We start from the raw sequence: 56867 nt of genomic DNA on the forward strand, positions 1-56867 counted from the left end.
CACCCCGGGCAGGTCCGTGCCCCACTGCACGGGCCGCTGCCCCGCGTACCGGGCGACCACCTCCTCCCGGCTCGGCAGCACGGGGCTCGCCGAAGCAAAAGGCGACGAGGCCGGCGCCGCCGCAGGTCCGGCAGACCCCGAGGAGGCAACAGGCCCCACCGCCCCCGGCCGCCCGCACCCCGCCGCCAGACCGAGCGCCGCCGTCAGCACCGCCCGCCGTCCGACCATCGCACCGCACCTCACAGCCCGTACCTCACAGCCCGCACCTCACTGCCCGTACCTCACTGCCCGTACCTGACAGTCCGTCACCGTCCATCGTGACTGCTGCCACGAGTGTCACTTCCGGACCGCGCGGGTGCCGTCTGCGAAGCTCGGCCGTATGGCTTCTCCCAAGCAGCGACCGCACTACCTGCAGTGGACGACCGTCGCCCCGGTGATGGCGTTCCTGCTGCTCCTGGCGACCTGGCACCGTGATCTTCCGTGGCCGGTGGTGACGCTGGTGGCCTGCTTCCTGGCGGTGTCGGTGGTGTCGGCGGTGCACCATGCGGAGCTGATCGCCCATCGGGTGGGCGAGCCGTACGGTTCGCTGGTGCTGGCGGTCGCGGTCACCATCATCGAGGTGGCGCTGATCGTGACGCTGATGGCGGGCGGCGGCGACAAGAACGCCGGTCTGGCACGGGACACGGTGTTCGCGGCCGTGATGATCACCTGCAACGGGATCCTCGGCCTGTCGATCCTGGTCGGCGCGCTGAAGTACCGGGTGGCGGTGTTCAACGCGGAGGGCACGGGCGCGGCGTTCGGCGCGATCGCGACGCTGGCGACGCTGAGCCTGGTGCTGCCGACGTTCACCACCTCGAAGCCGGGCCCGCAGTTCTCCCCGGCGCAGCTGGCGTTCGCGGCGGCGGCGTCGCTCGTCATCTACGGCCTGTTCGTGTCCACCTTGACGGTCCGGCACCGGGACTACTTCCTGCCGGTGACGCCGGCCGGCGAGGTGGTGGACCCGATGGACGAGCACTCCGAGCCGCCGACGGTGCGGGAGACGTTGATCAGTGTCGCGCTGCTGTCGGTCGCCCTGGTGGCGGTGGTCGGTCTGGCCAAGGGCGTCTCCCCGACGATCGAGCGCGGTGTCGAGGCGGCCGGTCTGCCGAACGCGGTGGTCGGGGTGTCGATCGCGTTGATGGTGCTGCTGCCGGAGTCGATCGCGGCCGTCCGGGCGGCGGTCCGCAACCGGGTGCAGATCAGCCTCAACCTGGCGCTCGGCTCGGCGCTGGCGTCGATCGGCCTGACCATTCCGGCGGTCGCCGTCGCCTCCACCTGGCTGAGCGGCCCGCTCGAACTCGGCCTCGGCGCCAATCACATGATCCTGCTGGCCCTGACCGTCGCGGTCGGCACCCTCACCGTCATCCCCAAGCGCGCCACCCCGCTCCAGGGCGGCGTCCACCTGGCCATCCTCGGCGCCTACCTGGTCCTCGCCGTCAGCCCCTGAACCGTCAGCGCCTGCCCCCGGCAGGGAACCGCCCCCGGAGCCCGAAGGCCCCGGGGGCGGTCGTTCGCCACGCGAGCGGCAGGCGTCACGCCACCAGCCGGTCCGTCTCGGTCCGCCGCCGCGCCCAGTGCAGCAGCACCCCGCCCAGCGTCAGCAGCCCGCCGCCGGCGAGGCCCGCCGCGGCGAGACCGGCGGGCGAACCCGTCTCCGGCAGCTGACCGCGACCGCCGTGGGGAGCCTTCCCACAGCCCGTGCACTTCGTCACCGTCACGCCCAGCGACACCGGCCGGCTCGCCACCGCCGTCCCCTGCGGGTCGCGCGCCGTGGCCGTCGCCGTGTTGACCACCCGGCCGGCCCGCGCGTCGGCCTCCGTCACCAGGTACCTACCACGGCAGGTCGTGCTCGCGCCGGGGCTGAGGGTGGTGGCGTCGCAGACGACCTGCGCGACCCGGTCGTCACCGACGGCGACGTCCGTCAGCGCCGTCGTCCCGGTGTTGGTCACCGTGTACGTGTACGTCACGGTGTCGCCGGCCTGTACGGAGCCCGACACGTCGGCCTGCTTCGTGATCGACAGCGACGACGCACTCGCCGTGGTCTCCACCGTCGCCTCGCCCGGCGCGCTCTCCACCTGATGGCCCTCGGGGTCCAGGCCGTCCGCCCGGGCGATGTTCGTCACGTGCCCGGCCCGGGCGTCCGCCTCCGTGATCGTGTAGCTGCCGTGGCACTGCACGCTCTGCCCCGGGTCGAGGGCCGTCGCGTCGCAGGTCACCGACGTCACGTGGTCGTCCGAGACGGTGAGGTCGTGTACAGCCACCGGACCGGTGTTGGTGACGGTGTAGGTGTACTGCACCGTGTCGCCCGCATGGAACGGGCCGGCGGTATCGGCCTTCTGCGCGATCGACAGCTGCGCCTCGCCGACCACCGGCACCGTCACCTCCACCGCCGCACTCACCACCTTCCCGCCCTGCGGGTCCGTCCCCTCCGCGTGCGCCGTGTTCGTCACCCGCCCCGCCGCCACATCGGCCGCCGTCACCACGTACGAACCGCGGCACACCGTGCTCCGCCCCGGCTCCAACACCGTCACCTGGCACACCACCGACGCCACCCGGTCGTCCACCACGCTCAGGCCGTGAATCCCGGCCGTCCCCGTGTTCGTCACCGTGTACGTGTAACCCACCGTGTCTCCCAGGTGGAACGGCCCGGCGCCGTCCGCCGCCTTCTCCAGCGACAGCCGGCCCTCCCCCACCACCGGCACCGTCACCTCGACGGCGGGGCTCGCCACGTTCACCCCCTCCGTGTCCGTCCCCTCCGCGTGCGCCGTGTTCGTCACCCGCCCCGCCTGCACGTCGGCCGCCGTCACCACGTACGAACCGCGGCACACCGTGCTCCGGCCCGGCTCCAGCACCGTCGCCTGGCACACCACCGACGCCACCCGGTCGTCCACCACGAGCAGGCTGTGCACCGGGGCCGTCCCCGTGTTCGTCACGGTGTACGTGTAGCCCACCGTGTCGCCCAGGCGGAACGGACCGGCGCCGGTCGCCGCCTTCGCCATCGACAGCCGCCCCTCCCCGACCACCGGCACTGTCGCCTCGACGAAAGCGCTCAGGACCGTCACGCCCTGCGGATCCGTCCCCTCCGCACGGGCCCGGTTCGTCACGTTCCCCGCGAGGACGTCGGTCGCCGTCACCCGGTACTCGCCGTGGCAGGTCGTGCTGGCGCCCGGGGCGAGCGTCGTCGCGGCGCAGGTCACCACGGCGACGCGGTTGTCCGCGACCGTCAGGTTGGTCACGGCCGCCGTGCCGGTGTCGGTCACCGTGTACGTGTAGGTCACGGTGTCGCCCGCGCGGAACGGGCCGGCGCTGTCCGCCGTCTTGCCGAGGGTCAGCTCCGCGGTGCCGAGCACCTGGACGGTCGCCGAGGCGGGAGGGCTCTGGACCGTCTGGCCCTGCGCATCGGTGGCGGTGGCGTGGGCGGTGTTGGTCACCGAGCCGGCCTGCACGTCCGCCGCGGTGATCACGTACGTGCCGTGGCAGAGCGTGCTCGCGCCGGGGGCGAGCGTCGTCGCGTCGCAGGTCACCGCGGCGATGTGGTCGTCGCTGACCACCAGGCTGTTCAGGGTCTCGGTGTCGGCGTTGGTCACCGTGTACGTGTAGGCAACCGTGTCGCCGAGGTGGAACGGCCCGGCGCTGTCGGCCACCTTTCCGACGGTGAGTTCGGCGTCGCCCGAGATGTCGACGGTGGCCTGGGCGTCGGGGCTCCGCACCGACTTCCCTCGCGGGTCGAGGCCGTTCGCGTGGGCCGTGTTGGTCACCGAGCCGGCCTGCACGTCCGCCGCGGTGATCACGTAACTGCCGTGGCAGAACGTGCTCGCGCCGGGCGCGAGCGTCGTCGCGTCGCAGGTCACCAGGGCGATCCGGTCGTCCGTCACGGCCAGCCCGGTCACCGCCGCCGTGCCGGTGTTCGTCACCGTGTACGTGTAGGGGACGGTGTCTCCCTCGTGGAACGGGCCCGCGCCGGCCGCCGCCTTCTGGAGGGTCAGCAGCGCCTCGCCCACCACGGCGACGGTGGCCTGGGCCGGCGCGCTCACCGCCGTCTCGCCCAGCGGGTCGGTGCCCTCGGCGCGGGCGGTGTTCGTCACGGAGCCCGCCGCCAGGTCGGCCGCCGTGACGACGTAGGTGCCGTGGCAGGTGGTGCTCCGGCCCGGGTCGAGCGTCGTCGCGTCGCAGGTCACCGTCGCGACGTGGTCGTCCGCGACCGTCAGGTTGCTCACCGCCGCCGTGCCGGTGTTCGTCACCGTGTACGTGTAGGGGACGCGGTCGCCCACCTGGAACGGGCCCGCGGTGTCGGCCGACTTCGCGAGGCTCAGCTCGGCGGTTCCCAGCACCGGGACGGTGACCTTGACCGGCGGGGCCACCACCGAACCACCGCGCGGGTCCCTGCTGCGCGCGTTGGCGGTGTTGGTCACCTTACCCGCCGTCACGTCGGCGGCCGTCACCACGTACGTCCCGTGGCACAGGGTGTTCCCGCCCCGGGGGACCTCTGTCGCGTCGCAGGTCACGGTCGCGATCCGGTCGTCCGTCACCGTGATGGCGGTCAGCGGCGTCGTTCCCGTGTCCAGCACCGTGTACGTGTAGGAGACGGTGTCACCGAGGCGGAACGGACCTGCGGAGTCGGCGGCTTTCTGCAACAGCATCGCAGGGGTGCTGATCACCGTGATGGCGGCCACGGCGCGGTTGCTGTCCACCTGCTGCCCCAACGGATCGGTGGCGTGCGCGTAGGCGATGTTCGTCACGTAGCCGGGCAACACATCCTCCTCCTTCACCACGTAGGTCCCGTGGCACAGGGTGCTCTGTCCCCGGTCCAGCACCGTCGTGTCGCAGGTCACCGTCGCGATCCGGTCGTCCGTCACGGTCAGGTTGCTCAGCGCCGCCTGACCGGTGTTCGTCACCGTGTACGTGTACGTCACCACGTCGCCCGCGTCGTAGGGGCCAATGGAGTACGGCGCCTTCTCCAGTTTCAGCGAAGCCGGGCCGATGACCTGGACGGTCACCTGGGCCGGCGGGCTCTGCACCACATCGCCGTCGACGTTCCGGGCGCTCGCCTGGGCCGTGTTGGTCACGGAGCCCGCGTCCACGTCCGCCGGGAAGACCCGGTAGTTGCCGTGGCACAGCGTGCTCGCGCCGGGGGCGAGCGTCGTCGCGTCGCAGGTCACTGTCGTGATCCGGTCGTCCGTCACGACCAGGCCGGTCAACTCCTCGGTGCCCGTGTTGGTCACCGTGTACGTGTAGTAGACCCACTCGCCCAACCGGTACGGACCGGGCTGGTCCGCCGCCTTCTCCAGGCCCAACGCGGCGGCGGCGACGGCGCGCGGCGCCGCAGCCACCGGGACGGCCGGAGCAGCCGGAGCGGCGGCGACCGGACCTACGACCGGAGCGGTGACCTGGCCGCCCACCGGGCTCGCCACCGGGCCGCCCGCCCGTTCGGCGCCCGCGGCCCGGGCCCGTTCGGCGAGGCTGCCGAGCAGCCGGCCCGCTCCGGCGGCGGACGGAGCCGCGTGCCCCGGGCCCGCCGCCGCGCCGGCGACGTCCTCCTGGGACAGCGTGGAGCCCGGGGCAGCGTGACCGTGCGACGCGGGCTGGGCGGCCAGGCCGGTGACGACCAGGCCGAGGGTGGCTGCGGCGGTGAGGAAGCGGGCCGCTCGGGAGCTGAGCCGCAACGGTCTGCGGGAGGGACTCGTCATGCCTTTGACTATGTGCAGCCACTACCGACCGTTATCAGTTTGTCCGATTAATGCACCCGAGGAATCGCCCTGATGCACGAGCCCGCGCCGCCGCCCGGCCGTCACTCCACCGTGACGCTCTTGGCCAGGTTGCGCGGCTTGTCCACGTCCCGGTCGAGGGCCACGGCGGCGTGGTAGGCCAGCAGCTGGAGCGGGATGTTGAGCAGCAGCGGGTCGAGCTCCGGCTCGCTCTTCGGGACGACGATGCAGTGGTCGGCCAGCCGCGCCTCGATCGGGCGGTGCGCGACGGCCAGCACCCGGCCGGAGCGGGCCTTGATCTCGCCGAGCGCGGTGAGGTTCTTGTCGAGCAGCTCGTCGTCCGGCACCAGGGCGACGGTCGGCAGTTCGGGGCTGATCAGCGCCAGCGGACCGTGCTTCAACTCGCTCGCGGGGTACGCCTCGGCGTGCACGTAGGAGATCTCCTTGAGCTTCTGCGCGCCCTCCCGGGCCACGGGGTAGCCGCGCACCCGGCCGATGAACATCATGCCCTGGCTCTCGGCGTACTCGACGGCCAGCTTCTCGATCTCGGCCTGCTGGTCGAGGACTTCGCGGATCTGCGCCGGAAGCGCCTTGAGCGCGCCCACGATGCGGCGGCCGTCGGCGGGCGACAGGTCGTGGATCCGGCCGAAGTGCAGCGCCAGCAGGGCGAAGGCGACCACGGTGGAGGTGAACGCCTTGGTGGAGGCGACGGAGATCTCCGGTCCGGCGTGCAGGTAGATGCCGCCGTCGCACTCGCGGGCGATCGCCGAGCCGACGGTGTTGACGACCCCGAGCACCCGCCCGCCCTTGCGCTTGATCTCCTGCACGGCGGCGAGCGTGTCGTAGGTCTCGCCGGACTGGCTGACCGCCACGTACAGGGTGTCGGCCTCGATCACCGGGTTGCGGTAGCGGAACTCGGAGGCCGGCTCGGAGTGGGCGGGGATCCGGGCCAGTTCCTCGATCAGCTGCGCGCCCATCTCGCCCGCGTAGTACGCCGATCCGCAGCCGAGGATCTTCACCCGGCGGATCTCCCGCAGCTCCCGGGCGTCCAGGTTGAGCCCGCCCAGGTGCGCGGTGCAGAACCGCTCGTCGAGCCGGCCGGACAGCGTCCGCTCGACGGCGCCGGGCTGCTCGTGGATCTCCTTGAGCAGGTAGTGCGCGTAGCCGCCGGTGTCGTACGAGCCGATCTCCCAGTCCACGGTGGACGGCTGCCGGGTGACGGTGCGGGCGTCCTCGGTGAAGGTGCGGAAGCCGTCGGCGCGCACCGTCGCCAGCTCGCCGTCCTCCAGGTGCACCACCTGCCGGGTGTAGCGGACCAGCGCGGAGACGTCGGAGGCCGCGAACATCTCCTTCTCGCCGATGCCGAGCACGATCGGGCTGCCGTTGCGGGCCACCACGATCCGGTCGGCCTGCTCGGCGTCCAGCACCGCGATGCCGTAGGTGCCGACGACCAGCTTGAGCGCGGCCCGCACCGCGTCCTCCAGCTCGCCGCCGTCGGCGCGGTGCGCGGCGATCAGGTGGGCCAGCACCTCGGTGTCGGTCTCCGAGCGGAACACCGCGCCGTCCGCCGTCAGCTTGGCGCGCAGCTCGTCGGCGTTCTCGATGATGCCGTTGTGCACCACCGCGATCCGGCCCGCGTTGTCGGTGTGCGGGTGGGCGTTCTCGTCGGACGGGACGCCGTGGGTCGCCCATCGGGTGTGGCCGATGCCGGTGCCGCCCTTGAACCGGGCGGGCAGCGCCGCCGCCAGGTCGGCGACCCGGCCCTTGACCTTGCAGACCTTCAACTTCGCCGGGACCGACTTGGTGGCGGGGGCGACGACCGCCACGCCCGCCGAGTCGTATCCCCGGTACTCCAGGCGCTGGAGGCCCTCCAGCAGGAAGGGCGACGCGTCCTTGGGGCCGATGTAGGCCACGATTCCGCACATGACGTGGACTCCTGGTGTTCGAGGGTCGGTCGGACGGGGGCTCGGTCAGCCGTAGACCATCCGCCGCAGCTGACGCACCGACAGCTGCGGCGCGGCCACCCGGCGGGCGGCCAGCTCCGCGCCGAGGCGGGCGAAGATCCGATCGTTGGTCAGGCCCCTGGCCTGGAGCTCACCGTGACGGCGGCGCACGTACTCCTCCGTGGACTCGGAGAAGTACGCGAGCACCTCCGCCAGGACCCGCGCCGCCTCCCCGGGGGCCAGCGCTGTGGTCCGGGCGAGATGGGCGAGCAGGTCCTCATGAGGGTGCGGTGAGGCAGGCACGTTCGGGGAGCCTAGGCGTGAAGTGTCCATTTGCCAAAGATCCTGCCCGATTTCGGGCAGGACCGCGAGCCAATGGCGGCCTCGGTACCGTTCTCCCATGCGCGCACTCCCGTTGGACGACGACCGGGCCCGGGCCCTGCGAACCCGCGGGCAGGGCCTCGGCGAGCCCTTCGCCTCCGCCGCCGAGGCCGTCGAACGGGTCGTCGGCATCCAGTCGCAGGACACCCGCGCCGGGGCCCTGGGCATCCGGGTCCGCACCCGCGGCCTCACCGCCGCCGACCTGCGGCGCGCCCTGGAGGTCGACCGCACCCTGGTCCGCGGCTGGTTCCTGCGCGGCACCCTGCACACCGTCGCCACCGCCGACCTGCGCTGGCTGCTCGCCCTGCTCGGGCCGCACATCCTGCGCCTGAGCGCCCGCCGGCACCGCGAACTCGGCCTCGACGAGAGCGTCTGCGACCACGCCGAGACCGTCATCACCGACACCCTCGCCGCCCAAGGCCCCACCACCCGCGCCGAGTTGACGCGCCGCCTGGCCGCCGCGGGCCTCCCCGCCGACGGCCAGGCGCCGTTCCACCTGATCCGCCGCAGCGCCCTGCGCGGCCGGATCTGCTTCGGCCCCGACCGGGACGGCGAGGCCACCCACGTGCTGCTCGCCGACTGGCTGCCCGACGCCCCCGACGGCCCCACCGGCGACGCCGCCGTCGCCGCCCTCGCCCGCCGCTACCTGCGCGCCCACGGCCCCGCCACCCCGGAGGACTTCACCGGCTGGTCCGGCCTCCCCGCCGCCGCCGTCCGCCGCGCCTGGCCCTCCCTCGCGCTGCTCCCCGTCCGCGTCCAGGACCAGGACTGCTTCCTGCCCGCCGACCGCGCCGCCGAACTCGACGCGGCACCGGACCCCGAACCCGCCGTCCGCCTCCTCCCGATGTACGACAACTACCTCGTCGCCCACCGCAGTTCGGCCCTCGCCGTCCCCGCCGCACACCAGAAGCAGATCCGCCCCGGCGGCGGCCAGATCCGCGCCGCCGTCCTCACCGACGGCCTCGCCCGCGGCACCTGGTCCTGGCACCGCGACCACGCCGAAGTCACCCTCTTCGCCCCACCCACCGAACCCGACCCGACCCCCGGCATCGCCACCGAATCCGCCGACATCGCCCGCTTCCTGCGGCAGTCCTGAGCACCGCCGCCCGCTCCTGCCCTATAGTCCGCGTTTGAACGCGTTCGATTTTCCGATTCGGCATCAGGGGAACCGGCCCATGCGCACGTTGAACGTCCCGTCGGCCGCCCGGTGGGCGATCGCGGTCCTCGCCCCGCTCGCCCTGATCGTCCTCGGGGTGCTCGCCGCCAACCCGGACTGCGCGGGCGTCGCCGACCCGGCCCGCGCGGCGGTGCTGGCGCTCTCGCTCCTCGCCCTGGCCGCGTTCCGGATCGGCCGCCTGCGGGTCGTCCTGGGCGCGGCGGCCGGCTTCGTGCTGTGCCTCGCCCCCTCCTGGATCTGCGCGAATGAGGTGCTCCGGCTGCGCGGCGAGCGGACCGACCTGGTCATCGCGGCCGCGCAGCCCGGTGCCAAGTACCCCTGCGTGTACCGCCGGACGGACGGCCGCCCGCTGCCGCACGACGTGTACGAGCACGCCGACTGCGTCCCGGACGCGAATCCCGCGCCCTTCCCGTACCTGGTGGACCCGGCCGGGTGGGTGCCGGCGCGGCCCTACGACGGGAGCGAGCGCGACGCCCCGGAGGTCCCGGTGGTCGCGCTGGCGGTCGCCGCCGCGCTCTGGTTCGCGGTGGTGCCCGTCCACGGCCGCCGCCCCGACCGGACGCGGGCGCAACCGATCGGTTCCGTGGCGCGTAGTGCATGAGGGGACGGCCGAACGGGTGAGCGGGGGCGCACCTAACATGTGAGGGCGTCGTTGAAGGACGGTGCGCGGCCGATTGCATCCGTCGGCGGTGTCCGGTCGGGGGTTTCCGGCGGTCACGCCGGAGGATGGGCCGCGTACTGTCCGTGTCGATCACTGGGGGAACGTCCGTCATGCAACCGCGTGTGTTCGCCGTCGTCACCGCCGTTCTGCTGGCCGCGCTCGGCCTCGGATCGGTCCTGGTCACCGACTGGACGCCCCGGCCGGCCACCGCCGCCATCACCCCCGCCGGCCCGGCGGGCCGCACCGATCCCGCGCCCGGCGGCGCGTCGCCCTCCCCCACCGGCGACCCGGCGGTGTGGACCCGCTCCACGCTGCGCAACAAGCTGATGGCCGAGATGGACGCCGCCGACCCCGGCGTCGCCCTCGCCGACCTCGACAAGATCTCCAAGGACAAGCCCTACACCGTCCGGTTCTGCCACCCCATCGCGCACGAACTCGGCCACGCCGCCGTCCAGCGCTACCACCAGGACTTCCAGAAGGTCATCTCGTTCCCGCACGAGACCTGCGCGGCCGGCTACCTGCACGGCGCCGTCGAGGAGATGCTCGCCAACTCCCAGGACCCGCAGCACGACATCCTCACCCTGTGCGCCCCCGCCAACAAGGGCCCCTGCATCCACGGCGTCGGCCACGGCATCATGTTCGTCACCAAGCAGGACATCCCGGCCGCCCGCGACCTGTGCAACAAGTTCCCCTCCGAGAGCCGCCGCATCACCTGCTCCGAGGGCGTCTTCATGCAGCTCTTCGCCCCCGACGAGGAGGACGAGAAGGCCAAGGCGAACCTCCCCGCGGACAAGCTCGCCGCCGAACCGCTGTACCCCTGCCCCGAGCAGCCGGCCCTCTACCAGTCCGCCTGCTTCTTCTACGCCCCCACCTACTTCCTCTCCTCGCACGACTACGCCAACCACCCCGAGGCCTTCTCCCAGGCCCTCCAGTGGTGCCTCAACGCGCAGGCCAGCGGCGGCGCGAACGACTGCTCCCGCGGCGTCGGCTCCCGCACCATGAAGTACAACCTCGACCGCGAGGACTGGGCCGCCCAGCAGTGCGCCACCGCGAAGGACGCCTGGCAGCGCAAGGCCTGCGCCCAGGGCCTGGTCTCGTACTACACCGTCAACTACACGGACGACGGCGCGGCCGGCCGCCTCTGCGCCAAGATCACCGACCGCGAGATCCAGGGCTACTGCCGCTCCGCGGGCGGGCTGTCCAGCACCCTCGACTGAGCGCGGGAGGGTGCGAAAACAGGGGCGCGGGGAACTGCGCGAAGGGGAACGCACCAGATCCAAGATCGCGACGCAGGACAATGACCTGCACTTGATCGCGACCTCACGGACGTGGTTGGCGCTTGTCGCGCAGTTCCCCGCGCCCCCGGTTTCGCGCCCGCCCGCGTTCGCGTCCCTGTCCTCTACCCTTCCGTCCCATGAACGACGACTTCCGCACTGCCGCGCAGGCCACCGCCCGGTTGGTGGCCGACTATCTCGACGAGCTGCCCTCCCGGCCGGTGTGGCGGCCGATGGATCCGGCGGAGCGGGACGCGCTGGTGGGGCTGGAGCTGCCGGAGGACGGCGTGGGCTTCGAGGAGCTGCTGAGGACCGTCGAGGAACGGATCATGCCGCACCCGATGGGCAACGGGAACCCGCGGTTCTTCGGGTGGGTGAACTCCGCGCCGCAGCCCGCCGGCGTGCTGGCGACCCTCGCGGCGTCGGCGATGAACCCGAGCTCCGCCGGCGGCGACCACGCGGACGTGCACCTGGAGCGCGCCGTGGTGCGGTGGATAGCCGAGCTGGTCGGGTTCCCGCACCCGGCCGGCGGCGGTCTGCTGACCTCGGGGACGTCGATGGCGACCATCGTCTGCCTGGCGGCGGCCCGCGACCGGGCGGTGCGCCGGGCGGGACGGGACGTGCGGGAGGACGGGCTGGCGGGGATGCCGCCGCTAGTGGGGTACGTCACGGGCGAGGCGCACAGCTGTGTGCGCAAGGCGGCGGAGCTGCTCGGGCTGGGGTCGAAGCACCTGCGGGTGGTGGAGGCCGACGACGAGGGCCACCTGCGGCTGGACAGTCTGGCGGCGGCGGTCGCCGAGGACCGCGCGGCGGGCCGGCTGCCGTTCCTGGTGGTGGCGTCGGCGGGCACCGTGGGCACCGGTGCCGTCGACCCGTTCGAGCCGATCGCCGAGCTGGCCGCCCGCGAGGGCCTGTGGTTCCACGTCGACGGCGCGTACGGCGCGTTCGGGGTGCTCGACGAGGAGATCGCGCACCGCTACCGGGGGATGGAGCGCGCCGACTCCCTGGCGCTCGACCCGCACAAGTGGCTGGGCGTGCCGGTGGACTGCGGCTGCGCGCTGGTGCGGGACGCGCAGGAGCTGCGGGGCACGTTCAGCCTGGTGCCGTCGTACCTGCGGGACGAGGACGCCGGCGGTCTGGGCTGGTTCTCGGAGTACGGGACGGAGCAGACCCGCCCGTTCCGCTCGCTGAAGGTGTGGGCGTCGATCGCGCACCGCGGCCGCTCGGGCGTGGCCCGGGACGTCGCGCACTGCGCGGCCCAGGCCCGGCGTCTGGGCGAGTGGGTCGGGCAGGACGGGGAGTTGGAGCTGCTGGCCCCGGTCGAGACGTCGATCGTGGCGTTCCGGTACCGCCCGGCGGGCCTGGACGAGCAGGCGCTGCAGGAGCTCAACTCCCGTCTGCCGGTGGCGATCCAGCAGCGCGGCCGGGTGTTCGTGACGGGCGCGGTGTACCGGGGGCGGGAGATGCTGCGGGCGTGTCTGCTGAACGCGGCGACCACGGACGCGGATCTGCGGCTGCTGTTGGACGAGGTGAAATCGGCGGGTGCGGAACTCCTGGCCCGGGGCCGCTCGTCCAAGTGATCGCGGGAGCGGATCAGCGCCGATCCGACGGGGGCCCGCGCAGACATTAACCGTCGGGTCACGGGGGGTTCGTGATCGTGAAACAGCAGAGCGCCACCATTCAGGCATGGATGACAAGGCGTACACCCACCAAGCCGACCACGCCCGCCGCGACCGCAGAAGCGCGAGGCAGCACCGCTGGCGCCGGGAGGCGGTCGAGCTCGCGGCGGTCTTCGCCGCGGTCGCGGCCGCCGACCTGGTCGCCAATGTGGTGGTGCACGGCCACGACGGGCCGGTGCTGCTGCTCGCCTCGGCGGCGGCGATGCTCGGCACGGTCCTGTTCCGGGGCTGGCTGGCGCACCGGCACCCGCCGGGTCCGGACGCCCTCGCGCCACCGGGCGGGGGCGCGGTGACCTCCGCCGAGGAGCCGACCGCGCTGTGGCGGCTGCGCACCAGCGTCGAGGACGAGCCGGGCAGTCTGGCCCGGGTGTGCACGGCGCTGGCCGAACGGCGGGTGAACATCGTCTCGATGCAGGCGCACCCGCTGCCGGACCGCACGGTGGACGAGTTCATCGTCCGCGCCCCGGCGGCGCTGACCAGGGCCGAGCTGGTGGCGGCGGTCGCGGCGGGCGGCGGCCGGGACATCTGGTCGGACCGGGCGGACGCCCACGAGCTGGTGGACGTGCCCCGGCAGGTGCTGGCGCTGGCCACCCGCACGGCGCTGGACGCGGCGGAACTGCCGGTCGCGCTGCGGCAGTTGTTCGGGCGGGCGGCGATCCGGCAGTTCCCGGGGCGGGGCGCGGCGGCGCAGCCCGGCGTGGACGGGCACGTGATGCGCCTGCCGTTGCCGAACGGCGACCTGCTGGAGCTGTCGCGGCCGAATCTGCCGTTCACGCCGACCGAGTTCGCCCGGGCCCGGGCGCTGGTGGAGCTGGATTCCGTGCTGGGGCCGAGGGTGCCGCAGGTCGCGGCGCGGATCAGCCGCCCGGCGGGCGACGACCTGACGGTGCGGCGGGCGACGCCGGCGGACAAGGCGGCGGCGGTGGCGATGCACGGCCGGTGCTCGCCGGAGTCGCTGCGGCGGCGCTACCACGGGCCGGTGAAGGACGCCGACCGCTACCTGGACCACCTGCTGGACCCCCGGCACGGGCAGACCCTGGCGGTGGAGACCGCGCAGGGCCGGCTGGTGGCGCTGGCGCACCTGATGTGGGACGACGAGGGCGCGGAGATCGCGCTGCTGGTGGAGGACGCCTGGCAGCGGCGCGGCCTGGGTGTGGACCTGGTGCGGCGGATGGCGGCGCTGGCGCTGGAGGCGGGGGTGGGCACGGTGTACGCGGTGACCACGGCGGCGAACACCGGACTGATCTCGACCATGCGCCGGCTGGAGGCGCCGCTGGACTACCAGGTCGAGGAGGGCACCTTGGTGATCACCGCGCACCTGGCCGGGGCGGCGGAGAAGCTGCCCGCCCCGTGGGCGGCGCACTGACGTCCCCTCGGGCCGCCCGTGCGGCGAGGGGCCCGGCGGCGAGGACGGTCCGTCCCGCCGCCGGGCCCTCGCCGCACGGGGCTGTCCGCTCCCGGCGCGGGCCGGTAAGTTGCCCCTGCTCAAGTGTGCGGGCGGGAGTCGGTAGGCTGAGTCCGTCCCTGCCGCCCGTGGACCGTCTGAACGGCCCGGGCGGTGCCGCAGCAAGGAGGAACCCCTGAGCATGCCAGGCACCGATTCGGAAGCCGCGCGCGACGCCTCGCTGCCCGCCCGCGCAAAGATCGCCGTGACGGCCGGCAAGATGGCGGCCGCGCTGTCCCAGAAGGCCGGTCGCGGCAGCGGGTCGGTGATCGGCGGCAAGGTCGCGCTCAAGCTCGACCCGGATCTGCTGAAGACCCTCGCCGAGCACCTGGACGTGGTCCTGGTCAGCGCCACCAACGGCAAGACCACCACGACCCGGCTGATCGCCGAGGCCCTGCGGGCGGCGGGCCCGGTGGTCTCCAACGCGCTGGGCGCGAACATGCCGGCCGGCATCACGGCGGCGCTGGCGGGCGGTACCGACGCCAAGTTCGGCGTCATCGAGGTGGACGAGAAGTACCTGCCGATGGTCGCCCGGGACACCCGGCCGAAGGCCATAGCGCTGCTGAACCTCTCCCGTGACCAGCTCGACCGGGCCGCCGAGACGCGGATGATGGCCGAGAAGTGGCGCGAGGGCCTGAAGGACACCGAGGCGGTGATCGTCGCGAACGCCGACGACCCGCTGGTGACCTGGGCCGCCTCGTCCTGCAAGAAGGTGGTCTGGGTGGCCGCCGGGCAGGCGTGGAAGGAGGACGCCTGGTCGTGCCCGTCGTGCGGCGGCGTGATGCAGCGTCCCGGCGACGACTGGTTCTGCGGCGAGTGCGGTTTCCGCCGTCCGAACCCGCACTGGGCGCTGCAGGGCACCCACGTGATCGATCCGCACCGGGGTGCCTGGCCGATCCAGCTCCAGCTGCCGGGCCGGGCCAACCTGGCCAACGCCACCAGCTCGGCGGCGGTCGCCGCGGTGTTCGGCGTGGCCCCGCAGGTGGCGCTGCAGCGCATGCAGTCGGTGGCCGCCGTGGCGGGCCGCTACGACGTGGTGCAGTACCGCGGCCGGGACATCCGGCTGCTGCTGGCGAAGAACCCGGCCGGCTGGCTGGAGACCTTCTCGCTGATCGACGGCCCGCCCGCGCCGGTGATCCTGTCGGTGAACGCGATGGACGCCGACGGCACCGACACCTCGTGGCTGTGGGACGTCGACTACGAGCGCCTGGCCGGTCATCCGATCTTCGTGATGGGCCAGCGCAAGCTCGACCTGGCGGTCCGCCTGGAGGTGGCCGGCCTGCAGTTCCAGGTCGTCGACTCGCTCCAGCAGGCCGTGGACGCCGCCCCCGAGGGCCGCATCGAGGCGATCGCCAACTACACGGCGTTCCAGCAGCTGCGCAAGGCCGTGGTGGCCTGATGAGCGACCAGTACCAGCAGTACGGGCAGCAGCCGTACGGCGGACAGCAGTTCGACGACGGCTCGCAGCAGCACCAGCAGTACGCGCAGTCGTACGGCGAGCAGCAGCAGCACTACGGTGAGCAGCAGCACTACCCCGACCAGTCGCAGTACCCCGAGCAGCCGTACCCCGAGCAGTCCTTCGCCGAGCCTCAACAGCCTTACGGCGAGCAGCAGTTCGGCGAGCGGCGGCGGGGTTTCGAGGAGCCGCAGCAGCGGTACGGGAGGTCTTCGAGGATGAGCGAGAGCAGCCTGCGGGTGGTCTGGGTGTACCCGGACCTGCTGTCCACGTACGGCGACCGCGGCAACGCCCTGGTGGTGGAGCGGCGGGCGCAGCAGCGCGGTCTCGGGGTGCAGCGGATCGACGTGCGCTCCGACCAGTCGGTGCCGACCAGTGGTGACATCTACCTGATCGGCGGCGGTGAGGACCGTCCGCAGCGGTTGGCGGCGGAGCGGTTGCGCAACGACGGCGGGCTGGTCCGGGCGGCCGAGAACGGTGCGATCATCTTCTCGGTGTGTGCGGGTTTCCAGATCCTCGGCCACGAGTTCGTCAACGACCTGGGCGAGCGCGAGCCGGGCCTGGGCCTGCTGGACGTGTGGACCACCCGCGGCGAGGGCGCGCGCTGCGTCGGCGACGTGCTGGCGGAGGTCGACCCGCAGCTGAACCTGCCGCAGCTGACCGGTTTCGAGAACCACCAGGGCGTCACGCACCTCGGCGAGGGCGCCAAGCCGTTCGCCACGGTGCAGGTCGGCCGGGGCAACGGCACCGGCGACGGCACCGAGGGCGCCTGGCGCGACACGGTGTTCGGCACCTACCTGCACGGTCCGGTGATGGCCCGCAACCCCGCCGTCGCCGACCTGCTGATCAAGCTGGCGCTGGACGTCAACGCGCTGCCGCCGGCCGACACCACCTGGTACGACGCGCTGCGCACCGAGCGGATCGCCGCGGCGGCCCGCCCGGCGTAGCGCCGGCCGTAGGCTCCGTGGACGGCTGACCGGCATGTGGTCGGCCGTCCGCGGTCGGACAACTTCATAGGAGAATAGGAGAGCCCGGGCGCAACACCCTCCTCGGCGGTCGGGTCTCAGTTACGTGTGGTGCGTCGAGGAAGCCGCCCCCGCGTCGGTTTCGGCCCGGCCGGACGCAGGAACCGTATGCTGTGCAGCAGCTCCGTTTCGGGCATTTCGCCCGATTCTCACCCACCAGTCCGGCCGTCCGAATCCTGCTCGGGAGTTGGCAAAGCAATGCGTATTGGTGTCCTGACCAGTGGCGGTGACTGCCCCGGCCTGAACGCCGTCATCCGTTCCGTGGTCCACCGGGGGGTGGTCGACCACGGCGACGAGATCATCGGGTTCGAGGACGGCTGGCGCGGTCTTCTGGAGGGCGTGCACCGCCCGCTGACGCTCGACTCGGTGAGCGGCATCCTCGCCCAGGGCGGCACGATCCTGGGTTCCTCCCGGGTCCAGCCGAGCCACCTGCGCGACGGTGTGGAGCGCGCCAAGCGGTACTGCGCGGACCTGGGCATCGACGCGGTGATCCCGATCGGCGGCGAGGGCACCCTGAAGGCCGCGAAGCTGATGAGCGACGCGGGCCTGCCGGTGGTCGGCGTGCCGAAGACCATCGACAACGACATCGCCTGCACCGACGTCACCTTCGGCTTCGACACCGCCGTGTCGGTGGCCACCGACGCGCTGGACCGGCTGAAGACCACCGCGGAGTCGCACCAGCGCGTGATGGTGGTCGAGGTGATGGGCCGGCACACCGGCTGGATCGCCCTGAACGCCGGCATGGCGGCCGGCGCGCACGCCATCGTGGTGCCGGAACGGCCTTTCCACATCGACAAGTTGACGGACGTGGTGCGCGAGCGCTTCGACCGGCAGAAGAAGTTCGCGATCGTGGTGTGCGCCGAGGGCGCCAAGCCCGAGCCCGGCACCATGGCCTGGGAGGAGGGCACCAAGGACATGTACGGCCACGAGCGGTTCACCGGCATCGCCACCCAGCTCTCCCGCGAGCTGGAGCACCGCCTCGGCAAGGAGGCCCGCCCGGTCATCCTCGGCCACACCCAGCGCGGCGGCACCCCGACCGCCTACGACCGCGTGCTGGCCACCCGGTTCGGCTGGCACGCCGTCGAGGCCGCCCACAAGGGGGCGTTCGGCCACATCACGGCGCTGCAGGGCACCGACATCCGGCTGGTGCCGCTGGGCGAGGCCGTCGCCGAGCTCAAGACGGTGCCGTCCGAGCGCTACCTGGAGGCCGAGACCGTCATCTGACGGCCCGTCAACTCCCGTGCCCGGGGCGCGTCGTGGTTCACCATGACGCGCCCCGGGTACCAGGGCCTGTCCGGCCGATCTTGCCGGGCGCACGCCGCCGGATCATCCCGCCTGGACGCACCGGCCAAACATCCAAGTACACCCAGTACGAGGACGTTTGGCCGGCACGCCCAGCCGGGCGCCCGACGACGCGCGCTGATCCGACAAAATCGACCGGACAGGCCCTAGCCTTCGCGGCATGAAGATCCTCGCCTACGGCGTCCAGTCCGACGAACGGCCGCTGCTCGACGCCGCCCTGGCCGCGTACCGGCCCCGCCTGCTGGACGTCTTCCTCACCATCGACACCGCCCCGCTGGCGGCGGGCTTCCCGGTGGTGTGCAGCAGCGTCAACGACGCCCTGGACGCCGAGGTGCTGGCGCTGCTCGCCGGCGCCGGCACCGAGCTGATCGTCCAGCGCTCCACCGGCTTCAACAACATCGACCTCAAGGCCGCGGCCGAACTCGGCCTCACCGTGGCCCGGGTCTCCTACTACTCCCCCTACTCGGTCGCCGAGCACGCCTGGACGCTGGCGCTGGCCGTCAACCGCCGCCTGATCCGCTCGGTCAACCGGGCCCGCGAGTTCGACTTCCGCCTCGACGGGCTGATGGGCCGCGACATCCACGGCATGACGGTCGGCGTGATCGGCACCGGCAAGATCGGCGAGTGCTTCACCCGGATCGCCGCCGGCTTCGGCACCACCCTGCTCGGCTGGGACGTCTCCCCCAACCCGCACTGCGAGGCGCTCGGCATGACGTACGTCGAGAAGGACGAGCTGCTGACCCGCAGCGACATCGTCTCGCTGCACGTCCCGCTGCTGGAGGCCACCCACCACCTGATCGACCGGGACGCGCTGGCGCTGATGAAGCAGGACGCGATCCTGGTCAACTCCTCGCGCGGCGGCCTGGTCGACGCCGCCGCGCTGGTGGAGACGCTGCGCGCGGGCCGGCTGGCCGGCGTCGGGCTGGACGTGTACGAGGAGGAGGCCGACGTGTTCTTCACCGACCGCTCGGTGCAGGGCATCGCGGACGACGTGCTGGCCCGGCTGATCTCCTTCCCGCAGGTGCTGGTCACCTCCCACCAGGCGTACTTCACCCGCACCGCCGTCGGCCAGATCATCGACGCCACCGCCCGCAACGTGGCCGACTGGGCGGCAGGGCGCACCAACGAGAACACCCTCGTCCCCGCCGAGCAGTGACGGGCCCGGCGGCCCTCGTCCCGGGGGCGCTGGCGAACGATTCGTAAGCGCCGCCTAGGCTTGGGTCCGAACGAAACGAAACCGGAGCAAACCGGACCCGGCCCCACCGGGCCCGGCGGGCGCCGGAAGGGACCACACCGGCACCGCGGACCTGCGCGGCGCCGCACGGCATGGACGAAAGCGGGGCCGCCCGATGGGCGACGGCATGGACGGCATGTCCGGGATGCACCACCACGGCGGGAGCCCACTGCCGAACTTCACCTTCTCGAACGCGATCGGCTGGTCGCCGGACTGGCCCTACCTGGCCTTCTGCGCGCTGCTGTTCGGCCTGTACCTGTTCGGGGCCGTCCGGCTGTGGCGGCGCGGCGACAAGTGGCCCGTCGGCCGGGCGGTCGCCTGGACGCTCGGCGTCGGCACGGTGTTCCTGGTCACCAACACCAGGCTCAACGACTACGGCATGGTGCTGTTCAGCGCCCACATGATGCAGCACATGGTGCTGTCCATGCTGTCGCCGATCCTGCTGCTGCTCGGCGCGCCGATCACGCTCACCCTGCGTTCGCTGCGGCCGGCCCGCAAGGGCAGCGGCCGGGGCCCGCGCGAGCTGCTGGTCGCACTGCTGCACAGCCGACTGGTCCGGATCGTCTCGCACCCCGCGTACACCCTGCCGGTGTTCATCGGCAGCCTGTACGGCCTGTACTTCACCCCGCTGTTCGACTGGCTGATGCAGTACCAGCTCGGACACCTGGGGATGATGCTGCACTTCCTCGCCGTCGGCCTGCTGTTCTTCTGGCCGATCATGGGCGTCGACCCCGGCCCGCACCGCCCCGGCTTCGTGATGCGGATGCTGGAACTGTTCATGGGCATGCCGTTCCACGCGTTCTTCGGCGTGGCCGTGATGATGGCCTCCGGGCAGCTGGTCACCAGCTTCACCTCCGAGATGGCCCCGCCCGGCACCAACCTGCACGCCGACCAGCAGCTGGCCGGCGGCATCACCTGGGCGTTCGGCGAGATCCCGACCGCGATCGTGCTGATCGCCCTCACCCTCCAGTGGGCCAAGTCCGAGGAGCGCCAGGCCCGCCGCCGCGACCGCGCCGCCGACCGCGACGGCGACGCCGAGCTGGCCGCGTACAACCAGTACCTGGCCTCGCTGAACAAGCGCAGCGCCACCAGCTGAGCCGCACTTCTCGAATCCGCCTCGAATCCGCCTCGGAGCTCCTCCGGGGCGGATTCGCCGTTTCCGGGCCGCCTCCCGGCGGGCCGTCCTCCGGGCTCAGCCGATGCCCTGGCGGTCGGGGCGCAGCGCGAAGGCCCGGTTGCGTTCGTCCGGGACGGCCTCGGCGACGGCGTGCTCCAGCAGGTCGCGCTGGAGCAGCAGGGGCGGCCGTCGCGGTTCCGGGGCGATCCGCAGCAGGTCGTCCAGGGCGGCGGCGAGGCGGCGGGTGACCTGGGGCTGGCCGGCGCCGCAGATCCGGATCTCGGTGAACGCCAGGTCCACCGTCGCCTCCCACCCGGGCACCGGCTGCACCAGCCGCACCGCGCCGTCCTGGTCGCGGTGGCGCAGTTCGCCCAGCTGGTGCGGGGCGAGGACGGCGAGCAGCTGGTGGATCCGGTCGAGGGCCTGGACGGCGGTGGTGGGGTCGTTGACGGCGGGCGACAGGGCGCGCACGGCGATGTCGGCGAGTTGGCGGAAGCCGAAGCTGAGGTCCTGGTGCATGGTGCGGTCGACGCCGACGTTCAGCGCGGTGGTGATCCAGCCGGGCCGGGGCGGGGTGCCGCCGGCGACGACGACGGTCGGGGTGCCGGGTGCGATGAAGTCGCCGATCCGGGGCACCAGGTGCAGCACCGCGCCGTGCCGCCGGGCCACCCGTACCAGGCGGCGGATGTTGACGTCGCGCAGCACGCCGGCCCGGCCCTCGTGCAGCAGGGTGGGGCCGGAGGCGACGGGCTCGGCGGGGTCGTCGGCGCTCTTCGGCGCGGGGGCCAGCCACCGGTAGGCGAGCAGCACCTGCATCGACTCCCGGGTGACCCGGTCGATCACGTGCGGCACCCGCAGCAGTCGCAGCGTCGCCTGCACGTACAGCACGAACAGCGCCAGGCTGAGCAGCACCAGGGCGAGCGCCACCACCGTCGAGACGATCGGGACGGAGACGGCGCGCGCCGGGTCGGTGGTGTCGTCGTAGCCGAGCTGGACGAGCAGCGTGAAGACGAACGTCGCCAGGCAGGTGGAGAACGTGGCCTTGGTCAGGCGGCTGCGCACGTACAGGCGCAGCACCCGGGGGCTCATCTGGCCGGCGGCCATCTGGAGCGAGACCAGGGAGATGGAGAACACCACGCCGATGAAGGTGAGCATCGCGGAGCTGACGGTGGACACCACGCTCTTGGCCGCCGACGCGAACGACAGCAGGGTGTCGGTGGTCTGTTCGACGGTGGCCTGGGCGAAGATCTCCCGGTCGAGCAGGTCGGTGAGCCCGGACAGCAGGACGGCGCCGGTGCACGCCAGCAGCGGCGCGAACCAGAACGACTCCCGCAGGTGTTCCCGCAACGGCGACAGGGCCCGGTAGCGCGGCCGCCGGCCCCGGCCGCTGTGCTGCTGCTCGCTCATTCCGCCAGGCTAGGGCCTGTCCGGCCGGTCCTGTCGGATCAGCGCGGGGGGCGTGGGGCGGTGCGTTCGTGGATGGGGCCGCCGGGGATGTACCAGCCGGTCTTCTTGCGGACGGCGGGGCTGGGGTCGTCGGTGTGGGCCGTTTGCAGGGCGGTGAGGGCGCGGGGGTCGGTGTGGGCGAACTTGCCGACGAGTTCGGCGGCGTAGGCCCTGGCCCGGGGGTCGGGGTCGGCGGCCAGGTGGCGCAGGGCGGGGGCGAGGACGCGGTCGGCGCCCGGGGCGCAGGTGTCGCCCTTGCAGCGGTCGCAGGCGAGGGCGTGGAAGGCGGCGATGCGGACGCGGGCGTCCGGGTCGTCGGCCATGGCGATCAGCCGGTCCATGGAGTCGGTGTCGACGAGGTGGTCGAGGAGGCGGCAGCAGCCCTCGCGGACGGCCGCGTCCTGGTGGGACAGGCCGGCGCGGATGGCGCCGAGCGCGTCGTCGGCACGGCGCAGCAGCTCGCGGTGGGCCGCCACGGCGCGCTGCGGGTCGCCCAGGCACGCGACCAGGGCTTCGTTGTCGGTCCTGACGAATCCGAGCACGCGCCCAGTGTCGGACCGTGTCCCGGTGCCGGGCAACGGTTTTTCCGGGGGCCGTGCGGCCGGTCAGCCCGCCGCGTCCAGGACGTCCAGCAGCGGGGCGGCGTCCGCGCCGTCGGGGCCGCTGAGGCACAGGCGGTCGGCCAACTCGCCGTAGCGGCGGTGGAGTTCGCGGGCGACGGTGGCGGCCTCGCCGGTCAGGGCGAAGGTGTTCAGGACGGTGTCGTCGATCAGGTCGCCCATCTCCTGCCAGCGGCCGCGCACCGAGAGGGGGTGGAGTTCGTCGTGCAGGGCGCCCCAGCCGTGGGTCTCCAGGACGGGGCGGTAGGCGGGGGTGGAGGCGTAGAAGGCGAGGCGTTCGCGGACCAGGCGCAGGTTGGTGCGGTACTCGTCCTCGTCGCGGCCGGTGGCGACCAGCACGTTGGCGACCACCTCGAACGGGCGGGTCGTCCAAGGGGCGTGCTCCGCCTCGGACTTGGCGCGGGCGGCGCGGACGGCCGGCAGGACGGCGGCGGCCAGGTGCTCGGGCGAGCCGAAGGGGTGGGCGAGGAAGCCGTCGGCGGCCGCGCCGGCGGTGGCGGTCATCAGCGGGCCGACGCCGGCCAGCAGCAGCGGCGGCGGCTCGAACGGCAGCGGGGCGGGCGCGAACACCGGGGTCATCAGGGTGTGCCGGTAGAACTCGCCCCGGAAGGCGAGGCGTTCGCCGCTCTGCCAGCTGTGCCAGATCGCCCGCACGGCGGCGAGGTACTCGTGCATGCGGGCGGCGGGGCGGTCCCAGGGCATGCCGAAGCGGCGGACGACGTGCGGTTTGATCTGCGTGCCGAGGCCGATCGCGGCCCGCCCGCCGGAGCTCTCGTGCAGGCCCCACGCCTCGTAGGCGAGCGTCATCGGGGTGCGGGCGAAGGCGATCGCGACGCCGGTGGCGAGGCCGATCCGCTCGGTCCGGTCGGCGGCGCGGGCCAGTTGCAGGAACGGGTTGTGCGTGGTCTCCGACAGCACGAACCGGCCGGCTCCGCGTTCCTCGGCGGCCCGGGCCAGTGCGGGCGCGGTGGCGGGCGACGGGGGTGCGGCGAGGTCGAGCTGCATGGGTGCGGGGCTCCTGCGGGCGGTGCGGGGGTGCGACGGGCGGGCAACCCCGATGCTATGCGGTGCGGGGGACGGCCCGTCAGGACGGCAGCACGAACGGCGACGGGGTGACGGAGGTGACCGTCCCGTCGGGCCCCACGGAGGGCGTCGGCTCGTCCGGGTCCCACGGGTTGACGCAGTCGATCACCACGGTGTCGCTCGTCCGGTCGAACCGCACCGTCGCCTCGCCGCGCGAGCTCACCAGCACCTCCGCGAGCTCCGGGGCGACCACCCAGGAGCCGCCCGTCGGGACGTACGGCGCGAGCGAGGCGGGCAGGCCCGAACCCCCCGGCATGTCGTCGGCGGCGAAGCCCGGCGCTTTCGCGGCCTCGGTGGTGCGCCCCGCCAGCAGCCGGTCGACCTGGCCGGGCTTCAGGTGCAGCACCGCGAACATCGGGTGCTCCTGGGACGGCACCAACTCCCGCTCCGAACCGGGCCAGTGCACCACCCACTGCGCGCTCTCCAGCTCCCCGAACCGGTGGAACCGCGTCACCATCGGCCCCAGGTCGGTGCGCAGCCCCGTGGTCTTCGAGGCGCCGACGACCGACGACCGGTCATGGGGCGTGCTGGTGGCACTGCCGACCGCCACCACCCCCAACGCCAGCCCGGCCACCAGCACGGCGCCCAGCACCATCGTCCGTCGTCGCACCGCGCATCCCCCTCGTCCGTCTCCCGGCCCCCATCCTGGCCAAGACCCGCCGCCCCGCTCGTCAGCTCGAAGGATGATCCGCCCGGCCGGTGTACGCCTGCGGGACGAGACCGGAGCGGCGGTCAGGAACGGGAATCTCTCGCGGCGTCGACCTGGGAAGAGCCTCGGAAGCCGACCGCGCTGCCCGGCGGGCGCGCCGACGAGCAGCGCTGCGCCGACCCGGCACGGGTACTCGCTCGCCGAACGGGCCGGCGTCGGCCGTCCACCGGCGCAGGCGGCGCAGGGCACGAGGCGGACGATCCGTGGCCGCCGTCCGCCCGACGGCTTCCTGCACGCCGGTGGCGGCGCGGACATGCGCATCTCGATCGTCTGCGACAACTACTCTCCGCACCTGACGATCACCGCCCTGCGCTACTTCGCTCTCGCCGGCACCGACCACGCCAGTCACAAGGAGCAGGGCAGCATGATCCGCCGCTACATCATCTGGCGAAACAAGAACGCTGCCGATCAGCGCCTACGCGAAGTGGTTACCAGGGCGAACGTCGCTTGACGCAGGGCCAGCGCCGCATCGTGACGCCGTCCCCTGTCAGCTACTGCGCACGGCCGTCGTCGAGTCCGGCGATGACTCTGACGTCCGCTTCGGACATGTCCAGGATCCCGGCGATCAGGCGGGCCTGTAGCAGATTCGGGTTGTGCCCGTCGCGGAGCATGCGGATGGTGGACATCGCCAGTCCGGCGGCCATGGCCATGTCCTTGACCGGAATCCCGCGCAGGTCCATCAACCCGGTGAGCATCCGTCCGAACGGATGCGGCTCCGACTGCCCGGCAGGGGCAACGGCCGGGCCGATCACAACGTCACCGATCTTGGCCTGGAAGCGGATCAGCCGGTCGCCCGTGAACCCGACCTTCGCGACGAACGGCAGGCTTTCGCCGTTGCCGGAGGCGACCGTTCCCGGGATCGACACCTCGGTGAACCTCACGGCGGGATCGCAGAGGTGATCCCCAGTCTCCGCGGGAAGTCCCGGCTGGACGCGGTCGACTCTCCAGTCGCGGTTCCACCACGAAAGGTCCTGCAGCACCTCGTTGAAGAAGGGCGGCAGGACGGTCATGTCCACCGGGTCCGGAGGATGCTTCTGACCTACCCATATGACACCGGGCCAGTACCTCAGTGCCGCGATCACGTCCGCTGTCAGCACGCGGTTGGCAGTCTCCACGGCCACACTCTCCCCCAGTCGACGGAGCAGTCTCCCATGACCGGGCAAACGTTCAGCACCGCGGAGCACGCTCGGTCACTTCCGCGCCGGAGCGATGACCAGCGCCGAGTGAAGCCGACCCCGCCGAACTCCTCGGGCATCGGAGCGGGCAGGTGGCCGTACGGCGGGCGGGAGCCGCGCCGACGAAGCGGCATCCTGCGCGTAGCGGCTTGCGCGCCGCTGACGCGGTCACTGATTCGACCGTGCCTCGAACTGGGCGGCGTGCGCCAGCATGAACAGTTGCAGCTCCGCCACGGGGTTGCGGAAGTCGAAGACCCGCCGCCCCCGCCAAGGCCCTCGGCGAGGACGAGTACCGTGCGGTGCCGGCGGGCCCAGTCGGCGAGGGCGGACATGTGGCCGGATCCGCGGTTCGCCGGCTACGCGATCGCACGCCACGCGCTGACGCTCGGGGCTGGTCGTCTCGTCGGTGAGGACGGAGAGCCGGACGCGCCGGACACCCCGAAGCGTCCCGGTGAAGACGGGTCCGGACATGTGGACGTCTTGCGTGCTCCTCCTGGGGAGCCCAGGCTCCCTGGTGACCGCTTCCGAGCCCCCGGCCAGGACGGACGTTTCCGCCATCTCTCGCACTCCAGAACCTGGAGTTCCGTGCGTTGGCGAGCCGGAGGCCTTCTGCCCGTGCATTCTCCGCTGTGTCAGGGCCTGCTCCGATCCGGGCGGCCGCTGGGCGGGCGGGAGTTGGACTCGGCCGGGGGTGGTTGGGGGGCGGCTGGCATGGTGGGTCCATGGACACTGGAGCAGGGGCCGGCGGCCGGTGGGACGGGGCGATTGCCGGGCTGGTCGTGAACCCCGCGCTGCCGGGGCCGATGGTGCGGCGGCTGTTCGCCTGGCGGCGCGGGTGGGGAGAGGTGGCGCGGCGTCCGGATCTCACCGAGGACGTGATCGCCGAGATCGTCGCGACCGACGACGAGTGGCTCCTGCACGGGCTGGCGCTCAACCCCCGGCTGCCGGACCGGTTTCGCCTGCGGTTGGCCGCCCACCGGGACGCGTCGGTGCGGGACGCGCTGGTCGCCCAGGCCGGGTCGGCGCCCCGGGCGGTGCTGGAGCGGCTGGTCGACGATCCCGATCCGGCGGTCCGCAAGTCCCTGGCCGAGCACGCGCACACCCCGTCCGACCTGCTGGAACGCCTTGCCGCGGACCCTGATCCGGCGATCCGTGCCGCGCTGGCGAAGCACTGGACGCAGGCGCCGGAGGCCGTCCGGCGGGCGCTGTTGACCGACGGTGCGGCGGAGGTGCGCGCCGCGGCCTGTTCGACGTACTACGCGCGGCTGTCGCATCCGGTGCCGCCCCCGGACCTGGTGCCCGCGCTGCTGGCGGACCCGGAGACCCGGGCGGGGGCGGTGGTGCACGCGGTGCTCGACGCGGCGGCGTTCCGGCGGTTGGCGGCGGACCCGGATCCGCAGGTGCGCGCCGAGCTCGCCCGGCATCCCGACCTGCCGCCGCCGCTGCGGGACGCCCTCGCCGAGGATCCGGCGTTGAGCGTCCGGGTGAAGGTCTTCGCCCGGCCCGACACGCCGGAGGCGCTGCGGGCGCGGATCCATGCGGCCGTCCACGCGTTGTCGCGTTCGCTGCCCGATCCGGACCTCGACGCGGACGACCGCACGCTCACCCAGTGGGTCGCGGACTGCTTCGCCCCCACGGAGCTGCGGATGCTGTACCTGCCCTGGGTGTCCGCCGATCCGCTGCCGCACGTCGACTCGCCGCATGTCTGCTTCCGCGTCTCGGCGGCCGCCGCCGGGCCCGACCTTCCCGCCGGGGCGGTGGCCCGACTGCTGGACGACGAGGAGGAGTTGGTGCGGCTCACGATGGCGCACGCCGCCCCGCACCTGGTGGATCCCGCGACCGCCGAACACATCGAGCGCCGCTACCGCCCGCGTCGCGACAAGTTCACCTTCTGGTGGGACAGGGCGCAGGTGCTGACCTTCCCCGCGGAGTACCTGCGCCGCTTCGCCACCGATGCCGAGGCCCGGATGCGCTCGCTCGCGCCGCGCGATCCGGACCTGCCCGGGGAGCTCGCCGAGCAGTTGGCGGCCGACCCCGAGGCGCGCGTGCGGCAGGCCGTCGCGGGGCACCGCAACCTGCCCGCCCCGGCGCTGGTGCGGCTGCTGTCCGACTCGTCGGAGCAGGTCGCGAAGGCGGCCGGCGCGTCGCCGTTCCTGCCGGTGGAGGAGATGGAGCGGCTGCTGTCCGACTCGTCGGAGCAGGTCGCGAAGGCGGCCGGCGCGTCGCCGTTCCTGCCGGTGGAGGAGATGGATCGGCTGCTGGCCCGGGCCGGGCTGTAGTCGCGGGCGGTGTGCGCGCCGCCGGCAGCCTGCGGGGTGGGGACGGTGTCACGGGGCCCCGTGGGCGCACAGGGCGTCGTCGACCAGTTTGTTCTCGGCCTCGGCGATGCGGGTGATGTCTTCGGGGGAGGCGAGGACGACGCCGGAGAGGGAGGCGGTGACGGTGCGGCGACCGTCGGCGGTGGTGCCGGTGGCGGTGATCCAGCCGGCGTCGCCGCCCTCGTGGCCCCAGTAGACGCCGCCGCAGGTCAGGGGGCGGGAGAACAGGCCGAGGCCGTCGCGGGCGCCGGGCATCAGCTGTTCGAAGTCCGGGCCGACGGGCACGGTCTCGCGCATCTGCGCGAGTTGGGCGGGCGGGAGCAGGCGGCCGCCGAGCAGGGCGGTGAGGAAGCGGTCGAGGTCGGCGGTGGTGGAGACCAGGCCGGCCTCGCCGTTGGTGCCCGCGCCGACCTGTTCGGTGACGTCCACCAGCGGGCCGCCGTCCTGGAAGCGCTGGTAGGTGGCGGCGTGCGGCTGCGGCAGGGTGGGGGTGGCGGTGCCCGGCCAGGAGGTGTGGTCGAGGGCGAGCGGGCGCAGGATGCGGTCGCGGACCTCCTGGTGCCAGGGGTTCCCGGTGGCCCGCTCGATGATCATGCCGAGCAGGACGTAGCCGGTGTTGTTGTAGCTCCAGGCGGCGCCGGGCGCGAAGTCCGGCCGGTGGGCCGTGGCCCGGGCGACGGTCTGCGCGGCGGTGACGCTGTCGTTGCGGTGCTGCTGGAAGTCCTCGGCGGAGGTGTGGTCGGGGTAGTCGTCGTGCAGGCCGGAGCGGTGCTGGAGCAGGTCGCGGACCGTGATCGCCCGGCCGTCGTTGCCGTTGCCGGACACCACGCCGGGCAGCCGGCTCTCCACCGTGTCGTCCAGCGCGAGCCTGCCCTCGGCGACGAGTTGCAGGACGACGGTGGCGACGAAAGTCTTGGTGACGCTGGCGATCCGGAAGTGGCCGTCGACGGGCACCGGCTGCTTCGTCGTCAGGTCGGCGACCCCGGCGACGGCGGTCGCGTCCGGGCGGTCGGGGGCGGTGAGGCGGGCCTGCACCCCGGTGACGCCGAGTGCGACGAGGGCGTCGGCGTCGCGCTGGAGCAGGGTGGGCGGGGTCCGGTCGGCGGCGTTCGCGACCAGCAGGCCGGCGGTCAGCGCGCCGGCGGCGAGCGCGGCCGACAGCACGGTGCGACGGCGGCGGGAGGCAATTCGCGGGTTCTTCATGGCGGTTGACGCTAGGCGCGGACGGGGCGCGCGGTCGGTACCCCGTGCTGGTGGGAAAACAGGGCAGCTGGCTGTAGTGCGGCGCGCGGTGACGATCACTCAGACTTGTCCGAATGAACGATCACGGGGACGGCCGGCTGTCGGGGTTGTGGCGCGGCCTGGGGTATCTGCTGGGCGGGCTGGCCACGGGCGCGGCCACCCTGGTCGCGCTGCCGGTGCTGCTGGCGGTGCCGGCGGCGGGGCGCGCCTGGGCGTCCTGGCACCGGCGGCGCGCGGACCGGCTGCTGGGCGCGCCGCCGTCCGGGCCGGTGCGGGTCGGCGGGTGGCGGGTGCCGGCGTGGGCGGCGGTGCACGCCGTCGGCGGACCGGCGTTCGGGCTGCTCGCCGTGGTGTGCGCGGGCAACGCGCTGAGCACCGCCGTCACCGTCCCGCTGTGGTGGGCGCTGCCGCCCGGCACCCGCGCGGGCGGCTTCGCGCTCGGCTTCCGACTGACCGGCTGGGCAGGCGCGTTGACGCTCGGCGTGCTGCAGTGCCTGGCCCTGGCGGCGTCGACGTACGCGCTGGCGCCCGCGCTGGCGCGGCTGCACGCCCGGCTGTGCGTGGCGCTGCTGTCGCCGTCGGCGGCCGAGCGGCTGGCCCGGCGGGTGGCGAAGCTGACCGAGACGCGGACCGGTGCAATCAACGCGCACGGCGCCGAACTGCGGCGCATCGAACGGGACTTGCACGACGGCACGCAGGCCCGGCTGGTGGCGATCGCGATGCGGCTCGGGGTGGCCCGTGAACTCCTCGGCGACCGGCCCGAGTCGGTCGCCCGGCTGCTCGCGGACGCGCAGCAGGGCACCGAGGACGCGATGGCGGAGCTGCGGGCCGTGATCCGGTCGATCTACCCGCCGATCCTCGCCGACCGGGGCCTGGCGGGTGCGCTGGCCGCCCTGGCGGCGGGCGCGGCGATCCGCACCGAGCTGTCGGTCGAGCCGCTCGGGGACGTCCCGGCGGCGGTCGAGGCGGTGGCGTACTTCACCGTCGCCGAGGCCCTCACCAACGCGGCCAAGCACAGCGGCGCGGCCCGGACGGGAGTCCGACTCGGGCGGGACGGAGACCTGTTGACGATCCGGGTCAGCGACGACGGGGTGGGCGGGGCGGACGAGTCGCGCGGCACCGGCCTGGCCGGGATCCGGCACCGGGCGCTGGCGCTGGACGGCACGGTGCGCGTGCACAGCCCGGCGGGCGGGCCGACCGTGATCGAGGTGGGGCTGCCGTGCGGGTCGTGATCGCCGAGGACAACGTGCTGCTGGCCGGCGGGCTCGAACTCCTGCTCACCGCCACGGGTTTCGAGGTCGCCGCCATCGCCGGGGACGCGCCGGGCTTCCTCGCCGCCGTCGCCGAGCACCGGCCGGACGTCACCGTCGTCGACGTCCGCCTGCCGCCGGACTTCCGCGACGAGGGCATCCGCGCCGCGATCAGGGCCCGCCGGCGGCACCCCGGGCTGCCGGTGCTGGTGCTCTCCCAGTACGTCGAGCGGCAGTACGCGGGCGAGCTGGTCTCGGACGGGCGCGGCGGCGTCGGCTACCTGCTCAAGGACCGGGTCGGCCGGGTCAGCGAGTTCGTCGACGCGCTGCGCCGGGTGGCCGCCGGCGGCACGGTCATGGACCCGGAGGTGATCGCCCAACTCCTCACCCGCCCGCCCCACGACCCGACCGCCGCCCTCACCCCGCGCGAACGCGAGGTCCTCGCCCTGATGGCCGAGGGCAAGGACAACGCCACCATCGCCACCCGCCTGGTGATCACCGACAACGCCGTCCACAAGCACATCGGCAACATCTTCACCAAGCTCGGCCTCTCCCCCACGGACAGCGGCCACCGCCGGGTCCTGGCGGTCCTCAGCTACCTGAGCCGCCAGTGAGAGGGGCTCCGCGACGGATCGGTGGCGGCCGCAAGGGAGGGCGCGGACCCGAGGACCGGCCGCGGGGGCCGGTGAGCCGGAACAGCGGGGAGCGCCAGGCCGCCACACACCTGCCCGCTGCGAGCCGGGCATCGTGGGCGGAGTTCACCCGCTCGGCCGAAACGGCGGAGGCCGGGGGCGGCGGGGGCGCGGCCGGGCCGCCGTCGGCGCAGCCCGCCGGGCGCGGCAGCGGGCCGAGGGCCTGCGCCGGACACGACCACCACCGGGTACGCGGGGCTCGGCCGTGGAACACACCGACCGGGACAGCGGGACGGCCGCGTGCCGCGCGCCCGCTCGCCACCGGTGGGCCTGTTGCAGGCCGCTGGGCGCGGCGGGGCAGCCCGGGCCCGATCCAGGCACGACCACTGCCCTCACCACACGCCGCCCCGCGCCGAACTGCCGGGCCCGAGTCGGCGCAAGCACCCTGAACGCCGCCGGAAGCCCGGGGCTCGACGCCGGGCGCGACCACCGAACGCCCGTCCGCCGCTCGGGAGAGCCCGGTGCCGACCTGCCTGCCTTCGCCGGCGGCAACCGTCAGGGGCCGACCGGGAGGAGGGTGCCGTTGGTGAGGTGGAGGAGCTCGGCGGCGGTGGTGGGGAAGACGGTGTGGGGGGTGCCGGCGGCGGCCCAGACCTGGGGGTATTCGGTGAGGGCCTGGTCGACGACGGTGGGCAGGGGGCGGGGGTGGCCGGTGGGGGCGACGCCGCCGATGGCCTGGCCGGTGGCCTCGCGGACCTGCTCGGGGGTGGCGCGGCGGAGCGGGCCGCGGCCCCAGCGGGCGGCGAGGGCGGCGGTGTCGACACGGTGGCGGCCGCTGGTGAGGACGAGGACCGCTTCGCCGTCGGAGTGGAAGACCAGGCTGTTGGCGATCGCGCCGACCTCGCAGCCGAGGGCCTCGGCGGCCGCGGCGGCGGTGCGGGCGGCGTCGTCGAGCACCCGGACGGCGCCGGTGAGGCCGGCCGCGGCGAGCGCGTCGGCGACCTGGGTGCTGCGGGCCGGCAGTGCGGTCGGTTCCATCAGGGCCTCCCGTGGGGCGCGGTTCGATCAGGCGTTCCATATATGGAACGTTCCGTTTGTGGAACGATAGCCCTCATGCAAGCAGCGGATCAACCGGTTTCGCCCAGCGCCGACCTCGCGGCGCGCATCGGCCTGCGCCTGCGCGAACTGCGCACGGCGAGCGGCCTGTCGCTGTCGGAGCTGGCCCGCCGTTCGGGCGTCGGCAAGGCCACCCTCTCCGGGCTGGAGGCCGGCTCGCGCAACCCGACCCTGGAGACGCTGTACGCCCTGACCACCACCCTCGGCCTGCCGCTGAGCGCCGCCCTGCGCGAACCGGAGGCGGCCGGCCGCGACGCCGCGCTCGGCCGGTCGGCCGCCGTCTCGGGCCGGGTGCTGGACGCCGTCCTGCTGGAGCGCTTCGAGGACGCGGCGGCGGTGACCGAGACCTACCGGATCCGGATCCGCCCGGGCGCGGTGCAGCGTTCGGCGGCGCACACCCCGGGCACCGTGGAGCACCTGCTGGTGCTGTCGGGCACGGCCGAGGCGGGCGGCGCGACCGTCGGGCCGGGCGGCCACCACAGCTGGGCGGCGGACGTCCCGCACAGCTACGAGGCGGTGGCGGAGAAGGTCGAGGCGGTGCTGATAGTCCGTCATCCCAGGCTCTGACCGTGCCGGTTGCGCACGCCGGAGGCCATTGATCGACATCGCCCCGCGTGGCATTGTCCTCTCACACCCCGTGGCCGACCGGCCCCGCAGCGTTGGGAGATGAGCGCATGAGCACGCACAGCCCGTGGACGGCCCGGACGGTGGCCGGGGCCGGAGTCGAACTGCACTGCCGGGACTGGGCGGGCGCGGCCGACGCGCGGCCGGTGCTGCTGCTGCACGGCCTGGCCGGGCACGCGGGCGAGTGGGCCGCGCTGGCGGCGGCGCTCGCCCCGGCGCACCGGGTGGTGGCCGTGGACCAGCGCGGCCACGGCGGCTCCACCCGCCGCCCGGCGGACCTCGGGCGGGACGCGTACGTGGCGGACGTGCTGGCGGTCGCGGACGCGCTGGGGCTGGAGCGGCCGCTGCTGGTGGGGCAGTCGCTGGGCGGGCACACCGCGCTGCTGGCGGCGGCCGCGCACCCGGGCCGGTTCGCGGGCGTGGTGCTGGTGGAGGCCGCGGCGGGGTGCGCGCCCGACGCGCCGGCCGAGATCGGCGGGATGCTGGCAGCCTGGCCGCTGCCGTTCGCGGAGCGCGCCTCGGCGGTCCGGTTCTTCGGCGGCGGGCCGCTCGGCGAGGCCTGGGCGGACGGCCTGGAGCGGCGCGCGGACGGCTGGTGGCCGCGGTTCGACCCGGAGGTGATGGTGGCCGCGCTGGCCGAGAACGCCGTCCGGGAGCGCTGGGAGGACTGGGCGGGCGCGGCCCACTGCCCGGCGCTGCTGGTGTTCGGCCAGCACGGCATCGTCCCGGCGGCCGACACGGAGCGGATGCTGTCGCTGCGCCCGGACGTGCACGCGGCGAGCCTGCCCGGCACCGGGCACGACGTGCACCTGGAGCAGCCGGCCGAACTGCACCGCCTGGTCGCGGAGTTCCTGCACGCGCTGCCCGCCTGAAACGCCCCGGACCCCACCGGCACGGGAGACCGGTGGGGCCCGGGGCGGACGGGGGTCAGCGCACGGCGTACGCGTCGGTGACGGTCTGCGTCACCTTCGCGCCGTCCGCCGAGCCGAGGGTGATCCGCAGGCTGACGTGCCGGCCGGAGGCGCCCGCGTGGTCGAGGACGGCGACGTGGTCGGCACCGACGGCCGCGTCCGTCCAGGTGGCGCCGCCGTCGTAGGAGTAGGCGAGCGCGGCGGTGGTCAGCGCGCCGGGGGTGTAGCCGTTCTGGCCGGTGGCGGAGAGCGCCGCCCGCACCGGTCCGGCGGCGACGGTGTTGTCGCCGTCGAGGTCGATCCGGTAGTCGGGGAACAGCAGCGGCAGCGACTGCGAGTACGCGGCCGGGTCGGTCGCCGAGCGGAAGCCGAACTCGGTGCGGACGGCGGTGGAGCGCTGCCACAGGTCGCGGTGGTACAGCCGGGACTGGTCGAGCACCAGGGTGTAGTCCGCGGCTTCGGCCGGCAGCTGCCAGACGAACGCGGGGCCGAACCAGGAACGGCCCAACGAGGTTCCGCCGCTGAGCAATTCGACCGAGGCCGCGTCGCCGAAGTAGGCCTGGCTGCCGGTGTGGTCGGCGTTGCCGTCGCCCCACAGGGTGCCGGTGAAGTCGACGCCGAGCAGGTCGGCCTGGCGTTCGCCCACCAGCAGCGCGGAGCCGTCGGCGGCACGCCCGGCGGTGGGCCGCAGCACGCCCCGGTACCACTCCTCGGTGCGCCGCTGCCCGGCCTGGTAGCGGCGCGGCAGGTCCTGCATGAACTCGGTGAACGGCCAGCTGCTCTGCCCGTCGTGCAGCCAGGTGGTGTCGTCGCCGGCGGTGTAGTACGCGGTGCGGCTGGACGGGGTGGCGACCAGGCCCTGCGCGACGGCGGTGCCGCCGTACGGGTTCCACGGGCGCTGGATGCTCAGGTAGTCGCTCATCCGCACCGGCGTCCCGGTGGAGTGCCAGTTCTCGGTGACGGTGGCGAGGTCGCGGTCGCGGACGGTGTGGCGCTGCTTGCCGCCGATCGAACCGGCGTCGTGGAACGCCAGGTTGTACACGTAGGGGCTGTCGGCGGCGGAGGTCCAGCCGAGGGTGACGGCGCCCTTGCCGAGGGCGGCCCTGAGCGCGGCGGCCTGCTCGGAGGTGATCGGCAGCACCGGCGCGTCGAGGCTGACGTCGTTCTTGCCGAACACGCCCGGACTCTGCCGGTAGGTCAGCACGCCGACCGCGCCGGCGTCCTTGGCGTTGGTGGACACCACGCGCTGCGAGGTGCCGTCGTCGGGGACGAGCACCAGCTTGCCCCGGACATCGGCGGCGGCCAGGTCGGCCGGGTCGGCGCTGGCGGCGCTGGCGAGCAACGCGCTTCCGGCAGCGGGCAGTTGGGCCTCGGCGGCGAACTGCGCGTAGTGCGGCTCCAGGGTGAGTCCGGCGCCCTTGAGCACCACCTCGGGGGCGGCCATCCGCAGGTAGCTGCCGAACTCGAAGCCGCCGGTGCGGGCCTTGCCGGAGCCCCAGGCGGAGAGTTCGACGGGCAGCACGCCGGTGCGCACGCCGCTGGAGTCGACCCACTTGTCGCCCCACCAGCGGCCGAGTTCGAGGGCCGCGCCGCGCACCTGGAGGTCGCGGTCGGCCTGCACCTCGATGCGGCTCGCCCGGCGGGCGTCCAGGGTCAGGACGGTGTCCTTGCCGAGCTGGAGCTCGGGCATGGCGAGCGCGGTGACGGCGGTGATGCCCGCCTCGCCGGTGGTGTCGCGGTGGTCGGGGGTGACCACGTAGCCGCTCAGCGAGTAGCTGCCGGGGCGCAGCCGGTAGACGATCTCGCCGTTGGCGTCGGGGGCTTGCCGGGTGCCGGTGGCCTGGCCGAGGTCGACCATGGTGATGCTGGTGCCGTAGTCGGCGGAGGTGGCGGGCCGGCCGTCGCGGTCGATCAGTTTGACCCGGACGGCGAGGGTCTCGGGTTCCAGGTAGGCGTTGAACGGGGTGGAGACGGTGCTGCCGTCCTCGGCGGTGGCGAGCACCCGGCCGGTGAGGTCGCCGTACTGGCCGCCCGTCAGCTTCACGCTCGGGTCGAGGGTGAGCGGCACCCGCACGGTGGCCCCGGGGGCGACGGTGATCCGGTCGGCGCCGAGCTTGACGGCCTTCGACTTGACCGCGGACTCGTCGTCGCCGTCGGTGCGCTGCACGGCGAGCCGCAGCGTGACGGGCCGCTCGGAGGTGTTGGTGTACGGGAGTTGGACGGTGCGGGTGTCGGACGGGCGCTGCGGCCAGGCGAAGTCGCCGAAGCCGACGGCGGGGGCGCCGAGCACCCGCTGCGTGGTGGCGACATCGGCGCGCAGCCGGCCGGCGCCGGTCTGCTGGACGTCGCCGGGGACGGTGGCCAGCGCGGAGGACACCAGGGCGGCCTTGAGCTGTGCGGCGGTCCACTCGGGGTGGCGCTGCTTGACCAGGGCGGCGCTGCCGGCGACCAGCGGGGTGGCCATCGAGGTGCCCGACATGGCGGTGTAGGCGTAGACCCCGCGTCCGCCGGCGGCGGCGCCCTTGACGTCGACGCCGGGTGCGGCGATCTCGGGCTTGAGGGTGTGGGTGACGGTGACGGAGCCGTGCGAGGAGAACGCGGCGGTGTTGTCCTTGCCGTCGACCGCGCCGACGGTGAGCACGGCGGGCGCGCAGCCGGGCGAGCTGACGGACTGGTACTGGCCGAGGTTGCCGGCGGCGACCACGAACAGGGCCTTGGACTTCTCGGCGAGGCGCTGCGCGGCGACCGACATCGGGTCGGTGCAGTCGGTGGGTTCGGGGGTGCCGAGCGACATCGAGACCACGTCGGCGCCGGAGTCGGCGGCCCACTGCATGCCGGCGATGATCTGCGAGTCGGTGCCGCTGCCGCCGTCGTCGAGGACCTTGCCGACCAGCAGCCGGGCCTGGTCGGCGACGCCGCGTTCCTTTCCGCCGGAGGCCTTTCCGGTGCCGGCGATCTCGGAGGCGACGAAGGTGCCGTGGCCGACGGCGTCGTGCACGTCCTCGTCGGGGGTGTCGGCGGTGAAGTTGCGGCGGGCGTCGACCTGTCCGGCGAGGTCGGGGTGCTGCTCGTCGATGCCGGTGTCGAGGACGGCGACCTTGACGCCCTTGCCGCCGAGGCCGGCGGCCCAGGCGGCGGGCGCGCCGATCTGCTTGGTCTCGGCGTCGTTGGCGGTGCGGACCTTGCGGTCCAGCCACACCTTGGCCAGTCCGTCGCGGCCCTTGCCGTCCGGGCCGACGAGCTGGTTCCAGGTGCGGGCGGCGTCCTGCTTGGCCGGGGCGAACGCGACGCCGTCGACGGCCCCCAGCCGCTTGGTCCCGGCGGCCTTGGCGCGGGCCTGCGGGCTGGCGTCGGCGGCCTGCGCGTCCCGGTAGGTGGCGATCAGCGGCAGCGTCTTCGCGCCCTGGTCGTCGTAGCCCTGGCGGAGCAGCCCGGTGACGTTGAACAGGGCGCGGTCGACGGTGCCGGCGGCGAGCGCGGCGGAGGCGTGCTGCGGGACGACGTACTGGTCGCCGTTCTCCTGCTGGGTGAACGTCAGCGGGACGTTGCCGTGTTCGTCGGGCAGCACGGTGACGGCGGTGCGGCCGTCGGCGCCGGTGGTGACCTGCACCCGGTCGCCGGTGATCAGGGTGACGGTGTGCGGCGCGGCGCTCTGACGCCCGGTCAGGACCTTGCCGGGTGCGGCCGGTTCGGCGGCGAGCGCCTGTTCCGTCGAGGTGAGCGTGCCGGTGGCGAGGAGGGCCGCCGCCACCAGTGCCATCGCGCCGCGTATGCGCGCCGTTCGTGTCATGAACGCCTCCAGCTGTCGGGTCATGGCCGGTGAGCCTGGCAGAAAACCGGGCTGACCGGTCATGATGTGCGCTGGCGGATCACCGCCCGGCGGCAAACCGCCACCGACCGTTCGGCGGCCGGGGGACGGGCCCGGGCGGTGGCCCTGAGCACGGCGGAACGGAGCGCGGATGCTGGCGGCGATAGGTCTGGACGAGCACGCCGAGCGGGTCTACACGCACCTGGTGGCCCACGGCCCGGCGACCCGCGCCGAACTGGCCGCCCGCTGCGGCCCCGTCCCCACCGGCTCGCTCGAAGTGCTCCAGGCCTGCGGGCTGGTCGCCCCCGACGCCGGCGGCCGCTACACCGCCGCTCCCCCGGCCGTCGCCCTGGAGGCGCTGCTCACCGGGCAGCGACACGCCCTGCGGGAGGCCGAGTTGACGGCCTCCACGCTCACCGAGGCCTACCGCTCCGCCACCTCGCGCGAGGGCCAGGCGCACCGCGACCTGATCGAGGTGGTCGCCGGGCGGGCCGCGATCAGCCACCGCGTGGCGCAGTTGCAGGCCGCCGCGGAGCACGAGCTCCTCGCCTTGGTGACGGGCCGTCACCAGGTGGTGGCCGCCGACGAGACCGGCGCCGAGTCGGCCGCGGTCGAGCGCGGCGTCGGCTACCGGGTGGTGCTGGAGCGCCGCGCGCTGGACGAACCGGGCGCCGCCGCGCCGCTGTTCGAGGCGATGGACCGGCAGCAGCAGATCCGGGTGGTCGAGCGCGTCCCGACCAAGCTGATCATCGCGGACCGCGCGCTCGCCCTCGTCCCGCTCACCGACTCCGCCAGTGACCCGGTCGCGCTGGTGGTCCGCGCTCCCGCGCTGGTCGCCCTCTTCGCCGCCCTGTTCGAGCAGACCTGGGAGTGGGCCCACCCGCTCGGGCGCACCGGCCCCGCCGTCGCCGTGGGCCCCGTCCCCGCCGGCGAGCCCGACGAGACCGACCGCCGCATCCTCGCCCTGCTGCTCTCCGGCGCCACCGACCCCGCCGTCGCCAAGCAGCTCAGCCTGGGCCTGCGCACCGTCCAGCGCCGCATCAGCCGCCTGATGTCGCTGGCCCGCGCCGACACCCGCATCCAACTCGGCTGGCAGGCCCACCGCCGCGGCTGGGTCGACTGACGGGCGGCGGCGGCGGGCTGATCAGTCGACCTCGACCTCGGCCTCGACCACGTCGGTGAGGGGGCGGTACTGGCCGTGGGCGTGGTCGAAGGTCAGCACCTGGCCGGTCTCCAGCTCGTAGACCCAGGCGTGCACGTTGAGGCGGCCCCGGGCGAGCGCGGCCAGGACGCTCGGGTGGGTGCGGAGGTTCTCGATCTGCACCAGGACGTTCTCCTGGACGCAGGCCTCCAGGCGTTCGGCGTCGGGCAGTTCGGCGTAGTTGTCCTCGACCAGGCGGCGGGTGGCTTCCGCGTGCACCAGCCACTGACGGGTCGCGGGCATCCGCTCCAGCGAGGACGGGTCGAGCAGGGCGGACATCGCGCCGCAGCGGGTGTGCCCGCAGACGATGACGTCGCGGACGCCCAGCGCCTCCACCGCGTACTCGACGGCCGCCGACTCCGCACCATGCGACGGGCCGTAGGGCGGCACCAGGTTGCCCGCGTTGCGCAGCATGAACAGGTCGCCCGGATCGGTCTGCGTCATCAGCGACGGCACCACCCGGCTGTCGGAGCAGGTGATGAACAGGGCCGACGGGTTCTGCCCCGCCACCAGGCTCTCGAACAGCTCGCGCTGCTGCCCGAACACGCCGCTCTGGAAGGCGTGGATGCCCTCGACGAGGTCCTTCAAGACGACTCCAACCGATCGAACCGAACCGCGAACGTCCCGCAACGTACCCCGACGGGGCGCGAAAGGGGCCATCCGGGGGCAACCGGGGCGTGTCCGGCGGCCGTCAGCGGACCGCTTCGGGTCCGACTTGGGCTGCGGCTTCGACGACTAGGGACGCCTGTGGAAAGCGCTCTCCCGGCCCGGGCCGAAGAGTCCGGCAGGGCGCGAAAGGGGCCGTTCGGGGGCAACCAGGGCGTGTCCGGCGGCCGTCAGCGGCCCGCTTCGGGTCCGACTTGGGCGGGGGCTTCGACGAGCAGGGAGGCCTGTGGAAAGCGCTCTCCCGGGCCGGGTCGGCGCACGCTGCGGGCCGTCTCGGAGAATCCGGCGGGGTGCGATAGGGGCCGTTCAGGGGCAACCGGGGCGTGTCCGGAGGCCGTCAGCGGCCCGCTTCGGGTCCGGCTTGGGCGTGGGCTTCGGCTTCGACCTCGACGAGCAGGGAGGCCTGTGGAAAGCGCTCGCCCGGGCCGGGTCGGCGCACGCTGCGGGCCGTCTCGGAGAGTCCGGCGGCGCGCAGCAGGGCCGCGAGGGTGTCGACGGGCCAGCGGTGGGCGGTGGTCACCTTGTGGTCGAACGGGACCGGCCGGTCGGTGTCGCCGAGCACGGGCTCAGCGCCGAAGAACCCGACCAGCAGGCGGCCACCGGGGGCCAGGACGCGGCGCAACTCGGCCAGCACGCCGGGGAGTTCGGCGGGCGGCAGGTGGATCAGCGAGTAGCGGGCGAGCACCGCCCCGAGGCTCGCGTCCGCGAACGGGAGGGCCGTCAGCGTGCCGCGCACGAACGCCCCGTCCGGGCGGGCCCGCCGCGCCTGCGCCAGCATCCCGGCGGACAGGTCGAGCCCGAACGCCCGCACGCCGAGCCCGCCCAGCAGCGCCGTCGCCTCGCCGGGCCCGCACCCGAGATCCCCCACCGGCAGCCCGCCCACGGCCACCGGCGGCGCGGCCACCAGCTCCCCGATGAGCCCCAACTCGTCCTCCCGCCCGGCGAGTTCGCCCTCGAAGAGGCTCGCGTACAACTCGGCCACCCCGTCGTACGCCGACCCGACCCCACCCTGCCCGTCCGCCATCGCCCATACCTCCCACCCGACGAAAGCGCCGAGCCTAGCCGCTCCCCGCCCGACCCTGCCGGATCCCCACCCGCGCCAGGGTCCGGACCGCCGCCCGACGACAGCACCGAACCCGACAACTGCCCGATCGACGCCCCCAGTTCCGACGTCGCACGGCTCGCCGGAACCCCCTGGGGCCCAGGCGCCTCCCGGCCCACCGGAGCCGAAGGCGACCGGTCCCACGTCACACACCCGACACGACCGGCCGGACAGACCCTGGCGGGCAACCCCCGGACAGCCGCCCGACGACAGCACCAAACCCGACAACTGCCCTATCGGCAGCCCCAGTTCCGACGCCGAACGGCTCGCCGGAACCCCCTGAAGCCACGCACCTCCCGGCCCACCCGAGCCGAAGGCGACCGGTCCCGCGTCGCACACCCGACACGATCGGCCGGCCTGACCAGCAACTGCCCGATCGACGCCCCCAGTTCCGACGTCGGACGGCTCGCCGGCGCTTCGCGGGCGCGCGTGCCCCAGCCTGCCGGAGGCCCGGGCGGCCCCGAAAACCGTTTGCGGGCGGCCGGGCCCGGTGGCCTAGACTCCGGCCGTGGCCATCGTTGCGAACTCTCGCCGATTTAGCGGCCCCCCGGCTCCCGATGGGTGCCGCTGGGGTCGGGTTTCGCCACGCCGGTAGCGCAGTTCGGCCGGGTGGGTCCGTCCCGGTCGGCGGGTCGTGCCCAGGGGCCGGGGGGTGTGTCGATTCCACCCTTTCCGCCGAGGCCCCCGGAGGCTCCGCCGTGTCCGTCCCCGTCACTCTCTCCGCCGATCAGCTCGCCCGTGATCTCGCCGTCCGCGACCTCACCGACCCCACCGCCGGCCCGCACGCGCTGCAACTGCTGGTGGAGCGCGCCGCCGAGGCGCTCGCCCGGCTCTGGTCCTGCCCGGTGCGCACGCATCGCGGTGAGCGGATCGTCACCGTCGCCGACAACTACGACCGGCTCAACTACCGCGCCGACGACGTCACTCGGGACGCCCGCTACACCCGCTACGTCGACGCCGGCACGATGCTGCGCAGCCACTCCTCCGCGCTCGTCCCGGGTGCGTTGCGCGCACTCGCGAGCGACGGCAGTGACGGCAGCGACAGCAGTGACGGCGATGTCCTGCTGGTCTGCCCGGGCCTGGTGTACCGCCGCGACAGCATCGACCGGCTGCACACCGGCACCCCGCACCAGCTCGACCTGTGGTACCTCACCCGGCGCCGACTCCCCACCTCCGCACGCGACTTGACGGAGATGATCGCCGCCCTGGTCGAGGCCCTGCTGCCCGGCGCGAGGTATCGCACCGAGGATCGCGTCCACCCGTACACCCTGGCGGGCCGGCAGCTGGACGTCGAGGCGGGCGGCGAGTGGGTGGAGGTCGCCGAGTGCGGGCTCGCGCACCCCGAGGTGCTGGCCGGGGCGGGGCTCGGCCCGCAGTGGAGCGGCCTGGCGCTCGGCATGGGCCTGGACCGGGTGCTGATGCTGCTCAAGGGCATCCCGGACATCCGGGTGCTGCGCTCCACCGACCCGGCCGTCACCGCCCAGTTGACCGATCTCGCGCCGTACCGCCCGGTCTCCGCGCTGCCCGCCGTCCGCCGCGACCTGTCCGTCGCCGTGGACCGCGCCGAGCTCGCGGAGGATCTCGGCGACCGCGTCCGCGACGCGCTCGGCCCGGACGCGGACTGCGTGGAGTCCGTCGAGATCCTCTCCAGCACCCCGTGCCGCGAGCTGCCCCCGCAGGCCCTGGCCCGGCTCGGCGCGCGTGCCGACCAGTGGAACCTGCTCGTCAAGGTCGTCCTGCGGCATCTGCACCGCACCCTCACCGACGCCGATGCCAACGCCCTGCGCGACCGCGTCTACGCCGCGCTCCACCAGGGCACTGCCCATCAGTGGGCGAGCTGATCAGGCCGCAGCGCCGCCACGACCAGGCCCTCCAGCGCCTCGCGCCGGGGGGCCTCGCCGCGCACCAGCCCGTCCAGCACCAGCCCGTCGAAGCCCGCCAGCAGGGTGAGCGCGCGGCCCTCGACATCGCGGACCCGGTGCGCGGCGAGGAAGCGCCGCACCGCGTCCCGGCCGGAGTTCTCGCGCGGCGTCAGGATGTCGCGCAGCTCCGGGTCGCGGACGCTCTCCAGCACGCAGGCGTACCGGGCGAGCGAACGCCGGCGCCCCTCCCCCGTCAGCCGTCGCTCGGCCAACTGTGCCAGGCCGCCCACGAGTTCGGCGGCGGTGCGCGGCCCGACCGCCTCGGCGGCGGCCGACTCCAGTTCCCGCTGGTCGAGTTCGACCAGCCGCCGGACGAGCGCGGTGAGCAGCGCGGCGCGGGTGCGGAAGTAGGCGGAGGTGGTGCCGTCGGGCAGGGCGGCGGCGCGGTCGACTGCGCGGTGGGTGAGGCCGCGCATGCCGTGGTCGGCGAGGACGCCGAGGGCGGCGTCGGCGAGCAGGGTGCGTCGGTCGGTGGCCATGGCTCCCATCCAACACCCTGCCGCGAGCTCGCCCGTTCGGCTGCGCTACCGTCGGTTTTCTACAGCTGTAGAAGACCTTGGGGGTTCGAGGTGCGCGGCAACGCGGTGGTGGTCGGTGGCGGAATCGGCGGGCTGGCGGCGGCGCTGGGCCTGCGACGGGTCGGCTGGGAGGTGACAGTGCTGGAGCGCTCCGCCGTGCCGGACGACGCCGGGGCGGCGATCTCGCTGGCGGCGAACGGCCTGCGGGCGCTGGACGAGCTGGGCGTGGGCGCGGCCGTCCGGTCGGCCTCGCGCGGGCAGTACCGGGGCGGCACCCGCACCCCGGACGGGCGCCTGCTGGCCCGGATGGACGGGGCGGCACTGGAGCGCGCGGTGGGCAGCCCGATCGTCGGCATCACCCGCGCCGAGCTGCACCGGCTGCTGCGGGCGGCACTCCCGGACGGGTCGCTGCGGATCGGCGTGCGCGCGCTGACCGTCGAGCAGGACTGGCCGACGGTCCGCCTGCGCTGCGCGGAGGAGACCTTGGACGCGGATCTGGTGGTCGCGGCGGACGGTGTCGGCAGCCGGCTGCGCGCCCAGCTGCTGCCGCAGCACCCCGGCCCGGCGGCCACCGGCACGGCGGTGCTGCGCGCGATCACCGAGCGACCGCTGGAGCTGGACGGGGACTTCGAGCTGACCTGGGGCGGCGGCGCGGAGTTCGGGCACATCGTGCTGCCGGACGGCCGGGCCGAGTGGCACGCCGTGCTGCCGCTGCCGCCGGGCACCCGCTTCGCCGACCCGACCGGCGAGCTGCGCGGTGACGCTGGCGGCCGCCGTCGCCGACGCGCCGGACCTGGCGTCCGCGCTCTCCCACTACGACGCGGTGCGCCGCCCGCGCGCCCAGGCCGTCGCCCGGGCGGCCCGGCAGGCGGGGCGGCTGGGGCAGGGGCTGTCGCACCCCCTCGCGGTGGCGGCCCGCAACACGGCGATGCGGCTGGCGCCGGCCGGGCCGCAGCTGCGGGCGATCCTGCGCCACCACGCGTGGCAGCCGCCCGGGCTCGCGTGACCGACGGACACCGCCCGGGCTCACGTGACCGACGGGCACCGCCCGGGCCGTCGAACAGGGCCACCGCGCCGGAGGCCACCACACCCTGGCCGCCGACAGCCGCGCGACGGGCAGCCGCAGGATCCGGGCCCCGGGGTGATCCCCCGCCGGCGCGACCCAAGGCCGCCCGGCTCACCCGGCCCACCCGGCCCGGCAACGCCGCGGCCGGACGCGATCCTCCCCGCCGCCCCGCCCGGCGGCCGGCCCGCCCTCGCGTCGCCGGGCGGGCCCGCGCTCGCATAGCCGGGCGCGCCATCGGGCACCTACCGGGGGACGGCACCGTCACCCCGACACTCCCCCGAGGAGGACCGCCGTGGCCCCGCAGAAAGCCCCGTCCGGCAACCCGAGCGGCATGGGCGGCGCTCCCCCGCCGCCGCCCGGGCCGGCCAACCCGCCGCCGCCGCACGGGAAGTGAGCGCCTACCGCAGGCGTGCGCCTACTGCAGGTGGCGGGCGACCCGCTCGCGCAGGGCGGCCCTGGTCTGCGGCCACTCGCTGTCGATGATCGAGAAGATCGCGGCGTCCCGCAGCCCGCCGTCCTCGCCGGGCACCCAGGAGCGCCCGGACTTGCGCAGCACGCCCTCGAACCGGGCGCCGACGGCGGCGATCGCGGCCCGCGAACGGGCGTTGCGCGCATCGGTCTTGAGGTCCACCCGGGCCACGTCCCACTGTTCGAAGGCGTGCTGGAACAGCAGCAGCTTCGCCTCGGCGTTGATGCCGGTGCCCTGCGCCGAGGCCGCCAGCCAGGTGAACCCGACCTCCACCGCGTACAGCACGTCGCTGTCCGGCAGCGTCCGGGGCTCCCAGTACGCCGTCACGCCGACCGCCCGGCCGCTGCCCACCGCGATCTGCGCGTACGGCGCGAGCCGCCCGTCCGCCGCCCGCGCGTGCTGCGCCTCGATGTACCCGGCCACCTCCTCGGGCTGCGGCACCCAGGTGAACCCGTAGCTGTCCCGGGCCTCCGCCACCGCCTGCGCCAACTGCTCGGCGTGGCGCTGCTCCAACGGCTCCAGCCGCACCAACCGCCCATCCAGCACCGGCCCTTCGAGTCGGTAGCCCATGCGCCGCTCCCCCTTCGCCCGATCGTCCTCGCGGGGCAGCCAACCGGCGACCACCGCCGACCGTCAACCGGGTTTCACCTGGCGGACCCGCACGCGTGGGGTCGGCGGGTCCGCCGGGGGCGAACGGTCAGGCGTCGGGGGTGAGTTGGGCGAGGGCGTCGAGGAGGGCGGTCTCGGCGGCGGCCTTGTCGAGGCCGAGGCCGGTGAGGACGCCGGCGCCGGCCTCGTGTTCGAGGAGGGCGAGCAGGAGGTGTTCGGTGCCGACGTAGTGGTGGCCGAGGCGGAGGGCCTCGCGCATGGTGAGTTCGAGGACCTTCTTGGCGCCCGCGTCGTAGGGGATGAGGGCGGGGACGTCCTCGGCGGCGGGCGGGAGCGCGGCAAGCGCGGCCTCCCGGACGGCGTCCAGGGTGACGCCCCGGCCGGTGATGTACACGGTGCCCAGGCCCTCGGGTTCGGCGAGCAGGCCGAGCACCAGGTGCTCGGGGCGGATCTCGGGGCTGCCGGTGTCCTTGGCGGCCTGGTGGGAGGTGATCACGACCTGGCGGGCGCGCGGGGTGAAGCGGTTGAAGCCCTGCGCGGTGTCGATCTCACCGACCTCGCCGGGGTCCTTGGGGACGAAGCGCTTCTGGGCGGCCTGCCGGGTGACGCCCATGCTGCGGCCGATGTCGGTCCAGGACGCGCCGGAGCGGCGGGCCTGGTCGACGAAGTGGCCGATCAGGTGGTCGGCGATGTCGCCGAGGTGGTCGGCGACCAGGACGGCGTTCGACAGCTGGTCGAGCGCCTCGGGGTAGGTCTTCTTGATGCCCTCGATCAGGTCGTCGAGCCGGATGGAGGGCTTCGCTCCAGTGGTGTCAGCCATGAGGCAACCCTAGGTTGACAGTTGAGGAGTGTCAACCGTCGGTTGACACTCGCCGCACCGGCCGTTTTCTACCGGCCGGTAGGGGGTGTTTCGGTCGAGTTCACCCGCGCGCCGTCCGCCGTCTTGTCCACGTCACGAAGCCCCCAGTTGACTGCACAACATCGACCGCCCGACACCCTCGGAGCCCCCATGCCCGCCACCCGCGCCGCCCGCCTCGCCGCCGTACTCGCCGCCGCCGGAGCCCTGTTGACGGCCCCTCAGGCCGTCACCGCCGCGCACGCCGAGAGCGCCCCGCTCACCGTCGCCCCGCTCGACGTGCTCAGCTACAACACCTTCCTGATGAGCACCAACCTGTACCCGAACTGGGGCCAGGCCCACCGGGCGCAGGCCATCGCGGGCGCCGACTTCTTCCAGGGCCACGACGTGGTGGTGCTCCAGGAGGCGTTCGACAACGCCACCTCCGACGCGCTGGTCTCGAAGGCCTCCGCCGCGTACCCGTACCACACGCCGGTGGTCGGCCGCTCCACCAGCGGCTGGGACGCCACCTCCGGCAGCTTCAGCAGTGCCACGCCGGAGGACGGCGGGGTGGTGCTGCTCAGCAAGTGGCCGATCCTGCGCAAGGAGCAGTACGTCTTCAAGGACGCCTGCGGCTCGGACTGGTGGTCCAACAAGGGGTTCGCCTACGCGCAGATCGACGTGAACGGCCAGCGCACCCACGTGGTCGGCACCCACCTGCAGTCCACCGACTCGGGCTGCTCCAGCGGCCAGGCCGCCGACATCCGGGGCAAGCAGCTGCGCGCCATGAAGGCCTTCCTGGACGCCAAGCAGATCCCGGCGAACGAGCCGATCGTGCTGGCCGGCGACCTGAACATCGACTCGCACGGCGGCGAGTACCCGGCGCTGCTGTCCAACGGCAACCTGGCCCCGGCCACCACCCGCGACGGCTGGGCGAACTCCTTCGACACGGTCGACAACTCGATCGCCGCCTACCGCTACCCCGGCGAGCCCAAGGAGGACCTGGACTACGTCCTCTACCGGGCCGACCACGCGCGCCCGGCGCAGTACACCAACACCGTGCACCGCTTCCACAGCGCGCCGTGGACGGTCAGCAGCTGGGGCACCTCGTACACCTACACCGACCTGTCCGACCACTACCCGCTGATCGCCGGCTGACCGGTCGCCGGCCTCCGGCCGGGTGCCGCCCGGGACGATCCCGGACGGCACCCGCCACGGCGTGCGTCGGGGCGTGCGTCAGCCGCGCGGCTGGGCGAAGCGGACCATGTTGCCCGCCGGGTCGCGGAACGCGCAGTCGCGCACCCCGTACGGCTGGTCCATGGGCTCCTGGAGCACGTCCGCGCCGGAGGCCCGGATCTGCTCGAAGGTGGCGTCGCAGTCGGCGGTGCGGAAGTTGACGGCGCGCAGCAGGCCCTTGGCGAGGAGTTCGGCGGCGGCCTGCCGGTCGGCGTCGGTGGCGCCCGGGTCGGCGACCGGGGGCTCCAGCACGACCTCCACGTCCGGCTGGGTCGGCGAGCCGAGGGTCACCCAGCGCATCCCCTCGAAGCCGACGTCGTTGCGCACCTCCAGCCCGAGCGCGTCCCGGTAGAAGCCGAGCGCGGCGTCGTGGTCGTCGACGGCGATGAAGCACTGCGAAAGCTTGATGTCCATGCCCCCGACGCTACTGATCGGCGCGCGCTTCCGCTTCTCCGTTCCTGACCGGCTGCGGGCCGTCGGAGGCCGGTCGGTCGGGGCCGGTGACCGGTCGGCCGGTGTCGGTGCCCCGGATCGGGCGGGTCAGGTACATCGCGACGCACGCGGTGATGTGCTCGGCGGCGCTGTGGTCGCGGGCCCGGTAGGCGCTCGGGCTCTCCCCGACCAGCTCGGTGAAGCGGGTGCTGAACGATCCGAGCGAGGTGCAGCCGACGGCCATGCAGACCTCGGTGACCGACAGGTCGCCGCGCCGCAGCAGGGTCTTGGCGCGCTCGATCCGGCGGGTCATCAGGTAGCTGTACGGGGTTTCGCCGTACGCGGCGCGGAAGCTGCGCTGGAAGTGGCCGACGGACATCAGCGCCACCTTGGCCAGCGCCGCGACGTCCAGCGGTTCGGCGTAGTCGCGGTCCATGGTGTCGCGGGCCCGGCGGAGGCGCTTGAGGTCGTCGATCTGCACGCCGCCCAGGGTACGGCTCCACCACCCCGGGGCGATCAGCTGCTGATCACACCGCGATGCTCCCGCCCGGCCCAACTCCCGGATTCCGCACGACACTCCGGTGCGTCGCGGCGTTGATCACGCGTTTCGCGCTGCTAATTTTTGACTCACGCGAGGGAGCCCGGTGGAGTGGCCGAGAGGCAAGGCAGCGGCTTGCAGGGCCGCGCACATAGGTTCGATTCCTGTCTCCACCTCCTCGCTCCCTTCGAGGTCCGCCCCCGCCCGGAAAAGGCCGGGCGGCTCCGAGGAGGGAGTGCTTTTCCATGCCCATCGCCACCGTGAACCCGGCCGACGGCCGCACCGTCGAGGTCTTCGACCCGCTGGACGACGCCGGGGTGGAGGCCCGCCTGGCCCGCGCCCAGTCCGCGTACGAGTCCTGGCGGCTGACCACCTTCGCGCAGCGCTCCGAACTGATGCACCGGGCAGCCGAGTTGCTGGAGAAGAGCAACGAGCAGATCGCCCGCACGATGACCCTGGAGATGGGCAAGCCGCTCGCCCAGGCCCGCGCCGAGGCCGCCAAGTGCGCGAAGTCCATGCACTGGTACGCGGACCGCGCGCAGGCGCTGCTCGCCGACGAGCACCCGGCGGAGCAGGACGTCGCGGACTCCGGCGGCGCGTCGGCGTTCGTCCGCTACCGGCCGCTGGGCCCGGTCCTGGCCGTGATGCCGTGGAACTTCCCGTTCTGGCAGGTGATCCGGTTCGCCGCGCCCGCGCTGATGGCCGGCAACGTCGGCCTGCTCAAGCACGCGTCGAACGTGCCGCGCACGGCCCTCGCGCTGGAGGACCTGTTCGCCCGCGCCGGGTTCCCGCAGGGCTGCTTCCAGACGCTGCTGATCCCGTCCCGCGCCGTGGAGGCGGTGATCCGGGACGAGCGGATCACCGCGGTGACGCTGACCGGCAGCGAGGGCGCGGGCCGCGCGGTGGCGCGGGTGGCCGGCGACGAGGTGAAGAAGACCGTCCTCGAACTCGGCGGCAGCGACCCGTTCCTGGTGCTGCCCTCGGCGGACCTCCCGGCCGCGATCGCGAAGGCGGTGACGGCCCGGGTGCAGAACAACGGCCAGTCCTGCATCGCGGCGAAGCGTTTCATCGTCCACGCCGACGTGTACGACGAGTTCCTCACCGGCTTCACCGAGCGGATGCGGGCGCTCACGGTCGGCGACCCGATGGACGAGTCCACCGAGGTCGGCCCGGTCGCCACCGAGCAGGGCCGCACCGACCTGGAGGAGCTGGTCGCCGACGCGATGCGCTACGGCGCGGGCCTGGCCTGCGGCGGCACCCGGCCGGACGACCCCGCGCTCGCCGACGGCTGGTACTACCTGCCGACGGTGCTCACCGGCGTCACGCCCCGGATGCGCATCCACCACGAGGAGGCGTTCGGCCCGGTCGCCACCGTGTACCGGGCCGGCGACCTGGACGAGGCGGTGGCGATCGCCAACGACTCACCGTTCGGCCTGAGTTCGAACGTCTGGACACGCGACGACAGCGACCGGGAACGCTGCGTGCGCGACCTGCGCGCGGGCGGCGTGTTCTTCAACGGGATGACCGCCTCCCACCCGGCGTTCCCGTTCGGCGGGATCAAGCGCTCCGGCTACGGGCGGGAGTTGTCCGGTCACGGCATCCGCGAGTTCTGCAACATCACCACGGTGTGGTCCGGCAGCTGAGCCCTTCGGTTCGAACCGTTTCAGGCTGCGTGGCGGGCACCCGGCCGGTGCGGGTGCTCAGGCCGCGTGGCGGGCACGCGGCTGATGCGGGTGGGCGTGTTCGTGGCGGCCCCAGAACTGCGAGACGAAGGCCACCACGGTCACGCCCCACACCACGGCGAACACGATCAGCAGCCACAGCTGGGTCACTTGAGGCGCGACCAGGGCCAGGCCGAGCGAGAGGGCCAGCAGGAGGACCAACGAGGAGTTGTGCTTCTCGGTCAGCCAGGCGTACGTCCCCCGTACCGGGCGGGGTCCCGAGGATGCGGCAGCGGTCGCGGGCATGGCGCTCACCTCCGAAGAATTCAACATCCGTTCGAGTATCCCGCTGGTCAGCGCCCCCGGCAGCCCGGGTAGCATCGCGGCAGAGCACCGACGAGGGGGTCGTGAGTGTCGATACGCGGGGGGATGCGCGGCCTGGAACGGCTGGCGGCCGGACTGCCGGACGGCGCCGAACTGTTCCGGCTGCGCCCGGACGGGCGGGTGCTGCGCGCCGACCGGGCGGGGGTGCGGGAACTCGGCCCGCAGGACCCCGACAGCGGCCTGCTGCGCTTCATCGACGAGCAGCAGTACGCGCACTACTTCATCGGCGACGCGGCCACCTCGCCCGAGCGCCCGTCGAACGCCACCTACAAGCTGGGCCTGGTCGCCCCGCACACCGCGTTCACCCCGCACGCGCACGGCGGTGAGCACCTGGTGCTGGCGCTCGGACCGGCGTCCTGCGGGCTGTACGACGCGCGCCGGCGCCGGGTGGTGGCCGTCGAGCTGGCGCCGGGCACACTGATCCGGATCCCCGAGCTGATGCCGCACTCGTTCGGCAACCGCAGCGGCAACCGGCTCGCGATCCTCGCCGCGAACACCGGCTACGGCATCGACCACGAGGACTACGCGATCACCGCGCAGGTCGCCGAGCAGCGCGGCGAGCACGAACTCGCGGCCGCCCTGCGGGAGGTGACGTCGCGGCAGCGGGTCGGTACGGTGAGCGTCCGGGAGCGCCTGGCGCACCGGCTGCACCGGATCGCCGCGGCACTGGAGGACTCCCGGTGAGGCCGGCGTCCACCGCTCGCCGCCACTCACCTCGCCCCACCCCAACTCGCCGATCGAGCACGCCCGATGACCGGGGGAACGCCCGATGATCTGTCCGCACTGCCAGAACGACCTGCTGCAACGCCGCCGGACCGGGCACACCTGCGCCGACTGCGGCAAGACCTTCGCACTCGACCCGAAGGTGGAGCCGGGCCGGCTGCACGACACCAAGTTCCGCACCCTGGTCGCCAAGGGCCGCGGCGACCGCCGGCTGCAGATCACCGTCGAGCAGCTGTACTGGCTCAACGAGCGCCGCCTGCACCGGTTTCCGCGCGCCGAGGAGTACGCCGGATCGGTCCTCGTCGGTGTCACGCAGGCGGTGCTCGCCGTGGCCGACCTCTCGATCGCGCTCGCCATCGGCAGCTTCGCGTGGATCCTGCTCGGCCCGATCGGGGTGGTCTTCGCGTTGCTCGCGGTGAAGAACTTCGTCGGGTCGAAGCGCCTGAAGTCCGAGTCGCCGCTGCGCCCCCAGGTCTCGCCGAACGACTTCCAGCAGCGGGTGGTCGACCGCTGGCAGCGGGTCTACCGCGAGCTGCCCGCCGGGCTGACCGAGCACCCGCCGAGCGCCTCGAAGCCGAGCAAGGCCGACGCCCGTGCCGTGGTGCTGTGCGAAGTCCCCGCCGTACTGGCCTTCCTGCGCGCCAACGACTTCGCCGAGCGCCACCAGGTGCTGCTGGCAACGGAGTTGGCACAGGTGACGAACGGCCTGCCGGTGGTGGTGCTGCGCGACCTGTCCCTGAAAGCGCTTTCCCGCACGGTCTGGCTCCGGTCGCAGCTTCCCGGCCGCCGGGTGGTGGACGCCGGCCTCCTGCCGCGCACGGTGTTCGCGCCGGCCAGGGCGGTGCGGCTGCGCGACCACGCGGGACCGCGGCCGACCCCGGCGGCGCTGGCCGCCTCCGCGGGCTGGCAGCGGCTGTCCGAGCAGGAGCGGGAGTGGCTGCTCGGCGGGTGGTCCTGCCCGCTGATCACGCTGCCGCCGCCGAAGCTGTACGCGCTGGCCGAGAAGGCCGTGGAGCGCGCCCTGGCCGCGCCCGCGGCCGACCGGGGGGCCGCCGGGCCGGGCGTCGCGGCGCCCGCCGCCGAGACGCCCGAGCAGACCCGGCGGCGCGCCGAGCGGGTCGGCTTCCTCACCTGGCCGTCGGCCCCGCCCGCGGACGGTGCCCGGTGATCTGTCCGCACTGCCGGGAGAACGTCGGCCGGCGCGCCCGGCGCGGGCACCGCTGCGCACGCTGCCGCCGGACCTTCGCACTGGACCCGAAGGAGGAGCCCGGCCGCCTGCACGACCTCAAGTTCCGGGAACTGGTGGCGAAGGGCACCGAGGGCCGCCTGCGGATCACCACCGAGCAGCTGTACTGGCTCAACGAGCGCCGCCTGTACGGCTTCCCGGGCCCCGCCGTCTGCCGCCGCCATGTCGTGATCGGCACCGCCATGGCCGTGTTCGCGTCGGTGGCCGGCGCAGTGGTGGCCGCCGTCGGCGGGCCCGTGTTCCTTCCGCTGGGCCTGCTCGGAGCGGCCGCCGCCACGCGCTCGATCCGCGACTTCGTCACCGCATGGCGCATCCGGGCGGGCGCCCCGCTGCGTCCGCGCCTGTCGCCGGTCCGGTTCCAGCTGCAGGTGCTCGACCGCTGGTGCGAGGTCTACGGCAGCCTGCCGGACGAGGTGCTGGCGGATTCGCCGCCCGCCACGGCGGGCGGCGCGGTCGAGGCCCGTGCCGTGGTGCTGTGCGAAGTCCCGACCGTCGTGGACTTCCTGCGCGCCAACGACTTCGCCGAGCGCCACCAGGTACTGCTGGCAACGGAGTTGGCGCAGGTGCCGGACGGTCTGCCGGTGGTGGTGCTGCGCGACCTGTCGTTGCAGGCGCTGGCCCGCACGGTGGCCGTCCGGGCCGCCCTGCCCGGGCGGCGGGTGGTGGACGGCGGGCTCACTCCGCGCTCGGTCTTCGAGCCCGCGAAGGCGGTGCGCCTGCGCGACCGGCCGCCGGGCCGAATACGAATACCGTCCGAACTCGCGACCGCACCCGGCTGGCAGCGGCTGACCGAACAGGAACGGGACTGGCTGGCGGCCGGCTTCCACTCGCCGCTGACCACTATGCGGCCCGCGCGGCTGCTCGTCCTGGCCGCGAAGTCCGTCGAACGCGCCGCCTTCATCCCCGCCCGGCGAGTGCCGGGCTCCGGCGCCGAACACATCGGCTTCCTCACCTGGCCGACGGCCCTCCCCACGGACGGCGGTGCCCAATGACGCCCCGCCCGATCCCGACACCCGCCGAACGCACCGCTGCCACCAGCCGGTTGGACCTCGCGACGAACGGCCCGGACCGGCCGTGGTGCACCACCCGACCCCCGCTGCCCGCCGAACGCTTCGCGACGGCCCCGACCACGGACGGCGGTGCCCGATGAGCCCCCGGCTGAGCCCGACACCCGAACGAGCCGCGCTCCGAACCGCCGAACGCACTGCTACCACCGGCCGGTTGGGCCTCGCGACAAACAGCCCGCACCGACCCCGGCGCACCACCCGACCCCCGCTGCCCGCCGAACGCTTCGCGACGGCCCCGACCACGGACGGCGGTGCCCGATGAGCCCCCGGCTGAGCCCGATCCCCGACCGCCTGCTCGACCGGGCCGTTCTCCGCGCCGCCGAACATTGCGCCAACCCGGGCCAACTGGCCTACACAGCACGCCAGTTGTACTACGAGACCGACCGCTCCCTGCTCCCGCTGCACCGCGGGCCGCACCGGCTGCGGTACACCACCCGGCCGCTGCTGTCCGCCGAGCGGTTCGCGGCGGCGCTCGCCCGGCACCCCCAACTCCCGGTGCTGCCGGACCTGGTGGAGCCACGCCCGCACCGGCCGGGGCCGCAGGGCGACCTGTACGACTACGCGTTCCCCCGGCTGCTGGTCTGCCAGGACCGGTCGATCGCCGCGATGCTGCTCGCCAACCGCCTGCACCTGGAAGGTGGTTGCCCGATCCTCACGGCCGACCGGCTGCCGCTGGACGCCCGGCTGCTGGCCGCGCTGGAGCGCGCCGAGGGCGCGGTGGTGCACGTCCTGCACGACGCCTCCCCGGCCGGGCTGGAGCTGTTCCGGCGGGTGCGCGAACACGCCGGCCCCCGGCTGAGGGTCCGCACCATGGGGCTGCTGCCGCGCCACGCCGCCGCCCTGCACCTGGCCGCGCTCGCCGGTCGGCCCCGGTGCGACCCGGCGGACCTGCCGCCCGAACTGCCCGCCGCGGAGCGGGCCTGGCTGGCCGGGGGCCGGGTCGCGGAGCTCACGGCCGTCCGCCCGGCCCGGCTGCTGCGGACCGTGCTGCGCACCGTCCGCGGCGGCGGCTTCGCCCCGCCCGCCCGTCCGGCCGCGCCCAACCGGGCCCGCGACACCGGCTTCCTGACCTGGCCGACGCCCTGACCCCCGAGGACCTGGACGAATGAACCAGCCACCCGAAATCACCTACAGCGACGAGCTGTTGGCCGACGGCACGGTACACCGCCGGTACTCCGACGGCCGCAGCGAATGGCGCACCCGAGGCGCCGACGGCAAGATCCACTGGCGCGACGACCGGGGCGACTCCGGCACCGACGAACGGCTCGGCCGCGACCTGGTCAAGCGCTCCCACGCGGACGGCCGGACCGGCTACGGGCGCGACATCGGCTACGGCCGCACCGTGTGGGGCCGGGGCGACCACGTGCTGGTCAACCGCAGCTCCTTCCCGGGCCGGCTCGGCGTGGTGCTGGGCGCCCTCGGCCTGGGCGCGGGCATCGCAGCCGTCCAGTACGCGCCGGAGATCCTGTCGGCGGACGAGGAGGAGGAGCTGCGCCGCGAGGCCGAACGCGCCCGTTCCTCGGGCGGCGACGGCGGCGGCGGGGACGGCAGCGGCGGGGACAGCGGCGGCGGCTTCGACGACGGCGACGACGGGTTCGCCGACCAGGCCGGCTTCGGCACGGCCGGGGACGGCGGCGACGGCCACCACCCGGCGGACGGCGACGCCTGGGACGGGGACGACTTTGGCTGAGTCGCCCCGCCTGGCGGTGCGCACCGCGCTCCGTCCGGCCCGTTACACCGTCCTCTCGCTGCCCGAAGGAGCCGACGGTCGTCCCCAACCGGGCCTGGTGGCGGGCCCGTTCAGCTCCGGCGGCCGCACCGTGACGGCCGCCCTGCTGACCGATCTGCCCGGCTTCGCGGACGGCCCGTTCACCGTGGACGGCCGCACCGCCGTCGGTGAAGTCACCCTGCACAACCGGGACGAACTGCACGCCGCACTGGCCGCCGCCGGGCACCCCGCCGAACCCGACTGCGCGGACGGGGAGTTGCTGCTGCGCTGCTGGCTGGCACTCGGCTCCGACGGGCTGCGGGCGGCGGACGGCATGTTCACCCTCGCGGTGCTGGACGGCCCCGACCTGGTGCTGATCCGCGACCACACCGGCGCCCGCACCGCGTTCCACTGCCGCACCCGCGACGGCGGCTGGGCGGCCTCCAGCTCGCTCCGCGCCCTGCGCGAACTCCCCGACGTGGACACCGGGTTGAACCTCTCGGCCGTCCGCTCCTTCCTCACCTTCGCCTACCTTCCGGGCACCGAGACGCTGCTGCGCGGAGTGTCCGAACTGCTGCCCGGCAGGATCACCCGGCTGCGCCCCGACGGCTCGGTACGGATCGACGAGTTCTGGGAACCGAGCGCTGTGGCAAGTGACTTGACGGAACGTCAGCATGCCGTGGAGCTACGGGAGTTGCTGGAGCGCGCCGTCGCTCGCCGGCTGCCGGACGGGCAGGACGTCGCGGTGCTGCTGTCCGGCGGCGTGGACAGCTCACTGGTGACGGCGCTCGCCGCCCGCCTGCACGACCGGCCGGTGCACACCTACTCGATCAGCTTCGGCAACGAACTCCCCAACGAGCTGGGCTACTCGGGTCTGGTCGCCGCCCACTGCGGCACCCGGCACCGGGTGCTGACCGTGCCCGGCGAGCAGGTCGCGGCCCGCCTCGCCGACACCGTCGCACTGCTGGACAGCCCCGTCGGCGACCCGCTGACGGTGCCGAACCTGATGCTCGCCGAGGCCGTCGCGGGCGACGGGCTGAGCGTGTCGCTGAACGGCGAGGGCGGCGACCCGGTGTTCGGCGGGCCGAAGAACCTGGCGATGCTGGTGTTCGAGCTGGTCCGCGACGATCCGTCCGAACAGGCCCGCGCCGACGCCTACTTGCACACCTACCGCAAGTGCTGGGAGGACCTGCCGGTGCTGCTCACCGGCGACGCGCTGGCCGCCCTGGACGCGCTCGGCCCGGACGCGCACCCGCGCCGGCACGTCGCGCCGTACCTCGACGACCGCCGAATGCCCACGCTGCTCGACCAGTTGCTGCACTGCAACCTGCGCACCAAGGGCGCGCACCACATCCTCACCAAGGTGGAGCGGCTGACCGCCTCGCAGGGCGTCCAGGGCCGCTCGCCGCTCTTCGACCGGCGGGTCGTGGACCACGCGTTCGCCACCCCGCCCGCGCTCAGACTCCGCGCCACCGAGGAGAAGTGGATCCTCAAGGAGGCGGTGCGCGACCTGCTGCCCGACACCGTCACCTACCGGCCCAAGAGCGGCATGCGGGTACCGGTGCAGCAGTGGCTGCGCGGCCCGCTCGCCGAGCTCACCGGCGACCTGCTGCTCGGCCCCACCGCCCGCGCCCGGGGCCTGTTCCGGCCGGACACGGTGGAGACCTGGATGCGCGGCGGCGGACTGCTGCTGCCCCGCCAGGGCGGCAAGCTGTGGCTGCTGCTCACCCTCGAACTCTGGCTGCGCGCCTACGACTTGTGACCTTGTGACCTCTGGAGCAGCACCGATGGACCTGATCGACCCCCGCACCGGCACCGTCCGCCGCACCCTCGCGCCCGGCCGCACCGCCGAGGTGACCGCCGCCGTCGCCGCCGCCCGCGCGGCCCGGCCCGGCTGGGCCGCGCTCACCCCGCGCGAACGCCACCGCCGCCTCACCGCACTCGCCGACCTGATCGAGCACCACGCGGACGACTACCTGGCCGCCGAGTGCGCGGGCACCGGCAAGCCCGCCGCCGAGGCGAGCGGCGAGATCGCCGAGGTGGCCGACCTGTTCCGGTTCTACGGCGGCGCGGCCCGGGCCGGCACCTCCCCCTCTGCCGGCAACTACCTGGA

The 56867-nt window shown here is 74.0% G+C and carries 48 protein-coding genes, 1 tRNA gene and 1 pseudogene (2 of these 50 cut by a window edge); 30 read left to right on the plus strand and 20 right to left on the minus strand.

Translation table 11 applies throughout. The features are described 5' to 3' along the window. A protein-coding gene (locus tag ACWEMJ_RS06150) for a polysaccharide deacetylase family protein (protein ID WP_452135771.1) crosses the window boundary here: on the minus strand, positions 1–81 show its beginning. Its footprint begins 615 nt before the window's first position; 81 of the gene's 696 nt are visible here — the first part of the coding sequence; it begins with the start codon at positions 79–81; its stop codon lies off the left edge, out of view. Between the two features lie 298 nt (positions 82–379). On the opposite strand from ACWEMJ_RS06150, the gene ACWEMJ_RS06155 reads away from it, so the two are divergent. Further along, the gene (locus ACWEMJ_RS06155; protein WP_452135772.1) at positions 380–1486 is read left to right on the plus strand and encodes a calcium:proton antiporter; all 1107 of its coding nucleotides are present in this window, start codon (positions 380–382) and stop codon (positions 1484–1486) included. An 85-nt stretch (positions 1487–1571) separates the two neighbouring features. Here the strand turns inward: ACWEMJ_RS06155 and ACWEMJ_RS06160 are convergent, their stop codons facing one another. From ACWEMJ_RS06160 to ACWEMJ_RS06170, 3 genes are all read right to left on the minus strand, one after another. Next, positions 1572–5726: a DUF7507 domain-containing protein gene (locus ACWEMJ_RS06160; RefSeq protein ID WP_452135773.1), complete on the minus strand. Its 4155-nt coding sequence runs from the start codon at positions 5724–5726 to the stop codon at positions 1572–1574. A 101-nt stretch (positions 5727–5827) separates the two neighbouring features. Further along, a complete protein-coding gene (gene glmS / locus ACWEMJ_RS06165; RefSeq protein ID WP_452135774.1) occupies positions 5828–7669 on the minus strand; it encodes a glutamine--fructose-6-phosphate transaminase (isomerizing) in 1842 nt (613 codons plus the stop codon). A gap of 45 nt (positions 7670–7714) precedes the next feature. Further along, positions 7715–7990, minus strand: a complete 276-nt coding sequence (locus ACWEMJ_RS06170) for a hypothetical protein (protein WP_452135775.1) — start codon at positions 7988–7990, stop codon at positions 7715–7717. A gap of 97 nt (positions 7991–8087) precedes the next feature. On the opposite strand from ACWEMJ_RS06170, the gene ACWEMJ_RS06175 reads away from it, so the two are divergent. The 10 genes from ACWEMJ_RS06175 (at position 8088) to ACWEMJ_RS06220 (ending at position 20416) form a co-directional block, all read left to right on the plus strand. Beyond that, positions 8088–9164, plus strand: coding sequence for a winged helix DNA-binding domain-containing protein (locus tag ACWEMJ_RS06175; protein WP_452135776.1), 1077 nt, complete (start codon positions 8088–8090; stop codon positions 9162–9164). A 79-nt stretch (positions 9165–9243) separates the two neighbouring features. Next, positions 9244–9846 carry a hypothetical protein gene (locus tag ACWEMJ_RS06180; RefSeq protein ID WP_452135777.1) on the plus strand — a complete coding sequence of 201 codons (603 nt, stop codon included), beginning with the start codon at positions 9244–9246 and terminating at the stop codon, positions 9844–9846. Between the two features lie 170 nt (positions 9847–10016). Further along, on the plus strand, positions 10017–11123 hold the full coding sequence (locus tag ACWEMJ_RS06185; protein WP_452135778.1) for a hypothetical protein: 1107 nt from the start codon (positions 10017–10019) through the stop codon (positions 11121–11123). A 197-nt stretch (positions 11124–11320) separates the two neighbouring features. After that, positions 11321–12760 (plus strand): pyridoxal phosphate-dependent decarboxylase family protein, encoded by a 1440-nt coding sequence (locus ACWEMJ_RS06190; RefSeq protein WP_452135779.1) that lies wholly within the window; start codon positions 11321–11323, stop codon positions 12758–12760. A gap of 106 nt (positions 12761–12866) precedes the next feature. Continuing rightward, the gene (locus ACWEMJ_RS06195) at positions 12867–14225 is read left to right on the plus strand and encodes a GNAT family N-acetyltransferase (protein ID WP_452135780.1); all 1359 of its coding nucleotides are present in this window, start codon (positions 12867–12869) and stop codon (positions 14223–14225) included. Between the two features lie 220 nt (positions 14226–14445). Then, complete coding sequence (locus tag ACWEMJ_RS06200) at positions 14446–15702, plus strand: MurT ligase domain-containing protein (RefSeq protein WP_452135781.1); 1257 nt, start codon at positions 14446–14448, stop codon at positions 15700–15702. A gap of 275 nt (positions 15703–15977) precedes the next feature. Then, positions 15978–16706, plus strand: coding sequence for a type 1 glutamine amidotransferase (locus tag ACWEMJ_RS06205; RefSeq protein ID WP_452135828.1), 729 nt, complete (start codon positions 15978–15980; stop codon positions 16704–16706). Positions 16707–16982: 276 nt separating this feature from the next. After that, a complete protein-coding gene (locus ACWEMJ_RS06210; RefSeq protein ID WP_452135782.1) occupies positions 16983–18008 on the plus strand; it encodes a 6-phosphofructokinase in 1026 nt (341 codons plus the stop codon). A gap of 238 nt (positions 18009–18246) precedes the next feature. Next, entirely contained in the window at positions 18247–19242 is a 996-nt protein-coding gene (locus tag ACWEMJ_RS06215; protein ID WP_452135783.1) for a 2-hydroxyacid dehydrogenase, read from the plus strand. A gap of 223 nt (positions 19243–19465) precedes the next feature. Continuing rightward, a complete protein-coding gene (locus ACWEMJ_RS06220) occupies positions 19466–20416 on the plus strand; it encodes a cytochrome c oxidase assembly protein (RefSeq protein WP_452135829.1) in 951 nt (316 codons plus the stop codon). A 96-nt stretch (positions 20417–20512) separates the two neighbouring features. On the opposite strand, the gene ACWEMJ_RS06225 is transcribed toward ACWEMJ_RS06220, so the two are convergent. From ACWEMJ_RS06225 to ACWEMJ_RS06240, 4 genes are all read right to left on the minus strand, one after another. Further along, entirely contained in the window at positions 20513–21844 is a 1332-nt protein-coding gene (locus ACWEMJ_RS06225) for a DUF2254 domain-containing protein (protein WP_452135784.1), read from the minus strand. Between the two features lie 38 nt (positions 21845–21882). Then, on the minus strand, positions 21883–22425 hold the full coding sequence (locus tag ACWEMJ_RS06230; RefSeq protein ID WP_452135785.1) for a HEAT repeat domain-containing protein: 543 nt from the start codon (positions 22423–22425) through the stop codon (positions 21883–21885). Between the two features lie 63 nt (positions 22426–22488). Beyond that, a complete protein-coding gene (locus ACWEMJ_RS06235) occupies positions 22489–23508 on the minus strand; it encodes a TIGR03617 family F420-dependent LLM class oxidoreductase (protein ID WP_452135786.1) in 1020 nt (339 codons plus the stop codon). Between the two features lie 79 nt (positions 23509–23587). Continuing rightward, positions 23588–24196 (minus strand): hypothetical protein, encoded by a 609-nt coding sequence (locus tag ACWEMJ_RS06240; RefSeq protein WP_452135787.1) that lies wholly within the window; start codon positions 24194–24196, stop codon positions 23588–23590. Between the two features lie 73 nt (positions 24197–24269). Between ACWEMJ_RS06240 and ACWEMJ_RS06245 the strand changes: the two genes are divergently transcribed. Next, a complete protein-coding gene (locus ACWEMJ_RS06245) occupies positions 24270–24746 on the plus strand; it encodes a hypothetical protein (protein ID WP_452135788.1) in 477 nt (158 codons plus the stop codon). Between the two features lie 40 nt (positions 24747–24786). On the opposite strand, the gene ACWEMJ_RS06250 is transcribed toward ACWEMJ_RS06245, so the two are convergent. After that, positions 24787–25410 (minus strand): XRE family transcriptional regulator, encoded by a 624-nt coding sequence (locus ACWEMJ_RS06250; protein ID WP_452135789.1) that lies wholly within the window; start codon positions 25408–25410, stop codon positions 24787–24789. Positions 25411–26192: 782 nt separating this feature from the next. Here ACWEMJ_RS06250 and ACWEMJ_RS06255 point away from each other — a divergent pair. After that, positions 26193–27749: a hypothetical protein gene (locus ACWEMJ_RS06255; RefSeq protein WP_452135790.1), complete on the plus strand. Its 1557-nt coding sequence runs from the start codon at positions 26193–26195 to the stop codon at positions 27747–27749. 48 nt (positions 27750–27797) lie between these two features. On the opposite strand, the gene ACWEMJ_RS06260 is transcribed toward ACWEMJ_RS06255, so the two are convergent. Next, positions 27798–28991, minus strand: a complete 1194-nt coding sequence (locus ACWEMJ_RS06260; RefSeq protein ID WP_452135791.1) for a serine hydrolase domain-containing protein — start codon at positions 28989–28991, stop codon at positions 27798–27800. Positions 28992–29104: 113 nt separating this feature from the next. On the opposite strand from ACWEMJ_RS06260, the gene ACWEMJ_RS06265 reads away from it, so the two are divergent. After that, positions 29105–30262 carry a histidine kinase gene (locus tag ACWEMJ_RS06265; RefSeq protein WP_452135792.1) on the plus strand — a complete coding sequence of 386 codons (1158 nt, stop codon included), beginning with the start codon at positions 29105–29107 and terminating at the stop codon, positions 30260–30262. After that, positions 30250–30894 carry a response regulator transcription factor gene (locus ACWEMJ_RS06270; RefSeq protein ID WP_452135793.1) on the plus strand — a complete coding sequence of 215 codons (645 nt, stop codon included), beginning with the start codon at positions 30250–30252 and terminating at the stop codon, positions 30892–30894. Before ACWEMJ_RS06265 ends, ACWEMJ_RS06270 begins: the two co-directional genes overlap by 13 nt. A gap of 573 nt (positions 30895–31467) precedes the next feature. Here ACWEMJ_RS06270 and ACWEMJ_RS06275 read toward each other — a convergent pair. Beyond that, positions 31468–31950 (minus strand): YbaK/EbsC family protein, encoded by a 483-nt coding sequence (locus tag ACWEMJ_RS06275; RefSeq protein WP_452135794.1) that lies wholly within the window; start codon positions 31948–31950, stop codon positions 31468–31470. Positions 31951–32025: 75 nt separating this feature from the next. Here ACWEMJ_RS06275 and ACWEMJ_RS06280 point away from each other — a divergent pair, with 75 nt between their 5' ends. Together ACWEMJ_RS06280 and ACWEMJ_RS06285 are read left to right on the plus strand one after the other, a co-directional pair. Beyond that, a complete protein-coding gene (locus ACWEMJ_RS06280) occupies positions 32026–32595 on the plus strand; it encodes a helix-turn-helix domain-containing protein (protein ID WP_452135795.1) in 570 nt (189 codons plus the stop codon). A 107-nt stretch (positions 32596–32702) separates the two neighbouring features. Further along, positions 32703–33524, plus strand: coding sequence for an alpha/beta fold hydrolase (locus tag ACWEMJ_RS06285; protein WP_452135796.1), 822 nt, complete (start codon positions 32703–32705; stop codon positions 33522–33524). A gap of 55 nt (positions 33525–33579) precedes the next feature. On the opposite strand, the gene ACWEMJ_RS06290 is transcribed toward ACWEMJ_RS06285, so the two are convergent. Then, positions 33580–37377, minus strand: a complete 3798-nt coding sequence (locus ACWEMJ_RS06290) for a S8 family peptidase (protein ID WP_452135797.1) — start codon at positions 37375–37377, stop codon at positions 33580–33582. A gap of 145 nt (positions 37378–37522) precedes the next feature. Between ACWEMJ_RS06290 and ACWEMJ_RS06295 the strand changes: the two genes are divergently transcribed. Then, positions 37523–38494: a helix-turn-helix transcriptional regulator gene (locus tag ACWEMJ_RS06295; RefSeq protein ID WP_452135798.1), complete on the plus strand. Its 972-nt coding sequence runs from the start codon at positions 37523–37525 to the stop codon at positions 38492–38494. Positions 38495–38515: 21 nt separating this feature from the next. Here ACWEMJ_RS06295 and ACWEMJ_RS06300 read toward each other — a convergent pair whose 3' ends face one another. Both ACWEMJ_RS06300 and ACWEMJ_RS06305 read right to left on the minus strand, forming a co-directional pair. Then, positions 38516–39160: a carbonic anhydrase gene (locus tag ACWEMJ_RS06300; RefSeq protein ID WP_452135799.1), complete on the minus strand. Its 645-nt coding sequence runs from the start codon at positions 39158–39160 to the stop codon at positions 38516–38518. 415 nt (positions 39161–39575) lie between these two features. Further along, on the minus strand, positions 39576–40262 hold the full coding sequence (locus ACWEMJ_RS06305; protein WP_452135800.1) for a class I SAM-dependent methyltransferase: 687 nt from the start codon (positions 40260–40262) through the stop codon (positions 39576–39578). A 776-nt stretch (positions 40263–41038) separates the two neighbouring features. On the opposite strand from ACWEMJ_RS06305, the gene srmL reads away from it, so the two are divergent. Next, the gene (gene srmL / locus ACWEMJ_RS06310) at positions 41039–42181 is read left to right on the plus strand and encodes a PheS-related mystery ligase SrmL (RefSeq protein ID WP_452135801.1); all 1143 of its coding nucleotides are present in this window, start codon (positions 41039–41041) and stop codon (positions 42179–42181) included. On the opposite strand, the gene ACWEMJ_RS06315 is transcribed toward srmL, so the two are convergent. Further along, positions 42166–42741 (minus strand): TetR/AcrR family transcriptional regulator, encoded by a 576-nt coding sequence (locus ACWEMJ_RS06315; protein ID WP_452135802.1) that lies wholly within the window; start codon positions 42739–42741, stop codon positions 42166–42168. The two genes, srmL and ACWEMJ_RS06315, sit on opposite strands and share 16 nt — an antisense overlap. Positions 42742–42831: 90 nt before the next feature. Here ACWEMJ_RS06315 and ACWEMJ_RS06320 point away from each other — a divergent pair. Continuing rightward, a pseudogene (locus ACWEMJ_RS06320) lies at positions 42832–43786 on the plus strand (FAD-dependent monooxygenase). Between the two features lie 475 nt (positions 43787–44261). On the opposite strand, the gene ACWEMJ_RS06325 reads toward ACWEMJ_RS06320, so the two are convergent. Beyond that, the gene (locus tag ACWEMJ_RS06325) at positions 44262–44885 is read right to left on the minus strand and encodes a GNAT family N-acetyltransferase (protein WP_452135803.1); all 624 of its coding nucleotides are present in this window, start codon (positions 44883–44885) and stop codon (positions 44262–44264) included. Between the two features lie 127 nt (positions 44886–45012). Then, positions 45013–45744 carry a Clp protease N-terminal domain-containing protein gene (locus tag ACWEMJ_RS06330; RefSeq protein WP_452135804.1) on the minus strand — a complete coding sequence of 244 codons (732 nt, stop codon included), beginning with the start codon at positions 45742–45744 and terminating at the stop codon, positions 45013–45015. Between the two features lie 189 nt (positions 45745–45933). On the opposite strand from ACWEMJ_RS06330, the gene sph reads away from it, so the two are divergent. Further along, on the plus strand, positions 45934–46917 hold the full coding sequence (gene sph, locus ACWEMJ_RS06335; protein WP_452135805.1) for a sphingomyelin phosphodiesterase: 984 nt from the start codon (positions 45934–45936) through the stop codon (positions 46915–46917). A gap of 78 nt (positions 46918–46995) precedes the next feature. Here sph and ACWEMJ_RS06340 read toward each other — a convergent pair whose 3' ends face one another. Together ACWEMJ_RS06340 and ACWEMJ_RS06345 are read right to left on the minus strand one after the other, a co-directional pair. After that, positions 46996–47409 carry a VOC family protein gene (locus ACWEMJ_RS06340; RefSeq protein ID WP_452135806.1) on the minus strand — a complete coding sequence of 138 codons (414 nt, stop codon included), beginning with the start codon at positions 47407–47409 and terminating at the stop codon, positions 46996–46998. 10 nt (positions 47410–47419) lie between these two features. Beyond that, positions 47420–47863, minus strand: coding sequence for a helix-turn-helix transcriptional regulator (locus ACWEMJ_RS06345; RefSeq protein ID WP_452135830.1), 444 nt, complete (start codon positions 47861–47863; stop codon positions 47420–47422). Positions 47864–48070: 207 nt separating this feature from the next. Here ACWEMJ_RS06345 and ACWEMJ_RS06350 point away from each other — a divergent pair. Then, positions 48071–48141, plus strand: a tRNA-Cys gene (locus ACWEMJ_RS06350). 69 nt (positions 48142–48210) lie between these two features. Continuing rightward, on the plus strand, positions 48211–49608 hold the full coding sequence (locus ACWEMJ_RS06355; RefSeq protein ID WP_452135807.1) for an NADP-dependent succinic semialdehyde dehydrogenase: 1398 nt from the start codon (positions 48211–48213) through the stop codon (positions 49606–49608). A 57-nt stretch (positions 49609–49665) separates the two neighbouring features. Here ACWEMJ_RS06355 and ACWEMJ_RS06360 read toward each other — a convergent pair whose 3' ends face one another. Then, positions 49666–49932, minus strand: coding sequence for a hypothetical protein (locus tag ACWEMJ_RS06360; protein ID WP_452135808.1), 267 nt, complete (start codon positions 49930–49932; stop codon positions 49666–49668). Positions 49933–50037: 105 nt separating this feature from the next. Here ACWEMJ_RS06360 and ACWEMJ_RS06365 point away from each other — a divergent pair, with 105 nt between their 5' ends. The 7 genes from ACWEMJ_RS06365 to ACWEMJ_RS06395 all read left to right on the plus strand — a co-directional run. Continuing rightward, positions 50038–50694 (plus strand): cupin domain-containing protein, encoded by a 657-nt coding sequence (locus ACWEMJ_RS06365; protein ID WP_452135809.1) that lies wholly within the window; start codon positions 50038–50040, stop codon positions 50692–50694. Positions 50695–50779: 85 nt separating this feature from the next. Continuing rightward, on the plus strand, positions 50780–51901 hold the full coding sequence (locus tag ACWEMJ_RS06370; RefSeq protein WP_452135810.1) for a hypothetical protein: 1122 nt from the start codon (positions 50780–50782) through the stop codon (positions 51899–51901). Continuing rightward, a complete protein-coding gene (locus ACWEMJ_RS06375) occupies positions 51898–52971 on the plus strand; it encodes a hypothetical protein (protein WP_452135811.1) in 1074 nt (357 codons plus the stop codon). Before ACWEMJ_RS06370 ends, ACWEMJ_RS06375 begins: the two co-directional genes overlap by 4 nt. Before the next feature lie 333 nt (positions 52972–53304). Further along, entirely contained in the window at positions 53305–54132 is an 828-nt protein-coding gene (locus ACWEMJ_RS06380) for a hypothetical protein (RefSeq protein ID WP_452135812.1), read from the plus strand. A 19-nt stretch (positions 54133–54151) separates the two neighbouring features. Beyond that, the gene (locus ACWEMJ_RS06385; RefSeq protein ID WP_452135813.1) at positions 54152–54736 is read left to right on the plus strand and encodes a hypothetical protein; all 585 of its coding nucleotides are present in this window, start codon (positions 54152–54154) and stop codon (positions 54734–54736) included. Further along, positions 54729–56516 carry an asparagine synthetase B family protein gene (locus tag ACWEMJ_RS06390; protein ID WP_452135814.1) on the plus strand — a complete coding sequence of 596 codons (1788 nt, stop codon included), beginning with the start codon at positions 54729–54731 and terminating at the stop codon, positions 56514–56516. The genes ACWEMJ_RS06385 and ACWEMJ_RS06390 overlap by 8 nt, the downstream gene beginning before the upstream one ends. Before the next feature lie 25 nt (positions 56517–56541). After that, on the plus strand, positions 56542–56867 hold the beginning of the coding sequence (locus ACWEMJ_RS06395; protein ID WP_452135815.1) for an aldehyde dehydrogenase family protein. 997 nt of this gene lie beyond the right edge of the window; the window shows 326 of its 1323 coding nt (coding positions 1–326); the start codon lies at positions 56542–56544; the stop codon falls past the right edge of the window.

The sequence above is a fragment of the Kitasatospora sp. NPDC004531 genome (genome assembly GCF_053602195.1).

Coding starts and splice junctions, on each gene's coding strand:
- glmS (WP_452135774.1), bottom strand. CDS start 7,669: ATGTGCGGAATCGTGGCCTACATCGGCCCCAAGGACGCGTCGCCCTTC.
- ACWEMJ_RS06360 (WP_452135808.1), bottom strand. CDS start 49,932: ATGCCCGCGACCGCTGCCGCATCCTCGGGACCCCGCCCGGTACGGGGG.
- ACWEMJ_RS06235 (WP_452135786.1), bottom strand. CDS start 23,508: ATGCAGCTCGACCTCGCCGCACCCCCGTCGCCCGCCACCGCGCCCGCA.
- ACWEMJ_RS06160 (WP_452135773.1), bottom strand. CDS start 5,726: ATGACGAGTCCCTCCCGCAGACCGTTGCGGCTCAGCTCCCGAGCGGCC.
- ACWEMJ_RS06325 (WP_452135803.1), bottom strand. CDS start 44,885: ATGGGCTACCGACTCGAAGGGCCGGTGCTGGATGGGCGGTTGGTGCGG.
- ACWEMJ_RS06340 (WP_452135806.1), bottom strand. CDS start 47,409: ATGGACATCAAGCTTTCGCAGTGCTTCATCGCCGTCGACGACCACGAC.
- ACWEMJ_RS06255 (WP_452135790.1), top strand. CDS start 26,193: ATGGACACTGGAGCAGGGGCCGGCGGCCGGTGGGACGGGGCGATTGCC.
- ACWEMJ_RS06285 (WP_452135796.1), top strand. CDS start 32,703: ATGAGCACGCACAGCCCGTGGACGGCCCGGACGGTGGCCGGGGCCGGA.
- ACWEMJ_RS06370 (WP_452135810.1), top strand. CDS start 50,780: ATGATCTGTCCGCACTGCCAGAACGACCTGCTGCAACGCCGCCGGACC.
- ACWEMJ_RS06175 (WP_452135776.1), top strand. CDS start 8,088: ATGCGCGCACTCCCGTTGGACGACGACCGGGCCCGGGCCCTGCGAACC.
- ACWEMJ_RS06345 (WP_452135830.1), bottom strand. CDS start 47,863: ATGGACCGCGACTACGCCGAACCGCTGGACGTCGCGGCGCTGGCCAAG.
- ACWEMJ_RS06220 (WP_452135829.1), top strand. CDS start 19,466: ATGCACCACCACGGCGGGAGCCCACTGCCGAACTTCACCTTCTCGAAC.
- ACWEMJ_RS06200 (WP_452135781.1), top strand. CDS start 14,446: ATGCCAGGCACCGATTCGGAAGCCGCGCGCGACGCCTCGCTGCCCGCC.
- ACWEMJ_RS06195 (WP_452135780.1), top strand. CDS start 12,867: ATGGATGACAAGGCGTACACCCACCAAGCCGACCACGCCCGCCGCGAC.
- ACWEMJ_RS06225 (WP_452135784.1), bottom strand. CDS start 21,844: ATGAGCGAGCAGCAGCACAGCGGCCGGGGCCGGCGGCCGCGCTACCGG.
- ACWEMJ_RS06185 (WP_452135778.1), top strand. CDS start 10,017: ATGCAACCGCGTGTGTTCGCCGTCGTCACCGCCGTTCTGCTGGCCGCG.
- ACWEMJ_RS06385 (WP_452135813.1), top strand. CDS start 54,152: ATGAACCAGCCACCCGAAATCACCTACAGCGACGAGCTGTTGGCCGAC.
- ACWEMJ_RS06330 (WP_452135804.1), bottom strand. CDS start 45,744: ATGGCTGACACCACTGGAGCGAAGCCCTCCATCCGGCTCGACGACCTG.
- ACWEMJ_RS06295 (WP_452135798.1), top strand. CDS start 37,523: ATGCTGGCGGCGATAGGTCTGGACGAGCACGCCGAGCGGGTCTACACG.
- ACWEMJ_RS06210 (WP_452135782.1), top strand. CDS start 16,983: ATGCGTATTGGTGTCCTGACCAGTGGCGGTGACTGCCCCGGCCTGAAC.
- sph (WP_452135805.1), top strand. CDS start 45,934: ATGCCCGCCACCCGCGCCGCCCGCCTCGCCGCCGTACTCGCCGCCGCC.
- ACWEMJ_RS06260 (WP_452135791.1), bottom strand. CDS start 28,991: ATGAAGAACCCGCGAATTGCCTCCCGCCGCCGTCGCACCGTGCTGTCG.
- ACWEMJ_RS06280 (WP_452135795.1), top strand. CDS start 32,026: ATGCAAGCAGCGGATCAACCGGTTTCGCCCAGCGCCGACCTCGCGGCG.
- ACWEMJ_RS06155 (WP_452135772.1), top strand. CDS start 380: ATGGCTTCTCCCAAGCAGCGACCGCACTACCTGCAGTGGACGACCGTC.
- ACWEMJ_RS06275 (WP_452135794.1), bottom strand. CDS start 31,950: ATGGAACCGACCGCACTGCCGGCCCGCAGCACCCAGGTCGCCGACGCG.
- ACWEMJ_RS06180 (WP_452135777.1), top strand. CDS start 9,244: ATGCGCACGTTGAACGTCCCGTCGGCCGCCCGGTGGGCGATCGCGGTC.
- ACWEMJ_RS06290 (WP_452135797.1), bottom strand. CDS start 37,377: ATGACCCGACAGCTGGAGGCGTTCATGACACGAACGGCGCGCATACGC.
- ACWEMJ_RS06215 (WP_452135783.1), top strand. CDS start 18,247: ATGAAGATCCTCGCCTACGGCGTCCAGTCCGACGAACGGCCGCTGCTC.
- ACWEMJ_RS06380 (WP_452135812.1), top strand. CDS start 53,305: ATGAGCCCCCGGCTGAGCCCGATCCCCGACCGCCTGCTCGACCGGGCC.
- ACWEMJ_RS06315 (WP_452135802.1), bottom strand. CDS start 42,741: ATGGCCACCGACCGACGCACCCTGCTCGCCGACGCCGCCCTCGGCGTC.
- ACWEMJ_RS06245 (WP_452135788.1), top strand. CDS start 24,270: ATGATCCGCCCGGCCGGTGTACGCCTGCGGGACGAGACCGGAGCGGCG.
- ACWEMJ_RS06205 (WP_452135828.1), top strand. CDS start 15,978: ATGAGCGAGAGCAGCCTGCGGGTGGTCTGGGTGTACCCGGACCTGCTG.
- ACWEMJ_RS06265 (WP_452135792.1), top strand. CDS start 29,105: ATGAACGATCACGGGGACGGCCGGCTGTCGGGGTTGTGGCGCGGCCTG.
- ACWEMJ_RS06190 (WP_452135779.1), top strand. CDS start 11,321: ATGAACGACGACTTCCGCACTGCCGCGCAGGCCACCGCCCGGTTGGTG.
- ACWEMJ_RS06305 (WP_452135800.1), bottom strand. CDS start 40,262: ATGGCGGACGGGCAGGGTGGGGTCGGGTCGGCGTACGACGGGGTGGCC.
- ACWEMJ_RS06355 (WP_452135807.1), top strand. CDS start 48,211: ATGCCCATCGCCACCGTGAACCCGGCCGACGGCCGCACCGTCGAGGTC.